Source organism: Chryseobacterium barbadense (assembly GCF_042849955.1).
Taxonomy (GTDB): domain Bacteria; phylum Bacteroidota; class Bacteroidia; order Flavobacteriales; family Weeksellaceae; genus Chryseobacterium.
Map to the genome: position 1 here is coordinate 115343 of NZ_BAAFHL010000001.1, position 56310 is coordinate 171652.

General features: G+C 37.2%; 64 protein-coding genes and 2 tRNA genes (2 of these 66 only partly in view). 35 read left to right on the top strand and 31 right to left on the bottom strand.

All coding sequences use genetic code 11. The features are described from left to right. The 5 genes in view from ACGHIN_RS00590 to ACGHIN_RS00610 are tightly spaced (at most 46 nt apart) and all read left to right on the top strand, a layout consistent with a single transcriptional unit that may run on beyond the window. Nucleotides 1–152, top strand: partial view of a uroporphyrinogen decarboxylase gene (locus ACGHIN_RS00590; protein ID WP_390450074.1) — the 3' portion only. It extends 73 nt beyond the left edge of the window; the window shows 152 of its 225 coding nt (coding positions 74–225); the start codon falls outside the window, past its left edge; the stop codon is at nt 150–152. Then, on the top strand, nt 152–1249 hold the full coding sequence (locus ACGHIN_RS00595; RefSeq protein WP_390450075.1) for a glycosyltransferase family 4 protein: 1098 nt from the start codon (nt 152–154) through the stop codon (nt 1247–1249). Before ACGHIN_RS00590 ends, ACGHIN_RS00595 begins: the two co-directional genes overlap by 1 nt. Before the next feature lie 44 nt (nt 1250–1293). Continuing rightward, nucleotides 1294–1713, top strand: coding sequence for a SufE family protein (locus tag ACGHIN_RS00600; RefSeq protein WP_390450445.1), 420 nt, complete (start codon nt 1294–1296; stop codon nt 1711–1713). Continuing rightward, nucleotides 1710–2696: a glycosyltransferase family 9 protein gene (locus tag ACGHIN_RS00605; protein ID WP_390450076.1), complete on the top strand. Its 987-nt coding sequence runs from the start codon at nt 1710–1712 to the stop codon at nt 2694–2696. Before ACGHIN_RS00600 ends, ACGHIN_RS00605 begins: the two co-directional genes overlap by 4 nt. A gap of 46 nt (nt 2697–2742) precedes the next feature. Then, nucleotides 2743–2910, top strand: a complete 168-nt coding sequence (locus ACGHIN_RS00610; protein ID WP_390450077.1) for a hypothetical protein — start codon at nt 2743–2745, stop codon at nt 2908–2910. A 242-nt stretch (nt 2911–3152) separates the two neighbouring features. On the opposite strand, the gene ACGHIN_RS00615 is transcribed toward ACGHIN_RS00610, so the two are convergent. The 3 genes from ACGHIN_RS00615 to ACGHIN_RS00625 all read right to left on the bottom strand — a co-directional run bounded on the left by ACGHIN_RS00615 (nt 3153) and on the right by ACGHIN_RS00625 (nt 4622). Further along, a tRNA-Val gene (locus ACGHIN_RS00615) sits at nt 3153–3227 on the bottom strand. Between the two features lie 33 nt (nt 3228–3260). After that, a tRNA-Val gene (locus tag ACGHIN_RS00620) sits at nt 3261–3335 on the bottom strand. 42 nt (nt 3336–3377) lie between these two features. Next, the gene (locus ACGHIN_RS00625) at nt 3378–4622 is read right to left on the bottom strand and encodes a bifunctional folylpolyglutamate synthase/dihydrofolate synthase (protein ID WP_390450078.1); all 1245 of its coding nucleotides are present in this window, start codon (nt 4620–4622) and stop codon (nt 3378–3380) included. Between the two features lie 100 nt (nt 4623–4722). Here ACGHIN_RS00625 and ACGHIN_RS00630 point away from each other — a divergent pair, with 100 nt between their 5' ends. The 5 genes from ACGHIN_RS00630 to ACGHIN_RS00650 are packed head-to-tail and all read left to right on the top strand — an operon-like array spanning nt 4723 to nt 8945. Then, nucleotides 4723–6060: a TolC family protein gene (locus ACGHIN_RS00630; protein WP_390450079.1), complete on the top strand. Its 1338-nt coding sequence runs from the start codon at nt 4723–4725 to the stop codon at nt 6058–6060. 1 nt (nt 6061) lies between these two features. Next, entirely contained in the window at nt 6062–6652 is a 591-nt protein-coding gene (locus tag ACGHIN_RS00635; RefSeq protein WP_390450080.1) for a SprT-like domain-containing protein, read from the top strand. Nucleotides 6653–6654: 2 nt separating this feature from the next. After that, nucleotides 6655–7737: a mannose-1-phosphate guanylyltransferase gene (locus ACGHIN_RS00640; protein ID WP_390450081.1), complete on the top strand. Its 1083-nt coding sequence runs from the start codon at nt 6655–6657 to the stop codon at nt 7735–7737. A 34-nt stretch (nt 7738–7771) separates the two neighbouring features. Further along, nucleotides 7772–8443 carry a hypothetical protein gene (locus ACGHIN_RS00645; RefSeq protein ID WP_390450082.1) on the top strand — a complete coding sequence of 224 codons (672 nt, stop codon included), beginning with the start codon at nt 7772–7774 and terminating at the stop codon, nt 8441–8443. Next, on the top strand, nt 8403–8945 hold the full coding sequence (locus tag ACGHIN_RS00650) for a GNAT family N-acetyltransferase (protein ID WP_390450083.1): 543 nt from the start codon (nt 8403–8405) through the stop codon (nt 8943–8945). Before ACGHIN_RS00645 ends, ACGHIN_RS00650 begins: the two co-directional genes overlap by 41 nt. 153 nt (nt 8946–9098) lie before the next feature. Here the strand turns inward: ACGHIN_RS00650 and bcp are convergent, their stop codons facing one another. Then, on the bottom strand, nt 9099–9548 hold the full coding sequence (gene bcp / locus ACGHIN_RS00655; RefSeq protein WP_390450084.1) for a thioredoxin-dependent thiol peroxidase: 450 nt from the start codon (nt 9546–9548) through the stop codon (nt 9099–9101). Between the two features lie 32 nt (nt 9549–9580). On the opposite strand from bcp, the gene nth reads away from it, so the two are divergent. Then, nucleotides 9581–10207 carry an endonuclease III gene (nth, locus tag ACGHIN_RS00660; protein WP_390450085.1) on the top strand — a complete coding sequence of 209 codons (627 nt, stop codon included), beginning with the start codon at nt 9581–9583 and terminating at the stop codon, nt 10205–10207. 63 nt (nt 10208–10270) lie between these two features. Here the strand turns inward: nth and ACGHIN_RS00665 are convergent, their stop codons facing one another. The 3 genes from ACGHIN_RS00665 to ACGHIN_RS00675 are packed head-to-tail and all read right to left on the bottom strand — an operon-like array spanning nt 10271 to nt 13082. Further along, nucleotides 10271–10717, bottom strand: a complete 447-nt coding sequence (locus ACGHIN_RS00665; protein ID WP_390450086.1) for a DinB family protein — start codon at nt 10715–10717, stop codon at nt 10271–10273. A 9-nt stretch (nt 10718–10726) separates the two neighbouring features. After that, nucleotides 10727–11281, bottom strand: coding sequence for a hypothetical protein (locus tag ACGHIN_RS00670; protein ID WP_390450087.1), 555 nt, complete (start codon nt 11279–11281; stop codon nt 10727–10729). A gap of 4 nt (nt 11282–11285) precedes the next feature. Next, nucleotides 11286–13082: a DUF885 domain-containing protein gene (locus tag ACGHIN_RS00675; RefSeq protein WP_390450088.1), complete on the bottom strand. Its 1797-nt coding sequence runs from the start codon at nt 13080–13082 to the stop codon at nt 11286–11288. Nucleotides 13083–13253: 171 nt separating this feature from the next. Here ACGHIN_RS00675 and ACGHIN_RS00680 point away from each other — a divergent pair, with 171 nt between their 5' ends. From ACGHIN_RS00680 to ACGHIN_RS00695, 4 genes are all read left to right on the top strand, one after another. Continuing rightward, nucleotides 13254–13715 (top strand): hypothetical protein, encoded by a 462-nt coding sequence (locus tag ACGHIN_RS00680; RefSeq protein ID WP_390450089.1) that lies wholly within the window; start codon nt 13254–13256, stop codon nt 13713–13715. Between the two features lie 170 nt (nt 13716–13885). Then, the gene (locus ACGHIN_RS00685; protein WP_390450090.1) at nt 13886–14590 is read left to right on the top strand and encodes a MotA/TolQ/ExbB proton channel family protein; all 705 of its coding nucleotides are present in this window, start codon (nt 13886–13888) and stop codon (nt 14588–14590) included. 63 nt (nt 14591–14653) lie between these two features. Then, the gene (locus ACGHIN_RS00690) at nt 14654–15052 is read left to right on the top strand and encodes an ExbD/TolR family protein (protein ID WP_390450091.1); all 399 of its coding nucleotides are present in this window, start codon (nt 14654–14656) and stop codon (nt 15050–15052) included. A gap of 25 nt (nt 15053–15077) precedes the next feature. Further along, complete coding sequence (locus ACGHIN_RS00695) at nt 15078–15959, top strand: ferric siderophore ABC transporter substrate-binding protein (RefSeq protein ID WP_390450092.1); 882 nt, start codon at nt 15078–15080, stop codon at nt 15957–15959. Nucleotides 15960–15974: 15 nt separating this feature from the next. Here ACGHIN_RS00695 and ACGHIN_RS00700 read toward each other — a convergent pair whose 3' ends face one another. The 10 genes from ACGHIN_RS00700 to ACGHIN_RS00745 all read right to left on the bottom strand — a co-directional run bounded on the left by ACGHIN_RS00700 (nt 15975) and on the right by ACGHIN_RS00745 (nt 23635). Then, nucleotides 15975–16367, bottom strand: coding sequence for a hypothetical protein (locus ACGHIN_RS00700; RefSeq protein WP_390450093.1), 393 nt, complete (start codon nt 16365–16367; stop codon nt 15975–15977). Then, nucleotides 16354–16659 (bottom strand): hypothetical protein, encoded by a 306-nt coding sequence (locus ACGHIN_RS00705; RefSeq protein ID WP_390450094.1) that lies wholly within the window; start codon nt 16657–16659, stop codon nt 16354–16356. The genes ACGHIN_RS00700 and ACGHIN_RS00705 overlap by 14 nt, the downstream gene beginning before the upstream one ends. Before the next feature lies 1 nt (nt 16660). Beyond that, a complete protein-coding gene (locus ACGHIN_RS00710; RefSeq protein WP_390450095.1) occupies nt 16661–18064 on the bottom strand; it encodes a nucleoside recognition domain-containing protein in 1404 nt (467 codons plus the stop codon). A 53-nt stretch (nt 18065–18117) separates the two neighbouring features. After that, nucleotides 18118–18630, bottom strand: coding sequence for a DUF6973 domain-containing protein (locus ACGHIN_RS00715; protein ID WP_390450096.1), 513 nt, complete (start codon nt 18628–18630; stop codon nt 18118–18120). A 54-nt stretch (nt 18631–18684) separates the two neighbouring features. Next, nucleotides 18685–19539, bottom strand: a complete 855-nt coding sequence (gene accD, locus ACGHIN_RS00720; protein ID WP_390450097.1) for an acetyl-CoA carboxylase, carboxyltransferase subunit beta — start codon at nt 19537–19539, stop codon at nt 18685–18687. 90 nt (nt 19540–19629) lie between these two features. Further along, nucleotides 19630–20700 (bottom strand): class II fructose-bisphosphate aldolase, encoded by a 1071-nt coding sequence (gene fbaA, locus ACGHIN_RS00725; protein WP_390450098.1) that lies wholly within the window; start codon nt 20698–20700, stop codon nt 19630–19632. Between the two features lie 71 nt (nt 20701–20771). Beyond that, nucleotides 20772–21638 carry an NAD kinase gene (locus tag ACGHIN_RS00730; RefSeq protein ID WP_390450099.1) on the bottom strand — a complete coding sequence of 289 codons (867 nt, stop codon included), beginning with the start codon at nt 21636–21638 and terminating at the stop codon, nt 20772–20774. Nucleotides 21639–21640: 2 nt separating this feature from the next. Continuing rightward, entirely contained in the window at nt 21641–22291 is a 651-nt protein-coding gene (locus ACGHIN_RS00735) for a CBS domain-containing protein (protein ID WP_390450100.1), read from the bottom strand. Between the two features lie 188 nt (nt 22292–22479). After that, entirely contained in the window at nt 22480–23010 is a 531-nt protein-coding gene (locus ACGHIN_RS00740) for an RNA methyltransferase (protein WP_390450101.1), read from the bottom strand. A gap of 4 nt (nt 23011–23014) precedes the next feature. After that, the gene (locus ACGHIN_RS00745) at nt 23015–23635 is read right to left on the bottom strand and encodes a toxin-antitoxin system YwqK family antitoxin (protein WP_390450102.1); all 621 of its coding nucleotides are present in this window, start codon (nt 23633–23635) and stop codon (nt 23015–23017) included. Nucleotides 23636–23690: 55 nt separating this feature from the next. On the opposite strand from ACGHIN_RS00745, the gene ACGHIN_RS00750 reads away from it, so the two are divergent. Continuing rightward, nucleotides 23691–24290 (top strand): hypothetical protein, encoded by a 600-nt coding sequence (locus ACGHIN_RS00750; protein WP_390450103.1) that lies wholly within the window; start codon nt 23691–23693, stop codon nt 24288–24290. Here the strand turns inward: ACGHIN_RS00750 and ACGHIN_RS00755 are convergent. Further along, a complete protein-coding gene (locus ACGHIN_RS00755) occupies nt 24287–25177 on the bottom strand; it encodes a bestrophin family protein (protein WP_390450104.1) in 891 nt (296 codons plus the stop codon). The two genes, ACGHIN_RS00750 and ACGHIN_RS00755, sit on opposite strands and share 4 nt — an antisense overlap. An 83-nt stretch (nt 25178–25260) precedes the next feature. On the opposite strand from ACGHIN_RS00755, the gene ACGHIN_RS00760 reads away from it, so the two are divergent. After that, nucleotides 25261–26136 (top strand): cupin-like domain-containing protein, encoded by an 876-nt coding sequence (locus ACGHIN_RS00760; protein ID WP_390450105.1) that lies wholly within the window; start codon nt 25261–25263, stop codon nt 26134–26136. A 97-nt stretch (nt 26137–26233) separates the two neighbouring features. Then, complete coding sequence (gene mutS / locus ACGHIN_RS00765) at nt 26234–28825, top strand: DNA mismatch repair protein MutS (RefSeq protein ID WP_390450106.1); 2592 nt, start codon at nt 26234–26236, stop codon at nt 28823–28825. A gap of 34 nt (nt 28826–28859) precedes the next feature. Here mutS and ACGHIN_RS00770 read toward each other — a convergent pair whose 3' ends face one another. Both ACGHIN_RS00770 and ACGHIN_RS00775 read right to left on the bottom strand, forming a co-directional pair. Further along, nucleotides 28860–29015, bottom strand: a complete 156-nt coding sequence (locus ACGHIN_RS00770) for a bacteriocin (RefSeq protein WP_390450107.1) — start codon at nt 29013–29015, stop codon at nt 28860–28862. A gap of 26 nt (nt 29016–29041) precedes the next feature. After that, nucleotides 29042–29203: a hypothetical protein gene (locus ACGHIN_RS00775; RefSeq protein WP_390450108.1), complete on the bottom strand. Its 162-nt coding sequence runs from the start codon at nt 29201–29203 to the stop codon at nt 29042–29044. A gap of 380 nt (nt 29204–29583) precedes the next feature. On the opposite strand from ACGHIN_RS00775, the gene ACGHIN_RS00780 reads away from it, so the two are divergent. The 3 genes from ACGHIN_RS00780 to ACGHIN_RS00790 all read left to right on the top strand — a co-directional run bounded on the left by ACGHIN_RS00780 (nt 29584) and on the right by ACGHIN_RS00790 (nt 31202). After that, complete coding sequence (locus ACGHIN_RS00780) at nt 29584–30072, top strand: TlpA family protein disulfide reductase (RefSeq protein ID WP_390450109.1); 489 nt, start codon at nt 29584–29586, stop codon at nt 30070–30072. Between the two features lie 10 nt (nt 30073–30082). After that, nucleotides 30083–30739: a thioredoxin family protein gene (locus tag ACGHIN_RS00785; RefSeq protein WP_390450110.1), complete on the top strand. Its 657-nt coding sequence runs from the start codon at nt 30083–30085 to the stop codon at nt 30737–30739. A 64-nt stretch (nt 30740–30803) separates the two neighbouring features. Continuing rightward, complete coding sequence (locus ACGHIN_RS00790; RefSeq protein WP_390450111.1) at nt 30804–31202, top strand: ribosomal maturation YjgA family protein; 399 nt, start codon at nt 30804–30806, stop codon at nt 31200–31202. On the opposite strand, the gene ACGHIN_RS00795 is transcribed toward ACGHIN_RS00790, so the two are convergent. Genes ACGHIN_RS00795 through ACGHIN_RS00810 form a run of 4 tightly spaced genes read right to left on the bottom strand, consistent with a single transcriptional unit; the run spans nt 31203 to nt 34384 of the window. Then, entirely contained in the window at nt 31203–32120 is a 918-nt protein-coding gene (locus ACGHIN_RS00795; protein ID WP_390450112.1) for a YARHG domain-containing protein, read from the bottom strand. It lies immediately after the preceding gene. Further along, nucleotides 32117–32755 (bottom strand): DUF2306 domain-containing protein, encoded by a 639-nt coding sequence (locus ACGHIN_RS00800; protein ID WP_390450113.1) that lies wholly within the window; start codon nt 32753–32755, stop codon nt 32117–32119. The genes ACGHIN_RS00795 and ACGHIN_RS00800 overlap by 4 nt, the downstream gene beginning before the upstream one ends. A 10-nt stretch (nt 32756–32765) precedes the next feature. Continuing rightward, complete coding sequence (locus tag ACGHIN_RS00805) at nt 32766–33173, bottom strand: energy transducer TonB (protein ID WP_390450114.1); 408 nt, start codon at nt 33171–33173, stop codon at nt 32766–32768. A gap of 8 nt (nt 33174–33181) precedes the next feature. After that, nucleotides 33182–34384, bottom strand: coding sequence for a BaiN/RdsA family NAD(P)/FAD-dependent oxidoreductase (locus ACGHIN_RS00810; protein ID WP_390450115.1), 1203 nt, complete (start codon nt 34382–34384; stop codon nt 33182–33184). A 113-nt stretch (nt 34385–34497) separates the two neighbouring features. On the opposite strand from ACGHIN_RS00810, the gene ACGHIN_RS00815 reads away from it, so the two are divergent. Continuing rightward, complete coding sequence (locus tag ACGHIN_RS00815; protein ID WP_390450116.1) at nt 34498–34992, top strand: acyl-CoA thioesterase; 495 nt, start codon at nt 34498–34500, stop codon at nt 34990–34992. Nucleotides 34993–35039: 47 nt separating this feature from the next. After that, nucleotides 35040–36092, top strand: a complete 1053-nt coding sequence (gene thiL / locus ACGHIN_RS00820) for a thiamine-phosphate kinase (RefSeq protein ID WP_390450117.1) — start codon at nt 35040–35042, stop codon at nt 36090–36092. A 261-nt stretch (nt 36093–36353) separates the two neighbouring features. Here the strand turns inward: thiL and pepT are convergent, their stop codons facing one another. Continuing rightward, complete coding sequence (pepT, locus tag ACGHIN_RS00825; RefSeq protein WP_390450118.1) at nt 36354–37601, bottom strand: peptidase T; 1248 nt, start codon at nt 37599–37601, stop codon at nt 36354–36356. 189 nt (nt 37602–37790) lie between these two features. On the opposite strand from pepT, the gene ACGHIN_RS00830 reads away from it, so the two are divergent. After that, nucleotides 37791–38639 carry a hydroxymethylglutaryl-CoA lyase gene (locus ACGHIN_RS00830; protein ID WP_390450119.1) on the top strand — a complete coding sequence of 283 codons (849 nt, stop codon included), beginning with the start codon at nt 37791–37793 and terminating at the stop codon, nt 38637–38639. A 92-nt stretch (nt 38640–38731) separates the two neighbouring features. Next, nucleotides 38732–39568, top strand: a complete 837-nt coding sequence (locus ACGHIN_RS00835) for a sulfurtransferase (RefSeq protein ID WP_390450120.1) — start codon at nt 38732–38734, stop codon at nt 39566–39568. Between the two features lie 40 nt (nt 39569–39608). Here the strand turns inward: ACGHIN_RS00835 and ACGHIN_RS00840 are convergent, their stop codons facing one another. Together ACGHIN_RS00840 and ACGHIN_RS00845 are read right to left on the bottom strand one after the other, a co-directional pair. Next, nucleotides 39609–39935 carry an SUF system Fe-S cluster assembly protein gene (locus tag ACGHIN_RS00840; protein ID WP_121462490.1) on the bottom strand — a complete coding sequence of 109 codons (327 nt, stop codon included), beginning with the start codon at nt 39933–39935 and terminating at the stop codon, nt 39609–39611. A 2-nt stretch (nt 39936–39937) separates the two neighbouring features. Continuing rightward, nucleotides 39938–40642 carry a 3'-5' exonuclease gene (locus ACGHIN_RS00845; RefSeq protein WP_390450121.1) on the bottom strand — a complete coding sequence of 235 codons (705 nt, stop codon included), beginning with the start codon at nt 40640–40642 and terminating at the stop codon, nt 39938–39940. A gap of 79 nt (nt 40643–40721) precedes the next feature. Between ACGHIN_RS00845 and ACGHIN_RS00850 the strand changes: the two genes are divergently transcribed. Next, the gene (locus ACGHIN_RS00850; protein WP_390450122.1) at nt 40722–41495 is read left to right on the top strand and encodes a DUF4382 domain-containing protein; all 774 of its coding nucleotides are present in this window, start codon (nt 40722–40724) and stop codon (nt 41493–41495) included. A gap of 2 nt (nt 41496–41497) precedes the next feature. Here ACGHIN_RS00850 and ACGHIN_RS00855 read toward each other — a convergent pair whose 3' ends face one another. Together ACGHIN_RS00855 and ACGHIN_RS00860 are read right to left on the bottom strand one after the other, a co-directional pair. Further along, nucleotides 41498–41845, bottom strand: coding sequence for a tRNA-binding protein (locus ACGHIN_RS00855; RefSeq protein ID WP_390450447.1), 348 nt, complete (start codon nt 41843–41845; stop codon nt 41498–41500). Then, nucleotides 41839–42351, bottom strand: coding sequence for a hypothetical protein (locus ACGHIN_RS00860; protein WP_390450123.1), 513 nt, complete (start codon nt 42349–42351; stop codon nt 41839–41841). Before ACGHIN_RS00860 ends, ACGHIN_RS00855 begins: the two co-directional genes overlap by 7 nt. Nucleotides 42352–42543: 192 nt before the next feature. On the opposite strand from ACGHIN_RS00860, the gene ACGHIN_RS00865 reads away from it, so the two are divergent. The 9 genes from ACGHIN_RS00865 to ACGHIN_RS00905 all read left to right on the top strand — a co-directional run bounded on the left by ACGHIN_RS00865 (nt 42544) and on the right by ACGHIN_RS00905 (nt 55575). Then, the gene (locus ACGHIN_RS00865) at nt 42544–43110 is read left to right on the top strand and encodes a DUF4840 domain-containing protein (protein ID WP_390450124.1); all 567 of its coding nucleotides are present in this window, start codon (nt 42544–42546) and stop codon (nt 43108–43110) included. Between the two features lie 94 nt (nt 43111–43204). After that, entirely contained in the window at nt 43205–43771 is a 567-nt protein-coding gene (locus ACGHIN_RS00870; protein ID WP_390450125.1) for an RNA polymerase sigma factor, read from the top strand. After that, nucleotides 43764–45152: a porin family protein gene (locus ACGHIN_RS00875; RefSeq protein ID WP_390450126.1), complete on the top strand. Its 1389-nt coding sequence runs from the start codon at nt 43764–43766 to the stop codon at nt 45150–45152. The genes ACGHIN_RS00870 and ACGHIN_RS00875 overlap by 8 nt, the downstream gene beginning before the upstream one ends. Before the next feature lie 37 nt (nt 45153–45189). Next, nucleotides 45190–46158, top strand: coding sequence for a T9SS type A sorting domain-containing protein (locus ACGHIN_RS00880; protein ID WP_390450127.1), 969 nt, complete (start codon nt 45190–45192; stop codon nt 46156–46158). A 261-nt stretch (nt 46159–46419) separates the two neighbouring features. Beyond that, nucleotides 46420–47955, top strand: a complete 1536-nt coding sequence (locus ACGHIN_RS00885; RefSeq protein ID WP_390450128.1) for a YifB family Mg chelatase-like AAA ATPase — start codon at nt 46420–46422, stop codon at nt 47953–47955. Nucleotides 47956–48100: 145 nt separating this feature from the next. Next, nucleotides 48101–50164: a hypothetical protein gene (locus ACGHIN_RS00890; RefSeq protein WP_390450129.1), complete on the top strand. Its 2064-nt coding sequence runs from the start codon at nt 48101–48103 to the stop codon at nt 50162–50164. A 609-nt stretch (nt 50165–50773) separates the two neighbouring features. Continuing rightward, nucleotides 50774–53878 (top strand): non-ribosomal peptide synthetase family protein, encoded by a 3105-nt coding sequence (locus tag ACGHIN_RS00895; RefSeq protein WP_390450130.1) that lies wholly within the window; start codon nt 50774–50776, stop codon nt 53876–53878. Nucleotides 53879–54097: 219 nt separating this feature from the next. Then, on the top strand, nt 54098–54673 hold the full coding sequence (locus ACGHIN_RS00900; protein WP_390450131.1) for a Crp/Fnr family transcriptional regulator: 576 nt from the start codon (nt 54098–54100) through the stop codon (nt 54671–54673). A gap of 80 nt (nt 54674–54753) precedes the next feature. Beyond that, entirely contained in the window at nt 54754–55575 is an 822-nt protein-coding gene (locus ACGHIN_RS00905; protein ID WP_390450132.1) for a hypothetical protein, read from the top strand. Between the two features lie 128 nt (nt 55576–55703). Here ACGHIN_RS00905 and ACGHIN_RS00910 read toward each other — a convergent pair whose 3' ends face one another. Together ACGHIN_RS00910 and ACGHIN_RS00915 are read right to left on the bottom strand one after the other, a co-directional pair. Then, nucleotides 55704–56180, bottom strand: a complete 477-nt coding sequence (locus ACGHIN_RS00910; protein ID WP_390450133.1) for a YdeI/OmpD-associated family protein — start codon at nt 56178–56180, stop codon at nt 55704–55706. A gap of 76 nt (nt 56181–56256) precedes the next feature. Further along, nucleotides 56257–56310, bottom strand: partial view of a S46 family peptidase gene (locus ACGHIN_RS00915; protein ID WP_390450134.1) — the 3' portion only. 2154 nt of this gene lie beyond the right edge of the window; the window shows 54 of its 2208 coding nt (coding positions 2155–2208); its start codon lies beyond the right edge, outside the window; the stop codon is at nt 56257–56259.

The window sequence follows — 56310 nt, forward strand, 5'->3', positions numbered from 1 at the left end:
ATTTAAGAAAAATCCGGATCGTGAATATGATTGGCTGTATCTGTTTTGTTATTTATGGCATTTTCAGTGGAATGCTTTGGCCGGTGATCATTCCCAATGCTTTACTTTGCTTCGTACAGGTGTATCATTTGATGGCAGGAAAGAAAAAGTGATGAAACGGAAAAAAATCATTACCTCCGCTTTCAGCAACCTGTATACTGATCAGCGGATTGAGAAGGCCTGTAAGACATTGTATGAAAACGGGTATGAGATTGAATTGATAGGAAATAACTGGAGTGGAGCAGAAAAAATGGAACGTCCTTATCCTTTTTCCAGAATTACATTACTCTCCAAAAGTCTAAAAACTGCTTATTTTGAATTCAATTGGAAACTATATCATGAATTGAAAAGAAAAGCAGATCAGGATACAATTCTCCATGCCAATGATGTAGATGTATTGCTGCCCAACTATCTTATTTCCAAAAAGCTAAACATTCCGTTGGTTTTTGACAGTCATGAAATATTTTCCGAAATGCCTGCCATTCAGGGCAAAATGTCACAAAAAATATGGCGGTATCTTGAAAAAAAAGTAATTCCTAGGTTAAAATTCATGATAACGGCAAGCGGAAGCTACGCCCAATGGTTTCAAAAAAAATATGGAATACAACCTGTTGTTGTACAAAATGCACCTCGAAAAACAGATTTCCTTATAGAAATTCCGGAGAATATTCCCAAAGTAGTTTTATATCAGGGAGCAATCAATCCTTTTCGCGGAATTGATAAGGCTATTCTGGCTATGCATTATCTTAATAATGCTGTTTTAAAGATTGCAGGAGATGGTCCGAAGAAGAAAGAATATGAAAATTTGGTATTGGAGGAAGGCCTTCAAAACAAAGTACAATTCTTAGGAAAATTAAAGCCTGAAGATTTAAGAAAAATAACGATCATCGCAGATGTAGGATTAAGTCTTGAAGAAAATGGAGGTGAAAGTTATTTATATTCTCTACCTAATAAAGTTCTGGATTATATTCAGGCGAGAGTTCCGTTGGTTTTAGCCCCTCTTCCCGAAATGCAGAACATTAAGAATCAATTTGATATTGGGGAAGTGATAGAGGATCATCAGCCGGAAAATATTGCTGAAGCCATCCGTTTCGTATTATACAGAAGCAGAAAGAATTATCAAGACGAATTGGAGAAAGCAGCAGAAGTGTATTGTTGGGAAAATGAAGAGGCAAAACTATTGGATGTTTTTGAAAAAGCATCATCATAATATTCTTTACAAATTGGTTATCTTTGCATAAAGAAATTGTTAACATGACCATTAAGGAGAAACAGCAGGAAATTATCGACGAATTTGCCTTTCTTGAAGACTGGGAGCAGAAGTATGAATATATTATCGATCTTGGAAAAGAGTTGAAAGGGCTTCCTGAAGATAAAAAAACAGAAGAAAACCTGATCAAAGGCTGCCAAAGTAAAGTTTGGATCGACGCTGAGTTCAAAGATGGTAAATTGTTTTTCAATGCAGATTCTGACGGGATTCTGCCGAAAGGAATCGTTTCTTTACTGGTAAGTATTTACAGTGGACATACTACACAGGAAATTTTAGATTCGGATTTTGATTTTATTTCAGAGATCGGGTTACAGGAATTTCTTTCCCCATCCAGAGCCAATGGTTTAATGGCTATGACCAAACAGATCAAATTTTACGCAGTCGCCTATCAACTTAAGTCGTGACCAGGATATTAGCATATCGCTTTTCAGCTTTTGGTGATGTTGCGATGACAGCACCGGTTTTCCGGGAATTCCTGGAACAAAATCCGGAGGTGGAAATCGTCATGGTTTCAAGGAAAAATTTTGAAAGCCTATTCTCTGATATTCCGAACGTTATATTCAAAGGCGTAAACCTGGATGATTATAAAGGTTTCTTTGGATTGAACAGACTTGCCAATGAGCTTTTAAACGAATTCCACCCGGATATGATTGCCAATCTGCATGATGTAATCCGGACAAAGATTTTAGATAAAATTTGCAGAAGAAAGGGACTAAAGGTTTATAAAATAGATAAAGGCAAGGAGGAAAAAGAAAGATTAACGGATATCTGGAACTTGGATAAAGTACAGTTGAAGACAACAGTGGAACGTTATGCAGATGTTTTTCGTGAAATGGGGTTTGAAGTGAAACTTTCTCATCAGTTAAAACCAGGCTCAAAACAAAAATCAGGAATAGGTTTCGCACCCTTTGCCCAGCATAAGGGTAAAATGCTTCCTTTGGAAAAATCTTACGAATTAGCCCGTATTTTAGCACAAAAACAGACATTATACTTTTTCGGTGGCGGAAAAAAGGAAACCGAGACCTTAGAACAATGGGAAAAAGAAATTCCCAATACCAAGAGTCTGGCAGGTAAATTAAGCCTCACAGAAGAACTCGAGAAAATCTCAGAGCTGGAACTAATGATCTCTATGGATTCTGCGAATATGCATTTGGCGAGTCTTATGGGAACAAAATGTGTCTCTATCTGGGGATCCACTCATCCTTATGCGGGTTTTCTGGGGTTCGGACAAAGTGAGGATAATGTGGTACAGGTAAAAGATCTAAGTTGCAGGCCGTGTTCAGTATTTGGTGATAAAGAATGTTATAGAGGAGATTGGGCATGTCTTGAAGAGCTTAATATTCAGAAGGTTATAGATAAGGTTAACCTGCATGAAAAAGAGAGTTAAATTTAAATTGGCATAATATTTTAATAAGCATATTAAAAATACGATTATGAAATTAATGAAAAAAATAGGAGCAATAGCTCTGATTGGATTGTTTGTAGCCTCTTGTGCTCCTTTGAAACCTAACGGAAATCATGGGCTTCCTCCGGGACAGGTAAAAAAAGTAACGGGAGCCAAATCGGCAAAACATTATGCACCCGGACAATATAAGAAATAGCAATTCACGCTAATATATTAGAACCACGACAATTTGTTGTGGTTTTTCTTTTATGATCACAGTCATAATTTCAATAATGAAAAGTTTATTATTTTTAAAGTGAAATCAATCCATTCTATTTTCATCTTTAACAACGACGATCTTTCTAAACTTCTCTTTAAAAAAGGGAAGTTTTTTATTGAATATACATGTAGAAAATATATGAATAAAAAAAACCACAACAGAATGTTGCGGTTTTTCTGTGGGTCCTGAGGGATTCGAACCCCCGACCCTCTGGGTGTAAACCAGATGCTCTGAACCAACTGAGCTAAGAACCCGAATTTTTTTGAAAGGTTTCGTTTCCTTTTCTGTGGGTCCTGAGGGATTCGAACCCCCGACCCTCTGGGTGTAAACCAGATGCTCTGAACCAACTGAGCTAAGAACCCTCTATACTTGTTTTCTCGTTTAGAGTGGTGCAAATATACGACTTATCTGGAAATCTCCAAATTTTTTTCTAAAAATTCTCCGACAACAAAGTTGCTGCCGCCGATGAAAATCATTTCATCCGTTGTACATAGTTGTTTTGCAGAAAGATAAGCATCCTGTACGGAATCCGAAATTGTATAATTTATTTTTGCTTTTTGCAGGAGATCTTCATATTCTTTTGGGTCTCTTCCTCTGTTGATGGCTGGTTTGGCAAAATAAAAATCGGAATTTTCAGGCAATAAGCTCATGACTTCATCTATTTTTTTGTCATTCACAAACCCTAAGATGACATGTTTATGCTTGTTGATGGAATTCAGCTGGGCAAAAACCTGTTCCAGCCCCGCCTGATTGTGTGCGGTGTCACAAATCGTCAATGGATCATTTGAAAACTCAAACCACCGTCCGATGAAATGGGTGTTGTTGTGAACATGTAATAAGCCTTTTTCCAGATCATGATCTGAAATTGTGATGTCAAGCTTTCTTAATTCATCAACCAAAGCAACAGCTACGCGGATATTTTTTTCCTGGTAATTTCCTTTTAGATCTGATCGTAAGTCTGTTTTCAATAAACTTGCATCAATAAACGGGGCATTTTCCTGATCTGCTTTTTCTTTGATGATATTTTTAACAGCTTCACTCTCATCTCCGGAAATGATAGGAGTATTGTTTTTAATGATTCCTGCTTTTTCTCCCGCAATTTCTTCAATGGTATTTCCTAAAATGTTCTGATGATCCAGCTGAACATTCGTAATGGCGGAAACCAAAGGCTTAATGATATTGGTGGAATCAAGTCTTCCCCCTAAACCGACTTCAATAATGGCAAAATCAACCTGTTGCTGGTAAAAATATTCAAAAGCCATAATGGTGGTGAATTCAAAGAAGGAAGGACGGATGTCTGCCGGAAGATTTTTAAGTTTCTGGATAAAATTAAAAACGAATTCCTTATCGCAGTTGCTGCCGTTTACTTTGATACGTTCCGTAAAATCAATAAGATGAGGCGAGTTATATAAACCAACTTTATAACCCGATTCCTGGAGCACCGAAGCCAGCATATTGCTGGTAGATCCTTTTCCGTTGGTTCCTCCGATATGGATACATTGTATCTTTTCCTGCGGATTGCCAAAGAAATTACACAGCCTGGTGATATTATCCAACCCCGGCTTATATGCTTTTTGCCCATCGATCTGGTAATTGGGGGCCTGCACAAAAAGCCATTCTACGGCTTGTTGATATTGTTCATTAGTCATGCTGCAAAATTCTCAAAAGTTTTTTAAATAAAATATTAATTTTTTAGAACTGTAACTTTTTTATATTTGGTTCGTCTAATATCACTAAAGATTAATTAATATGAAAAAAGTTTGGATCATCGTTTTTGGATTAGCTTGTTTGGGTGTCAACGCCCAGAAAAAATGGTCCTTAAGAGAATGTGTGGATTATGCTGTAAAACATAATCTTCAGGTTATCCAAAATGAATATTCAAAACAGGTGCAGGATACGAATCTTAAAATGGCAAGAAAAGAATATCTGCCTTCCGTATCCGGAAACATGAGCAATAATGTGAGTTTCGGGCAAACATCCTTCGGAACGGGAAGTTTGAGGAACGACAGATTCAGCAATAGTGCTAATCTGGGAGCAGATATTTTACTGTATAATAATGGAAGATTAGAGAAAAACATCAGAAAAGTTCAGTATGATGTGGAAGCGAGCCAGTATGATGTGGAAACGATTAAAAACGACATTTCCCTACAGATTGCCCAACAATATTTAACGACACTTTTAAATAAAGAAATTGTAAAAATTTCTCAGAGTGCAGTAGAAAATGCACAAAAACAATATGACAGAGCCAAAATAACTACTAAAGTAGGAACTACCGCACAAACCGTTCTTGCAGAAGCAGAAGCAGGATTGGCAAGGGAAAAACAAAACCTTAAAACCGCTGAAATCAATGTAGGAAGGAGTTTGTTTGCTTTGGCTCAGCTTTTACAGTTGCAGGATTATAAAGGCTTTGATGTAGAAGACGTGAACGTTCCGGATCAGTTGGAAGCCCAATTAAAATCCGTTGATGAGGTTTTAAATACAGCTTACGAAACACAACCACAGGTTAAAGCGGCAGAAAGCAGAATCAGAGCGGCGGAAGCACAGACAGAAGTGTCAAAAACAGCATTTTGGCCTACCATAACGGCAAGTGCAGGAATTGGAAGCTTCTATAACAACTTATTAAATAAAAGTTACGATCAGTTCGGTAACCTGGTGAATGATCCGTCTTTCTTCCAGCAGTATAAAGATAATTTCGGACAGCAGGTAGGAGTATCCATCAATGTTCCTATTTTCAATAAAGGAATTACCAAATTGCAGGTAGAGCAATCAAAAATCAATGAAAATATTGCTAAAAACACGCTGGAACAGCAGAAGCAGACGGTAAGGCAAAATGTTCAGAAAGCCCAGTTTGATGTGGATGCGAATTATGAAACCTATTTGTCAGCAGTAGAAACAGCGAAGAGTACGAAATTAGCGCTGGACTTTGCTGATAAAAGCTATGCTGCGGGAAGATCTACGATCTATGACGTGAATGTGGCAAGAAACAATTATGCAAATGCACAAGGTTCTGTGGCACAGGCGAAATTTAATTATCTTTTCAGTCTTAAATTGTTGAATTTCTATGCAGGAATTCCATTAAGTTTGTAAAATGTCTATCCAAGCCTTAGAAAAATATTTACCCCTACATACGCTTCAATATTTAAAAATCTGGTTTTCAGATTACTATATTCATATAAAAATTACAAGGAACAGGGATTCCAAACTGGGAGATTACAGAAAACTTCCGGATAATTCCCATGAAATAACTATTAATTCCACACTGGCTCCACAGCTTTTCTTCTTTGTGCTGACTCATGAGCTGGCTCATCTTATTGCGTTCGAGAAGTACGGAAGAAAGATTTCTCCTCACGGGCAGGAATGGAAGGAAACTTTCAGGCAGATGCTTTTGCAGAGTATTGAAGTCTATGAAGACGATTTGAAGCCCATTATTGTGAAATTTTCAAAATCTCCAAAGGCCAATTTCATGTCGAGCCCGGAACTTGTGAAATATTTTCATATTGAGAAACAGGATGATAAGCTTCAGTTTATTCAGGAATTAGAAAAAGGAGAATATTTTATATACCGCAGAGAAAAGTATTTATTAGAAGGTCTGATTAAAAAGAACTATCTTTGTAAGAACCTGGCTACTGGAAGAAAATATTCTTTCAAACCTTTGGCAAGGGTAGAAAAATGCACTTAAGTATGTCAAAATCAGATAAATACTGTGTTATTATGGCAGGGGGAATCGGAAGCAGGTTCTGGCCGCTGAGTACACAGAAATTTCCAAAGCAATTTCAGGATATTTTAGGAGTTGGGCGTACCATGATTCAGCAGACTTACGACAGAATCAGCAAGATCATTCCTAACGAAAATATATTCGTTATTACCAATAAAGAATATGTAGGCCTTTCTCATCAGCAATTGCCGGAAATTCCGGAGCAGAATATTGTGGGAGAGCCCATGATCAAAAATACGGCTGCCTGTAATCTGTACATGGCGAATAAAATTGCAGAGATCAATCCTGATGCTACGATGATCGTTTTGCCGGCGGATCATCTGATCCTTAAAGAAGATGTTTTCCTGGAAAAAATGGAGCTGGCTTTTGATCTGGCTTCTAAGAACGAATATCTTGTGACTCTGGGAATCACTCCTACGAGGCCGGATACGGGATATGGATATATCCAGTTTGTAGAAAAGAAAGGATCAGAATATTTTAAAGTAAAGACCTTTACGGAAAAACCCATTTTAGAAATTGCCCAAAGCTTCCTGGAAAGTGGAGATTTCCTTTGGAATGCGGGAATATTTATATGGAACGTGAAAGCCATTCATCATGCTTTTGAAGCTTTCCTTCCTGAAATGACGCAGCATTTTATGGCCTGCGAATACAATTCTGAAAATGAAAACAGCTGCATTGAAACCATTTATCCGAAAGTACAGAAGATTTCCATTGATAACGGGATTCTGGAAAAAGCGAAGAATGTATATGTGATTCCTTCGGATCTGGGATGGAGCGACTTGGGAACATGGACGTCGGTGTATGAAAATACTGAAAAAGACGAGAATAGAAATGCCGTAAAACAAAAGCATATTTTAACGTATAATACGAAAGGCAACATCATTCATGTCAAAAACAACAATAAAGCAGTTGTTATAGACGGCCTGAAAGATTATATTGTTGTAGACACGGAAAAAGTATTGCTGATCTGTCCGAGAGATCATGATCAGCTGATCAAAGACTATGTTCTGGACCTGAAAAACTTCAAAAAAGGAGAAAAGTTCATGTAAAACGATTGGCATACTTTCTGCCGGGATTTGAGCTATGAAAAAGATAACATCCAAAATCATATTATTTGCCTTTTTGCTTTCAGGAATATGGATGTATTCTCAAAGCAAGAAAAAATTTACCAGCATTCCGGGGATTCTGCAAAGGATGATTCCTAATAACAGGGTAGATTTTTGGGTGTTGGTGCATAACAGCTATGGAAAAGACCAGGAAATCAAAATTTCAGGAACGAAGAAATCTTATACTCCGCAATTTTCCGGCTTTGATATTTTCCCTGAAGAAGACAGCTTCTATTATATTGCCTATTCATCGGCAGGAAAGATGGATTATGTAACCGATTTAACCACTCTTAAAAGCTTTATAGGAAGTATTGATAATGCGGAAGAAGCAGCCATTGCAGCAACGATAGAAGGCTATATGGTGGATGAAGAGTTTGAAGATGTAGCAGGAAATTATTATGAAGACCAATCCAATTATTACCTGGATCTGGGAAAGCTGACTTCAACAGAATGCCCCTATCAGAAAAACCATTATACTTTAACGGTAAGTAAAGCTACCGGAACAATTACCAATGTAAAAGATAATGGGACCTATATTGAGCTTTACAATAAAAAATGTAAAAATAACCCACGGCTTTTAAAGCTTGAAAAAAAAGAAGAACCTAAAGATGAGCCTAAAAAATCAACCGGATCAACCAAACGAAAATAGCTTTTACGAAACAGAAAGACTGCTTATCCGCCCCATGACTGTAGAGGATTCAGCTTTTATATTCGAGCTTTACAACAGCCCGAAGTTCATTAAATATATCGGGGATCGCAATATTAAAACCATTTTTGATGCTGAGAACTATATCAGAAACAAATTCCTTCCGCAGTTTGAAAAGCTGGGCTATGGAAATTATATCATGATCACCAAAGAAGGGAATGAAAAGATTGGCGGGGTAGGAATCTTCGAAAGAGAAGGTCTTGATGTGGTAGACATAGGCTTCTCCATGCTGGAAGGTTTTGAAGGGAAAGGATATGCGTACGAAGGGGCTGTAAAGGTCAAATCTATCGGAATGGATGATTATGGTTTGAAGAAAATTTCAGCGATCACCTCAAAAGACAACTTTTCTTCCCAAAAATTAATTGAAAGGTTAGGATTAAAATTTCAAAAATATGTCACACTTCCTGGTGAAACGGAAGAACTGTTGTACTACGAAACAGAATAAAGTATTTGTTGTCTGTCATTCTGAGCAAAGCGAAGAATCTCATTTTCAATCAATAAGGTTGATTTAGGAAGCGATCTCTTATTCGACAAATGTTTGCCTCCACTGCTAACTTAAAATAATACAACAGTTACATCAGAGCTTTGCGTTAAAAAGCTATCCTTCCAGAATCTGCTCAGCAGCAGTTTTAGACGTTACTTTCTCAATCACTCTCGTACAGATCCCGTTTTCATCAAAAATAAAAGTCGTTCTCACAATTCCCATATACGTTTTTCCGAAAGTGGTTTTCTGTTGCCAAACCCCGAATTTTTCTACCAAATCACGGTTTTCATCAGCAATCAGATCATAAGGGAACGCAAACTTATTGTGGAAGTTTTTCTGCTTCTTTACGGAATCGGCGCTTACGCCTAATAGTTGAAATCCCGCCTTTTTCAGCTTCGAATAATTGTCGCTGAGGTTACAGGCTTCCACCGTACAGGTCGGAGTATTTGCTTGAGGATAAAAGAATACAATCAGTTTCTTTCCGACTAGTTTAGATGATTTTATGACTTTTCCATCTTGATTGATTCCTTCAAATTCCGGTAATTGGTCTCCAACTTGTAGCATAATGTTTAAATTTGTTCAAATTTAAGGGTTACATGACAAAAAAGCAAAGAGCAGAGCTTATCCAAGCCGAATTAGAAAAACTATATCCCGAAGTTCCTATTCCTCTGGATCATGTGGATGCATATACGTTAATGGTTGCCGTAGCGCTTTCCGCACAAACGACCGATAAAAAAGTGAATCAGGTAACGCCGAAGCTTTTCGAAGTGGCCGGAACCCCTGAAAAAATGGCCCAATTGGAAGTAGAGGAGATCCGGGAACTGATCAAAGAGATCGGGCTTTCCAATACAAAGGCTAAAAACCTGAAAAGAATGGCTGAGCTCCTGCTGGAAAGACATAATGGAGTGGTTCCGCAAACCTATGAAGAATTAGAAGCTTTGCCGGGAGTGGGTCACAAGACCGCTTCTGTAGTGATGAGTCAGGGTTTTGGTTATCCCGCCTTTCCGGTGGATACCCATATTCATAGACTGATGACGCAATGGCAGCTTACTTCAGGAAAAAATGTAGTGGAAACAGAAAAAGACGCCAAAAAGATTTTCCCTGAAAGCGTATGGAACAAGCTTCACCTTCAAATCATTTTCTATGGAAGAGAATATTCTCCGGCACGAGGAAAAGGAGATAAGGATTTTATTACGAAAATGATGTTCGAGAAAAGTAAATAGCAAAAAATTCCCCTTCCTTGGAGGGGTGGCAAATCAAAGATTTGACGGGGTGGTTAAAAAATGTTAAACATCCAATAATCTTCTGTGGTAATTAATCTGTCCCAAATGATAATCCAGATGAGAAAGCAGGTGGATTAAGAAATATTCTGTGGTCATGGCATTTTCAAAGACAACAAGTGGATATTCTTTCTTCAGATCGTCTTCATGAAGCTGACCGAGCGTTTTAACCACGACGGCTAAAGTTCTTTCCACTTGGTCAATCAATTCTGCTCTTGGAACATTTTTTAAAGAGAATTCGAGATCCCTGTTTCTAATATATCCTGATTTCCCAAGTATGGCACCTATAAAATGGTTTAAGTTTCCCACCAGGTGAAGGCACAGGTTTCCGCCGGAATTGAAAATGTCTTTATCCACTTTCCATATAGTTCCTTCATTTTTATAAGATCCTATTTCTGTTTTTAATTTATTGAGATCTCTTGTATACAGAGACTTCAGGCTTTCTGTAATCATTGTTTAAATCTATTCAATTAAAGTTTTAAAATATCCTCTAAACCGCTTTGCCACACAAGTATCAATATTGGCACTGTAGTCTACAAAACCGTAAATACTGTCATTCTTTTTAAATATTCTTTTATTGAGAATGACTTGTTGGTAAAAAGGTTCTGATTCTATGAATTTCACTTTATTCCTTAATGTTTTCGGATCGATGTCTTTTATTAAAAACCGGTCATCAAAGACCTGGATCAAAATACCATTGCCGAAATACCCGTTATTGTTATTCAGCCAAATACTGATAGTGTCGTTCTTATAGACGGCTTTGCATTTATAATTATCAAATTCGACGGTTCTCACACGGATGCCGTCATGAAAACTTGCCGTTTGGATAATATAAGCGGTTCTGCTTTTGTGGCCTACTTTTTCACTATTAAACAAAACCAATTCCGGGTATTTTGAAAGAAGTTGGATCGTATCATTATCAACTATTTTTTCATCGACAATAACCTTTTCAAACTTCTTTTTTTCTGTTTCGCAGCATACAAACAATAAAAGAATAAGAAGGAGGCAGGATCTCATTATCCTACTTCTGTTTCTTCGCCCAAAGCTCCATCTTTCTATTCAGAACGTCCAAAGGAAGACAACCCTGGCTTAATACTTCATCATGGAAACTTGCCAAGTTGAATTTATTGCCTAATTGCTTCTGATACTGGTCTCTCAATTCACGAATTCTCAAGGAACCGATTTTATACCCTAGAGCCTGACCCGGCATGGCCATATATCTTTCCACTTCTGCGGTGGCACTCGCTTCATCATAAGAAATATTGCTTAGGAAATATTTGATCGCTTCCTCTCTGGTCATTTTTCCGGTATGTAATCCTGTATCAACAACCAGTCTTACCGCTCTTAACATTTGGTCGCTTAAATAGCCCATTTTCTGATAAGGATCTGTATATAAACCGAATTCCGGGCCTAATGTTTCACAATAATGTGCCCATCCTTCTCCATACGCCCCGAACCATCCGAATCTCATGAATTTAGGAAGCTTAGTATTTTCCTGTTGTAAAGAAACCTGATAATGGTGTCCCGGAATAGCTTCATGAAGGAAAAGAGACTCCATTCCTGAAGTGACATTAAATTTGGAAGGATCAGGAAGGGGAACATAGAAAATACCCGGTCTTTTTCCGTCCGGAGTCCCCTGGATATATTCTGCGCTCGCACTTGCTTCCCTGAATTTTTCCGTCTGTCTGATCTCAAACTTGGTTTTTGGGGTTACACTGAACATTGTTTTCAGCTTCGGAGTAATTTTAGCCAGAATTCCATTAAAGCTATCTAACACCTCTTTGGAAGTCTTGTATGGCATCGCCTTAGGATCTGTTTTCACAAAATTGATAAATTCTTCCAGTGTTCCTGTGAAACCAACCTGCTGTTTTACCTTTTCCATTTCGGAACGAAGCATGGCCACCTGCTGAAGCCCGATCTTGTTGATCTCTTCCGGGGATTTATCGGTGGTAGTCCAGCTTTTCACATAATATTTATAAATGTCGTTTCCTTTAGGCAAGCTGTTGTAACCATCTGTTTCTCTGGCCTTAGGCAGGTATTCTGTCTGAAGGAAATTCCCCATTTTCGTATACGCGGGAATGATCTTTTTAGATATAGCTTCCTTGTAAAGCGTGGTGTATTTATCTTTTTGGTCTGGGGTAAAATCTTTCGGAAAACTTTTAATAGGACCATAGAAAATATTCTTTTCAAAATCAGGCGTTGTGATCTCTTCCGATTTCATTTGAGGAATCATTTTAATTACCAGTTTTTTAGGAAGAACCACTTTATTGTTGATCCCTTCACGGAAATTTTCGATAGCGGCATCCATCCATTCCGGGAATTTTTCCATTCTTTTCAGCCAGTCATCATAATCTTTTGCTGTTTTGAATGGCTGACTTCCCTGTCCGCTTCCATATAAAGGAAATGTAAGCGGAAGTCCGCCAAATTGGGTGAAAGGAATATATTCCGGATGATATGCGTAAGCTTCAATTTTATCTTTCAACGTATAATCCAGAACATCATATACCACTTTGTCTTCATCCGATAAGCTTTTGTAATCCACCTGATCCAGTTGCTTCTGAACAGAATTATAAAAAGCGATTTCCCCTGAAATAAAATCCTTATCAATGTTGATCGGTAATTGGTCATTGTATCTTGTATCTCCCTGTGATGTAGCATCTAAAGGATATAATTTAAGATACTGCTCGTAGTAGTTGGACGCAATGGAATCCAGATTGGTCGGCGTCACCTTCGTTAAAGGTGAATCGGTTTTTTTACAAGAAACTAAACTTATGGCGAGACCAATGCCGAGGATACTTTTAGATAAAATATTTTTCATTTTTTCGGGATCTTTATGATAACAAAAGTAAGTAATATTCAAATACGGGAAGAGTTGTCATGCGGATTTTGAAAATTATTTTTTCAAAATATTTTTCACATTCGCTCATTTTTTTATCTTTGTCGAAAACGTTTAACACTCATACTATTACAGTTCTTTTTTTAAGACACAATGAAAGGGATTTTAAAGATTTACCATCCGGAAGAAACGCTAAAATACAATATCAGAAATACTTATTGTAAAGCGGTCTATAGCAATCAGCAACATTTTCTTGAGGTTGAAATTATCACGGATGACAGTTTGGATCATGTAGATGATGATTCTTTGCAGTACAATTTTCCACAGCTTTCGCTTGAAGTTTTTGATTTCCCCATAGATTCGGGAGAAATTGAAGGAAAAACAATCCAGATCACGGATTCCGACGATGAAACGTACACGGAAGTAGATCTTTTTGATGATGAAGATGCTTATATTTATGATAATGAGCTTGTATTTGAAAGAAATGAAGAAGGCGAGCTTCAGGTAATATGGAAAGGAACCATTGATGATTTCTATACGGGATCAGAAACCCCTATTCCTTTTAGGTTAAAATGTGAATTTAAACAAGATGATATTGAAGTAGACGAAGAATAAGTCTTTCATCAATATTTTTTTATATCGAATTTCTTTTCAAAGCTGTTTTGGAAAGAAATTTGCTTTTATGTTGATAACATAATTTTAAGTTGTTTTTAAGCAATTTTTAAGAGATCAATTAATAATATTCCTTTATTTTTGTCGTTTAAACCATAAAAAAATACACTTTAATGCTGTTAACGGAACTTACTCAGATTTTATTTGCACAAATTACTGCACCTGTAGCGGCTACAGACGATTTAGAATTCTCATTTTGGAAAATCATGTTTCATGGTGGCGCTTTCGCCAAAATAGTAATGGTAACAGTGTTACTGTTGGGTGTATTTTCTGTATATCTGTTCTTTGAAAGGTTCTTCTTTATCAAAAGGCTGACTTCCAAAACAGATTCCAATTTTATGGATAATATCGAAGACTTCATCAAAGAAGGGAGAATAGAGTCTGCAGCAGATTATTGCAAGAGACAAAACTCTCCTGAAGGAAGGATTTTGGAAAAAGGGATTTCCAGATTGGGAAGACCGGTTTCAGACATTGTAAGCGCAATGGAAGCTCAGGCGCAGGTAGAAGTGGCAAATATGGAGAAAAACCTTAACCTTTTGGCGGTGGTACCGAGTATTGCTCCAATGTTGGGACTTTTAGGAACGGTAATCGGGATGATTATTGCTTTCTTTAACTTATCTCATGCAACGGGATCATTCTCTCCTAAAACGCTTTCTGAAGGTATCTATACGGCATTAGGACAAACGGCAGTAGGTCTTGCAGTGGCTATTCCGGCGAACTTTTTCTATAACCTGCTTTTGACGAGGATAGATAAGTTTGTCCTGAGAACCCAGAATATGTCCGGCGAATTTTTAGATCTTATCAATAAACCGTTATAATTCTTGTTTTATGAAACCGAAAGGTTACATCTGACGAATTAAAAAACAACAGAAAGTAAACAGATGAAAATTCAAAGAAGAAATAAGGCAAACCCGGAATTCAGTTTAGCAGCGATGACAGACGTTATCTTGCTAATGCTGATCTTCTTTATGGTCACTTCATCAGCCGCCAATCAAAGTGCGATTGATGTTAAATTGCCAAAAACAGGAGCGGTTGATGATAATATTCCCAATCCACTGACTGTCACTATTAAACCTGATGGAACGTATTATGTGGATGATCAGCCGGTCCCAAGAGAACAGCTGGAACAAACAATTGCTAATAAGCTGACCAATCAGACCAATCAATCTTTTACGATTCGGGCAGATGAAAATACCATGCATAAAGATGTTGTTTTTGTCATGGAGATTGCTGAAAAGCATAAGTTTAATATTGCTATTGCGACTGTAAAAGATAAATAAACCTGTATCAACAGGTGCCAACAAAATGAAAAGTTATATCATAAGCAAAAACGAACAAAACAGAGACAGGATAAAAAGCGGTGTGCTTTCTATTCTGATCTGGTCTGCTATTTTGCTTTTTGTTTTTCTGTATAAATTAAAACCGGAACTGGAACAGGAACCTGAAATCGTGACGACTATGCTCGTTAATTTCGGGGACAACAGAAACGGGAATGGCGTGGAAGAACCTGCTGAACAGGAAGGAAGTCTTGCTGCAGCTGCAGAAGAAATTACTCCGGAGCCTGTGGAAGCGGCTGTTCCAGAAACAAAAACAGTTATAAAGCCGGATCCTCAACCTGAAACCAAGAAAACGGAAGCGAAGGAGAAAATCATTACGGGAAACAATTCAAAAGTTTCCGTTCCTAAAAAAGAGGAATCAAAATCAACAAAAAAAACAACATCCGGAAGTACGGCGTCCAAGAATACGAAGAAGGCTTCAGCCACAACAGCTAATTCCAAAACGGGAAGCGGAGACGGTAAAGGAACTGCTGCCATAGGGAATTTGATAAAAGGAAGAGGAACAAAAGCGGGAAGCCAGGGAACAGGTACAGGAATCGGAAACTCAGGAGATCCTTTAGGAGGTGACGGAAATGGAGACAGCAAAGTGGGCATAGACAGAAGGTTGGTTGGATATATTCCCGGAACCATGGGAAGAGGAGGAGCACAGCCGTCGCATAACTGTACAGCAAGCGGATCTATTACCATTTCTTATACAGTAGACAAAGCCGGAAATGTGGTGTCTGCAAGAAGATCAGGAGGTGTTTCAGATCCTTGTGTGGCTTCCACATCGGTAGCATGGGTTAAGAAATATGTGAAAGCTGAAAAAGCCAGTGTTTCCTCCACCGGAACGTATAAAATTACATTCTAAAAATATAAAAGCACTTTATTCAAGTGCTTTTTTTATTTCATTAATTCTGTTGATAACAGGAAGGGCAAAAATTCCGCTGGTCTGAAGATAATTTTCATAGTAGGTTTTTGCCTTATCCAGGAAATCGGTGTTTGCCGTTTCTTTTCCTTTAAAATAAAACAGGTTTCCAAGCATTTCATAATAATCTTTATAATCTCTTTCCTGTCTCTCATTGACCATTTCCATCAGCTCTTCTTTTGTTTTAGAAGAGACATCTGAGAAATTCATCTTGAAAATATCTTTCATTAAAGAATCAAAGTCTAATTCTTTCTGCATTAAGCTTTCTTCAGGTTTATCTAAGATCAGTTTTTCCAATGCTTGAGTCAACTGGCGGATGAGTCTTAAGGTGAAGTCTTTATCCTGGATCATTTCCTTTTTCTTTTTGGTTTAATAATTCATCAATGTCAGGGGTTGCATCTGTGCGAGACACAAAATGGATGGTTCCTTTCTTCGTTTTATAAATCTTTAATGCAAGCTTTACTCCCAGAATAATTCCTAACAAAATAATCGCAATGGCAATAATGAGTGTTATTGTATTGGGATTGGGAAAATATATGAAAGCCGCAATGATTACCGCAATCAAAAACGGGGACAAGAAAATTAGAAAGCCGCCAATAGCTTCAGTGAATTTTTCAAATATATTTTGATCTTCTTTTTTCATTTTATGCAAAAAACAAATAAGCAAGTGTAATGGATGTAATAATCCCAACTAAATCGGCCAGAAGCATGGCAATTACCGTGTATCTCGTATTTTTGACAGCTACGGCCCCAAAGTAAACCGCGATCACGTAAAAGGTCGTATCTGAGCTTCCCTGGAGTACTGCCGCCAGTTTTCCCTGGAAACTGTCTGCTCCAAAAGTCGACATCGTATCTACCATCATTCCTCTTGCTCCGGAACCGGATAAAGGTTTGATTAAGGCTGTTGGAAGTCCGTCCACAAATCGCGTATCTAAATTCGCAACATTGGCCACCCATTTCATTCCGTCAATGATCACATCAAAAACGCCTGATGTTCTTAAAAGCGAAATAGCGATCAACATCCCGACTAAATAGGGGATAATTTTAACGCAGGTAGTGAAGCCTTCTTTAGCACCATCAATAAAAGCATCAAAAACGTTAATCCTCTTATAAACAGCACCGAGAACTATAGCTAAGAAAATGAACAGAATAAGCCCGTTGCTTAAAATTTTACTGAAAGTATCCAACTCATCTTTGCTGAGCTGTACCAAATACCAGACAAGCAGCCCTATAATCATGGAAATTCCTCCTATATATCCAATAACAACCGGACGAAGCAAATTAATCTTCTGATACAGAGAAACAATAATCATTGCCGCTAAAGTAGCCGCAAATGTGGCGATCATACAGGGAAGGAAAATGTCTGTCGGGGTTTTGGAACCCATTGAGGCCCTTATGGCAATAATGGAAACCGGGATCAACGTCATTCCTCCCGCATGAAGACAAAGGAACATGATCTGTGAATTGCTTGCGGTATCTTTATTAGGATTCAAAGTCTGTAAGCTTTCCATCGCTTTCAGACCAAAAGGAGTTGCCGCGTTATCCAGTCCCAAAAGATTGGCGCTGAAATTCATCAGCATATGTCCGAAGGCAGGATGGTTTTTAGGAATTTCAGGGAAAAGCTTTGAAAAGAAAGGCTGAATAAAACGGCTCAGAAGATTAATTCCGCCGGCTTTTTCAGCAATACTCATAAAGCCCATAAATAAGGTCATAATTCCGATCAAACCAATACAGATCTTCACTGCGGTTTCAGAGGTACCAATCACTCCGTCTGCTTCCTGAACACGATACACTTTTACATCCTGCTGTAGAGAGTCTGTTTTATAATGAATTCTATTATCTGCAAAATCCGGGTTTTTCAGCAGGCTGTCTCTGATAACCGGAGAAAGCGTGTTCATTTTCTGGGTGGCAATCTGTACGGTGTCACCACCCTTTCCCACCACCATATCATTAAAAATGGTCCTGTAATTACCTGAAGAAATGTATTTTATACTTGCAATAGCAATGGCAATGATGATAAAAGCCGACCAAATTCTGCTGAGAACCATTTGTTTCAATTAAAAATTTGAGAAAAGATAATAAAAAATAATGTTATGAAAAACTACTTATCCTGAAGATACACCAGAAACCCGTCAAAATTATCATCCAGGCTTTTCAGGACTTTTGCATTTTCTGATTTTTTCATCAGCGCATCAATGAAAAACCCCTTTTCAAAAAACTGGCGGTGAATTCCCGGGAGTAGCTCCATAAAATAATCCATTCCTATTTTGTTGTTGTGAAGATCCATTTTGGTTTCCAGCGGTTCGTTGGGAAAGAGCTCTTCATGCATATCCGTTAATCTTTTACAGAAATCAAGCGCTTTTTGAGGGGAGGAAACCTTACAGCAATACATCATGATAAAACAGCTCCAAAGCGCATGTCTGAAAGCATTGCCAACTCCGTTGTTGGAAGCACTGTCAGGAAATTTTCTCTGTGCAATGGAAAAAGCTTTTACCGTAGCATGAAAACTAAGCAACGAAAAAAGAGGATGGGGGAGAACAAGAGATAGCAGCCGAATAATTTTCTTTAAACTCAGCGTACGAATGGTCCTGAAAAATACGTTGAAAGTCCTCATAAATAAAAATCTCTCCCTAATTAGAGAGAGATGATCTTGTTTTCGTTACAAAATTTATGCGTTTATCGCTAATAAATTGACTGTTTTTGATACGGTATCCTTGATTTCAGTTCTTTTTACAATAAAATCAACAAACCCTTTTTCCTGTAAGAATTCCGAAGTCTGGAATCCTTCCGGCAAGTCTCTACCGATCGTTTCACGGATAACTCTCGGTCCCGCAAAACCGATTAACGCTCCCGGTTCAGCCATAATAATATCTGCTGTCATGGCGAAAGAAGCAGTAATTCCTCCAAATGTAGGGTCACAAAGGTAAGCGATATATAAAAGCCCTGCTTCTGAAAGCTGAGCCAGTTTTGCCTGTACCTTGGCCAACTGCATCAAAGAATAAGTTGCTTCCTGCATTCTTGCTCCTCCGGACTGGCAGATGATCATATAAGGAAGTTTATTGGCAATACAATAGTCTACGGCTCTTCTTATCTTTTCTCCCATTACAGATCCTAAAGATCCTCCGATAAAAGCAAAATCCATGCATGAAACTACCATTTTGGTTCCGTTCACGGTTCCTACAGCATTTCTGATGGAGTCTGTAAGTTTAGTTTTGGCTTTTACTTCTTTCAGACGGTCAACATAAGGCTTCGTGTCTTTAAAGTTCAGGATATCAATACTTTCAACATTAGCATCCAGTTCAGTGAATTTACCTTCGTCAAAAAGGATGTCAAAAAATTCTGCACTTCCTATTCTTACATGAAATCCGTCTTCCGGAGAAACATAATTATTTCTCTTCAATTCTTCATGTTCCACGATCTTTCCTGATGGTGTCTGATGCCAAAGTCCTTTGGGAACATCCTTTTTTTCATCAGTAGAGGTGGTAATGTTTTTTGCTTTTCTTTTAAACCAGTCGAATGCCATTTTTTGCTTGTATTAATGTATAAACGTAAAATGTACTCATGTAAAAGCATTTATCATAAATACTTTTTACATGAATACACTGTACAATTTTTATTTTAAAGTGTTTACGTTATTTAAGTCTTCAAACGCTTTAACCAATCTTGCAGAGAATGTTTCTTCTCCTTTTCTGATCCAGACTCTTGGGTCATAGAATTTCTTGTTTGGTTTCTCTTCTCCTTCAGGGTTTCCGATCTGAGATTTCAGGTATTCGATATTGTTTACCATATAATCTCTGATCCCTTCTGTATAAGCGAATTGAAGGTCTGTATCAATATTCATTTTGATTACTCCGTAATCGATTGCTTCTCTGATTTCTTCCAAAGTAGATCCTGAACCTCCGTGGAATACAAAATTGATCGGTTTTGCAGCAGTTCCGAATTTCTCTTGAACATATTTCTGAGAATTATCCAGGATTTTTGGAGTAAGAACTACATTTCCTGGCTTATACACTCCGTGAACGTTACCGAAAGCAGCAGCAATCGTAAAGTTGTCAGAAATAGCTTTTAATTTTTCATACGTATAAGCTACATCCTCAGGCTGAGTATATAGTTTAGAATTATCTACATCAGAATTATCAACCCCATCTTCTTCACCTCCTGTAACTCCGATCTCTACTTCTAAAGTCATCTGCATTTTTGCCATTCTTTCGAAATACTGAGCAGAAATCTCAAGGTTTTCTTCTAAAGATTCCTCAGAAAGATCCAACATGTGAGAAGAGTAAAGCGATTTTCCTGTCTGCTTGAAGAAATCTTCGTTAGCATCCATTAATCCGTCGATCCAAGGCAATAATTTTTTTGCACAGTGGTCTGTATGTAAAATAACAGTAGCTCCGTAAGCTTCCGCAAGGGTATGAATATGTTTTGCTCCGGCAATAGCTCCTAAAATAGCAGCTTTTTGTCCGTCATTGCTTAATCCTTTTCCTGCGTTGAAAGCGGCACCACCATTCGAAAACTGGATGATAACAGGAGAATTTAATTTTGCGGCAGTTTCCATCGTCGCATTTACGTTACTGGAACCTACAACGTTTACTGCAGGTAAAGCAAATTTGTTTTCTTTAGCGTACTGGAAAATATCTGTAACTAACTGACCTGTGGCAACTCCTGCCGGGAAAATTCTGCTCATGTTTTACTTTTTATATGAAATTATTAGATAATTTAAAAATTCGTGTAAAGGTAAGAAATTTTGTGTAATTCCTAATTTCTTTTATCCCGTCCCCAAAGTAGCTTCTGGCGAATCGTTTCGTAAAAACTTAAACTGTTCGGCTGAACCAGAAGAATCTGAAAATCTGCCTTTTTAATGATGATTTCTTTATCGGTTTCGATATGGATAAGTCTTGAGTCCAGAGATAAAGAATATTGAGGGACCCTGCTTTCCACTCTGAATTTTATTTCTACCGTATCGTTCACAATTAAAGGCCTTACATTTAAATTGTGAGGAGCAATAGGTGTAATAACGAAGTTCTCATTGTTTGGAGAAATGATGGGCCCACCGCAGCTTAAAGAATAAGCGGTTGAGCCTGTAGGTGTTGAAATAATCACCCCGTCACCCCAAAATACGTTAAGGAATTCGTCATTAATATAAGAATCCACAGTGATCATAGAGGTTGTTTCTTTTCTGGAAACCGTAACATCGTTCAAGGCATATGGGAAGAAATCATCCGATCTTGGCGAAACCACTTCGATTACAGATCGGCGGCTGGTTTTCACATCTCCTTTCAAAATAGCATCCAACTCCTTGAATACTTCTTCTTTGGTAAAGCTTGCTAAAAACCCTAATCTTCCGGTGTTTACCCCCACGATAGGAATTTCAAGATCTTCGATGAATGTAATGGAATTCACAATCGTTCCATCTCCCCCGAACGTAAAAAAAAGGTCTACTTCCTTATCGATCAGGTCCTGCTTATTATTAAATGTTTCGAAAATTTTAGAAAACTGAAGCGCTTCAGCCATTTCGTCATATAAAACAGATTTTACGCCTCTGCTTTCAAGCTCTGAGACAAACTTACTTAGATACAGAAACGTATCAAGATCTTTCTTCTGAGAATATATGGCTGCCTTCATTGTTATATTTCTATAAATTTTTGGAGAAATCCGTACCGGTCTTTGAACAGATCCGTTTTCTCATCAGAATAGTATTTTTCAACAATTCTATAATCATATCGATCAAAAGTTGCATCAATAGAACCCAGATTTTCATTGCTGATTTTGATGGTCACCTGAATAACCTCCTCAGTCATAAAGCTGATGAAGCCTCCATAAAACTTGGAATTATTGCTTTCCACAATATTAGCGATCTCAGTCATGGAATATTTTCTTGCAGGCGTTTCCACGGTAAGAATAGCGCCTGATTCTGAAAACAGCGGGTAACGGGAAAAATCCTGGAAAATATCATCACAGCTGATGTATCCCAAATATTTTTCGTTCTTATTGATCACCGGGATCACATTGGAATTGAACGTATGAAACAAACGGATACTGTCCATGATATTATTATCTTCAAGAATGGCAAATCGTTCGATCTGGTGTTCAAGATCCTTCAACGTTCCTTCCTCTTCGTATAAAAAGTCTTTGGCAATAGCTCCGTAAAAATGATGGGATTTCTTAATGAAAATATGAGTATATCCAAAATCTTCTAAAGTATTTCTTGCTGATTCTATCGAATCAGTCAGGCTGAAACACGGGAAATCTTTTGAGATATAATCCTTGATAAACATTGTGCTAATTTATAAAAAATTAAACGAAACTTTTTCTGAAAATGAAACTTTTTTAAAGGGGATGCAAAAAAAATAAATGGAAAATTTGTTTGTAATAAAAAAAAAGTTACCTTTGTAGCCTTTCATTTTTACTTTTTATTAGATTTATTTCAAACTGCACTGTCTGTTAAACGACACATGCAGTTTTTTTATTTTAATGCCTTAGCAAATTCCCACATTACGATGCCGCCGCAAACACTTACGTTTAAGGAATGCTTGGTGCCCAATTGAGGAATTTCAAGGAAGGTATCAATGTCAGGCAATGCCTCATCACTGATTCCGTCTACTTCATTTCCCAATATAATAGCATATTTCTTTGATTTGTCGATGGTAAAATCGGTAATCATTTGACTGCTTGAAGTCTGCTCAATACCGATGATCTCAAAACCCTGGCTTTTAAGATCGTTAATTGTTGTATTGATTTCTTTTTCGTGAGACCAGTCTACACTTTCCGTAGCACCGAGTGCCGCTTTATGGATTTCACGGTGGGGAGGTTGGGGAGTGATTCCGCAGAGAATGATCTTTTCAATTAAAAAAGCATCTGCAGTTCTGAAGGCCGCACCTACATTGTGCATGCTTCTGATATTATCTAAAACAACAATTAATGGGATTTTTTCCGTCTTCTTAAATGTTTCTACATCTATCCTGTTGAGTTCCTCCAGTTTTAATTTATGTACCAATGTATTATTTTGTTGAGATTAATTTTCCGTCCTTATAAACTTCCGTTTTTTCTATGCTTCCGTCTTCGCGATAATGAATCCGGTTTCCGTTCCATTTATCGTTGACGAATTCTGTTTCACGCTGGATTTTTCCTGATGCATACAGTGTTTTCCACTTTCCGACAGCAATACCGTTATCGTAATGGCCGATCTGCTTCACAGACTTTCCGTCATCATGAAACAGTTTGCTTTCTCCATGCAATTTCCCGAGTTTATAGTTGGAAACTTCAGTGACTTTGCCGGAAGAAGAGAAAAAAGTGGCAGTGGAACTATTGTCATAAATATTTTTTTCACCATTCCTGAAAATCTCCTTAGCGGTTAACTTCCCGTCCTTGTCATAATAAGACCATTCTTTTACTTTATAACCTTTCTTATATTCTCCTTTCGCCTGCACCTTTCCGTTTTCATAATAAAAAACAGCATCTCCTTCCAGCTTCCCTTTCTTCCAGTCAGCAATTTCTTTTACCTGGCCGTTTTCATAGAACTGTTTGCAGTTTCCCTCCTGAAGCCCGTCTTTAAATCCACAAGGTTTCTGAGCCGAAATAAATACAGAAACAAAAAAAAGTAACAAAAAAGAGTATTTCATAGATATTTTTATTTCAAAAATAACAAAATAGTTATATTTGGATAAAATATATGCTATGAAAAATGTACTCATTTTAATGACGTTGGTATCAGCTTTTATATTTTCAAAAGCACAAAATACGTATTATCCACAGACTTTTTTTGATAAGAAACTGGCTCAGAGTATGATTGGTTTTGGAAATTCTACGATTGAGGGGGTTGCTTCCACCAAACAAAAAAATAACTGGGGAATAAAACCTTTGTTAGGTCAGAAACATTATGCCCCGCAAGGAACCGTGGTAATGCTTTTTCCGGTAACTCCCTATTTTGAAGAGTTTTATAAGATGAGAAAAAAGTATGAAAACAAGAAAACTACGGTATATATGTCTGATGAAGCATTTAAATACCGAATAGAAGCTTTAACGGATAGCCATGGGCGATTTAAGTTTGAAAAACTAAAACCCGGAAAATATTACCTTGAAACGATTGTGAATTTTACCGCAACAGCAAGCTATCAGCAACAAACCGGAAGAACTGATTCATACAATGCATACGGAGGATATCTGTATTCTACCCCGATTTATGATACATTCTTTTATAACTATGCTTCCGCCAACAGGGAGAGCAAATTTGTGGAAATAAAGAACGATGGAGAACTTGTAGAAGTCAACCTTTAAGAGGTTGATTTTTTTATTCCCATGATCTGATGGACATTTTTTTCAATATTCTGGGCTATTGTTTCCATAGGAATATCATTTTCATCATTGTTGAAAGGGTCTTCAATTTCTTCGGCAATAAGTTCCAGGCTCATCAAAACATAGTAAACAAAAACCGTCAGCGGAATCATAAAAAAACCAATATTAATTACATAAGCTACTGGTAAGGCCAAAACATAAATGACGATGAACTTTTTCACAAAAGATGAGTAAGAATAGGGAATAGGAGTATTTTTTATTCTCTCACATCCGCCGCAAACATCTAAAAACCCGGAAAGCTGGGTGTCCAGATAGACCATTTCCATATCGGAAATTTTCCCCTGCTTTTTTAACTGATTCAGCTTGTGAGTCAGAAGAATGATAATTTCACTTGGGCCATGATTTTTCAGAGCCATTTCTATTTCTGAATAATCTTCATCTAAAGCTAATCGTGTTGAATCCTTTGAAAGATGCTTGGCAAGAAAATGGGGAAAGAATTTTAAATATCTTGCAATTTGTTCTGCGTTTTGCCTGTCGTCTTCCAGAATAGTATTAATTTTAATAGCAAAATTCCGCGTGTCATTCACCAGTTTTCCCCAAAGTTTTCTCCCTTCCCACCATCTTTCGTAGGCCGTATTGGTTCTGAAAACTAGTAATAAAGAAAGCACAAACCCGAGCAGGGAATGAATAAGCCCTACATTGCTTACCTTTGATTTTGTAGTGAGGTGAAGATACTCAAGCTCCAGATAAGCAATACCGTATGAATAGGCTCCCACCAAAAGCATTGTGGGAAAAAGTATTTTTAATGTATCGCTTTTGTGTAAGCTGAAGAGGATTTTCAGGAAGTGTTTGGTATTATAAGCTCTCATAAATTGCGTTGAGGATACAAAGATAATTTTTTTAAAAATTTCAAAAAAAACAGTATTTTTATTCATCATAAATTGGAAAACAGATGATCCTCGAGAACGTAGATGCTGTACATGATATCAGTAAAGAAGACTTTCAGAAGAATTATTTCAAAAAGCATAAGCCTCTTTTGATAAAAAATTTCGCAAGCCGCTGGGATGCTTTCGACAAATGGAATCTTGCCTACATCCGGGAAAAAGCAGGAGAGCAGGAAGTCCCTTTATATGATAATAAGCCGGCAGATGCTGCCAAAAGCTCAGATGCACCGGTAACCCATATGAAAATGAAGGATTATATAGATACGATCAAAAGTCAACCTTCAGATTTAAGGATCTTCTTTTATATCATTACAGACAGACTGCCTGAATTACTGAAAAACTTCACCTATCCGGATCTCGGAATGAAATTCTTTAAAAGATTGCCGACGTTATTCTTCGGGGGAAGTGAAGCTCATGTTCTAATGCACTACGATGTAGACCTCGGAGATTTTCTGCATATTCATTTTGAAGGAAAAAAAAGAATTTTATTATTCGATCAGAAGCAATCTGCATTTCTCTATAAAGTTCCGCTTTCGGTGCATACCATCTATGACGTAGACTATGAAAAGCCCGATTACGAAAAGTTTCCGGCACTGCAATATGCGAAAGGCTATGAAATATTTATGGAACACGGTGACGCCCTTTTTATTCCCGGAGGTTTCTGGCATTTCAACAGATACCTGGAGCCGGGCTTCTCATTGTCGCTTCGGGCACTGCCAAATAAACCTAACGTTTTTGCCAGCATGCTGTATCATGTATTCGTTATGCGGTATACAGATAAGCTTTTGAGAAAACTGTTCAAAGCAAAATGGGTGGATTATAAACAGAAATTGGCTTACAAAAGAAGTTCAGAAGCATTGGAAAAGCATCTCAAAGATCAGTGATTTTTTCTGATTATAATAATGAATTCACCGTAAAGGTTTTTAATCGTTTTATTTTATTTCTTACTTTTACCATCCTAAAATTTCAAGAGACATTTACATGGCAAAGGTGAAGAAAGAAACCCCGTTAATGACACAGTATAATACCATCAAGGCAAAATATCCTGATGCGCTGTTACTATTCCGGGTAGGGGATTTTTATGAAACTTTCGGGCAGGATGCCATTAAAACCTCCCAGATCCTTGGAATTGTCCTTACCAAAAGAGCCAATGGAGACAGCCATACTGAACTGGCCGGATTCCCGCACCATTCCATAGATTCTTACTTACCGAAACTGGTAAGAGCAGGAATGAGGGTGGCCATCTGTGATCAGCTGGAAGATCCGAAAATGGTGAAGGGAATTGTAAAAAGAGGAGTTACCGAATTGGTTACACCAGGTGTTACTTTCAATGACCAGGTGCTGAATTCCAAAAAGAATAATTTCCTGCTTTCTATTCATAAAGAAAAAGAGAAGTTCGGGATTGCTTTGGTGGATATTTCTACCGGAGAATTTCTGGTAAGTGAAGGAAATCTGGATAAATTGCTCCATATTGTCAATACTTTTGATCCCAGTGAAATTATTTACCAGAGAAGCGTACAGATTCCGGAGCAGCTTAAAAATAAAAATGCTTTCAAATTAGAAGACTGGGCTTTTCAATATAACTTTGCTTACGAAAAGCTTACCGGTCAGTTTAAAACCAATTCTTTAAAAGGATTCGGTGTCGAGAACTTACCATTGGCAATTACCGCAGCAGGAGCTATTTTTGCTTATCTGGTGGAAGACACCCACCATAACCTTCTTTCTCATATTACTAAGATACAGGTTATTCCGCAGGAAGATTTCCTGGTGATGGATCATTTCACCCTGAGAAACCTTGAAATCGTTTATCCGAGTAATCCACAGGGGAAATCACTGTTGGATATCATTGATAAAACATCTACTCCGATGGGAGGAAGATTGCTGAGAAGAAGAATTATTCTGCCTTTAAAATCTGTGAATGAGATCAATAGAAGATTATCTTTGATTGATTTTTTCAACGAAAACGATAATCTGAAATACGAAATTTGCCAGCTGCTAAAATCGATTTCCGATCTTGACCGTCTGATGGGAAAACTGGCTGCTGAAAAAATATCCCCGAAAGAACTCGGATATCTTCGTCAGAGCCTCATTAATATTCATCAGATTAAAGCATTGCTTCATCCACATGCGGATGTTCTTGCATGGCTGGAACCATTGTACGATCAGGAGGAATTGATAAAGTTTCTGCAAAATAACCTTAATGAAGAACTTCCGGTCAATCTTTCCAAAGGAAATATTATTAAAGAAGGAATTTCTGAAGAGTTGGACAGATTGAGGAATCTTCAGAGCAAAGGAAGAGGCTTCCTTGACGAAATGTGTCAGAGAGAAGTGGAAAGAACCGGAATTACAAGTTTAAAAATTGATTTTAATAACGTTTTCGGATATTTTATTGAGGTTCGAAACACCCATAAAGATAAAGTCCCAGGCGACTGGGTGAGAAAACAAACGCTTGTAAATGCAGAACGTTACATCACAGAAGAATTAAAGGAATATGAAAACCAGATCCTTGGCGCCGAAGAAAAAATAGGCGTGCTGGAAAATGAACTGTACAGGAATGTATGTTCGGAAACCATGGTGTATATAGATCAGATCCAGGAGAACTCCAATATCATTGCGCAACTTGATGTAGCTGTCGGATTATCTGAACTGGCTGTTTCTGAAAGCTATACAAAACCTGTTTTAAATGACGGGTATGCTATTGATCTGAAAGAAGCAAGGCACCCGATTATTGAAAATGCCCTTCCTCTGGGAGAAAAATACATCCCGAATGATATCTTTTTAGATAAAGATACCCAGCAGATCATTATGGTTACGGGACCCAACATGGCCGGTAAATCAGCAATCCTTCGTCAGACAGCCATTGTATGTCTTTTGGCGCAGATCGGAAGTTTTGTTCCTGCTAAACATGCAGAAATAGGAACTTTAGATAAAATCTTTACAAGAGTAGGGGCTACAGATAATATTTCTGCGGGAGAATCTACCTTCATGGTGGAAATGAATGAAGCCGCCAATATTTTGAACAATATTTCAGAACGAAGCCTTATTCTGTTAGATGAAATCGGACGCGGAACTTCCACTTATGATGGTGTTTCCATCGCGTGGGCGATTGCAGAATATCTTCATCAGCATCCGACGCAGGCCAAAACGTTATTTGCCACCCATTATCATGAGCTGAACGAAATGACGGTGAATTTTGAAAGGGTTAAAAATTTCCATGTTTCCATCCAGGAGAATAAAGGGAATATCATTTTCTTAAGAAAGCTTATTCCGGGAGGAAGTGAACACAGTTTTGGTATTCATGTGGCGAAACTGGCAGGAATGCCTGCGAAAGTAGTGAACAGGGCAAATGAAATCCTGAAAACACTTGAAGCAAGCCGTTCACAGGGAGGAAGCTCGTCTTCAGACACTATAAAAAGGATAACGGAGGAAAATATGCAGCTTTCGTTCTTCCAGCTGGATGATCCTGTACTGGAAAACATCAGGGAAGAGCTGACGAAAATAGACGTCAATACGCTAACCCCTATTGAAGCTTTAATGAAGCTTAATTCGATAAAAAAAATGATTGGAGGATAAATAAGTCCTCCAATCACCTTTTTAAACAGCTATATTAACAGCAATAACCGTCTCTGCCTACTCCGCCGATTCTCGGTTCGTCAGATCCGGGAACAAAGCAGAAGCCTTCCGGACAAATGATAGCTCCGCCGTTAATTTCTTTTAACTCTTTTTTAGTCAGTTTTTTGTGTTGGATTTTTGATTTTTTCATAGTAATAATTGTTTAGAGAATTTTAATTAGCAGCAGTATTCCCCCTGAACTCCGGGAACTCCGAATAATTCTTCACCTGTTGATCGGTCAAAACAGCTAAAAATGATCGGACACACAGGTCCGGCTCCTGTAATCTCTTTCAATTCTCTTTTTGTGAGTTTTCTTTTCTGAATTTTTAGATTTTTCATAATAATTTCAATTTGGTTAGTCTAAAGTACAAAAAAATAATTCAAAAAATAGTGAATAAATTTATTTTTTCAAGAAAGCTCCAATTCATGAAAATTTTTCTACCATTTTTTGCTATTTCTTTCGGGAATTCTGCCTCTTTATCTACATACCCCAACTCCCATTTTCTCAACAATTTCACTTGGCGGATTGGGTCCTTTTTCATACGAAATCGGATTGTCTTGCTATATGAAAGAGCAGGAGGGAGAAGTTTCCCGATTATCTGCATTTTGGACGTTCATAAAAGCTACAAAACAAAGGAAGAAAAAAGAATGACTTTATGCATTTCAAAATTTCACAAACATATAATAATGCAGAGAAAAATATTTTACTAATTTTGAGTATGAAGAATCTGATTTACATTCTATTACTATTCTTGAGCTTCACAGGATTGAAAGCCCAACAGTCTACTGTGCCTTCCATAAAATATGAAGAATTGGAGAAACGAATTCAACAGGAAGGGGATAAGTTTCTTGTGGTTAACTTTTGGTCTACCACATGTGCTCCTTGTGTGAAAGAGCTTCCTCACTTTATGGAAGTGAATAACCAATATAAGGATAACCCAAAATTTAAAATGCTTTTGATTTCCCTGGACAGACTGGTAGACAAAGAAAGAGTAATCAAATTCATTAAAAATAAAAACCTTACCGCAGAAGTAATTTTGTTGGACGATATTAAAAGGATGAATACCTGGATTCCGAGATTTGAAAAAGACTGGGACGGGAATATTCCGGTGACATTATTTTATAAAAACGGTGAAAAAGTACATTTCAACGATGGGGAAATGAGCAAAGAAGAACTTCAAAATACAATTACTAAATATATACCTTAAACAAGATATTATGAAAAATCTGAAAATTGGAATAACAGCTTTTATCGTGGTGCTCGGATTACTGAGTTTTACCACGATCAATCAGGATAAAAAAGAAACTCAAAAGCAGACCACATCACTGGTAAAAGGGTATGAAATAGGAGATGCGGCAACAGACTTTAAACTGAAAAATGTAGACGGGAAAATGGTTTCACTGAGTGATTTCAAAAGTGCAAAAGGCTTTATCGTTATTTTCACCTGTAACCATTGTCCTTATGCGAAAAAATATGAGGACAGGATTATTGAGCTGGATAAAAAATATAAAAACCAGGGATATCCGGTAATTGCGATCAATCCGAACGACCCGGGAGTTCAGCCGGAGGACAGCTACGATAAAATGATTGAAAGAGCCAAACAAAAAGGATTTACTTTTCCTTACCTGATGGATGAAGGACAAAAAATTTATCCTCAGTATGGAGCAACTAAAACTCCGCATGTATTTTTACTGCAGAAAGAGAATGGTAAAAATATTGTGAAATATATCGGTGCGATCGATAACAATTATGAAAATCCGAATGATGTTTCTGAATATTATGTTCAGGACGCGGTGAATGCTTTAATTAAAGGAGAACCCATAAAAACAACAAAAACCGTTGCTATCGGATGTACGGTGAAAGTAAAGAAATAGTATATGGATAAAATAAAATCGGTGTTCTTTCGGATACCGATTTTTTATGCCTTATTTTTAGCGGATGAAATTGAAATTTAATATCAGATATTTCCTTTTAACCCTATTTCTCTTCCTTACAGAGGTTTTTATCGCTGTCAGACTTGAAGATATTTTCTTTGTGAGAGCTTATCTGGGAGACGTAATTGTGGTTATTTTACTGTTTACTTTGGTGAGAAGCTTCATAAAAATAAATAGTCAGAAGCTTATTATGGGAATTTTTGTTTTTTCCTGCCTCATCGAATTTGCTCAATATTTCAAGATCGCAGAAAAATTAGGCTTCCCGGAGGGAAGCCTAATGTACATTGTCATTGGAAATTCTTTTTCGTGGGTTGATATTTTGTGTTATGCTGCAGGATGCGCGTTGCTTTATCTTTTTGTAAGGATTAAAAATAAAAGACAAGAGAAAGTAAGCCTGGACTAATTACCTTCCGAAGCTGTCATATTTATCTTCAGCATATTTTATAAAACGGTTCAGCAAAGCAACATTCTCCTTTTCCATAGAAGAAAGCTCATGATCTACATTGCTGGACACCGGAATATACCAATCCGTTTGCTCAAAGAAATATCTGTAGGTATCCTTTTTAAAAGAATATCCGTGTCTTGCAAAAACAGAATTCTTAATAATTTCAAGATCCAGTTTTCTCAGGTTTTTGAGATCTTTTTCTGTCAGTTGCTGCTTGGAAGCATTTAATTTGAAAATAGCATCCGAAGCCACTCTGTTTTTAGAAGTGGTAAAACTTTCCGTTTTGCCGGTCTCTTCATCAGTATATTTTTCAACAACCTCTTTCGGGTTGGACCAGTCTACCAGATCTGAATTGTCATCCAACATGAAGTTTGGATTATAGACGAAATCTTTTTTAATCAGTTTTAACGTTTTTACAGGAGCTTTCACGGCCGTTTTATTGAATGCTGCCCATTTTCCGGTTAAGCTGTCACCATTCAGTTTAACTTCAAACCTGCCGTCTGTTTTATCATTTCCGGGTTCATCAAGGATAAAAGACTTCGAAGTTTCATTAAAAATTCCCTGAAAAGGGCGCTGATTTCCATTGACAATACTCTGCCCGTAAACACTGTCCTTCGTAATTCTGTTGATTTTTAAAGTGATCTTTTTATAAACATCCCCTTCATATTCTTCTCCTATTTCAGGAGTGATCATTTCTTTTCCGGCAAAATCACCGGAGTAAATGCCATAATATTCTTTATAAATTTCAGGAATGACAACGGAATCTTTTTTTGCAGTAAGAGAATCCTTTGATCCCTCATTTGTTTTTGCCTCTTTTTTACAGCTCGTCAAAGCAATAGCCAATAATGGGAGCCAGATGAATTGCATTGTTTTCATAATAGTTTTTTTGTGATTAGATATTCAATTAAAAGGATATTGGGAATCCAGCCCATCCATGCAATGATCTGGTAAACATCCATTGGATTGGGATGGAATAAATATACGATAATAACCTTCCACATTCTTAAAGTGACCGCAGATAACGTCAGTGCAAAACTACGCCACATCCATTGCTTATGGAGCGTAAATTTTTTCTGTCGGGCATACTGATATGCTTTAAAAGTAGAAAACCACCACAAACAGCCCAGAATAATGAAAGAAATTTTGGAAAGCAATCCTCCGTTGGCGAAAACACCCATATAAATCCCGGAAGGAGCCGAAAAAATAAGCAGCAGTACAATATACACCTTGCCTAAATTTCTGTGGAAATTTTTGATTCCGAAATCCTTTCTTATGATCGCCAGAAACCCGGAAAGAAGAACAAAAATACTGGTATAAACATGCGTATAAAAAAATGAAAGATATTCAGGTCTTTGTATAACCTCCGTCTGTTTGATCATCAGAAAACTTACATCCGTCTGTAAAGGGATATATTCTAAGGTGATTTTTAACATGAGCCCAAAAAAATATCCAAACCCTAGAATTAATAGGATTTTGAATATAAATAGAGGATAATTTTTACTGGCAGACATGGGCTGTGTTTTAGGGCATCTGCATGATCATCGGAAACGAAACCCATTGACTAACGGGTTGCCCATTGGATATAGCAGGTTTCCATTTTGTTTTTATTGATTTTATTGCCTTTATCATTTCATTGTTGAAAGCAACATTGCTTCCTGTGGCAGTAATGTCCTGAATTTTTCCATCAGTATTAATTTTAAATTTTATATCTGATTTTATTGTTCCACTCACACTATCAAATGAAGAACTGTTTAGATTTTTGGAAATATTCATCCTAAATGCATTCAATCCACCCGGAAATTCAGCAGGTGATTCTGACTCACTTAATGGTCGTTTGATATTTGATTCATCGGGTTTTACATGGCCATTTTCTTGAGAAAAAGCCAGCGCAGAGATTATAAAAAAAGCAAATAAAAATATTTTTTTCATAGTCTAAATTATAAATTATTCAAATCCTGTGCAATCAGCCATGCCTCGCTCCAACATGCCTGAAAATTAAATCCGCCGGTAACCGCATCAATATTCAGCACTTCTCCGGCAATATAAAAGTTAGGCAATATTTTTGAAGACATATTTTTGAAATTAATCTCTTTCAAATCTACGCCTCCTGCCGTTACAAATTCGTCCTTAAAAGTAGATTTTCCGGAAACCTGAAGTTTCTTTTTGCATATATTTTCCAGAATTGTCTGTATTTCCTTTCCTGAAATATTCGCAATCTGTTTATTGATGTCTACTTTTGAAACGTGCAGTATTTTTTGCCAGAATCGGTTGGTTACCTCAAATATTTTAGACTGTCCGATGGTTTTCTTCGGATTATTCTGCTTGAAATGGTGAAAAACCTCTTCTGCATCCTGAATCGGTATTGAAATAAAATTCACCTCAATCTCAAAATGGTATTTGAGTTGGGCAAGGCTTATCGCTTCCCAGGCGGAAATTTTCAGAACGGCAGGCCCGGAAAGCCCCCAATGTGTAATCAATAAAGGGCCGCTTTCTTCAGTTTTTAATTTCGGAATTGAAATTTCTGCCATTTCAAAGCTTGTTCCGGCAAGATCATTCAACAATTCATCTTTAATGTTGAATGTAAAAAGGGAAGGTACAAGATTAATGATCTTATGTCCCAGGTTTTCAACAATTTTAAGAGATTTAGGAGAACTTCCGGTGGTATAAATGATGTAATCTGCCCAAAAATCTCCAGAATTGGTTTTCACCAGGTATTTTTCTTCCTGTTTTTCAATTTCCTTTACTGCACATTTGGTTTTTACTTCAATATTTTTTTGCTGAACTTCATTCAGAAAAGTATGGATAATGGTCTGTGAGGAATTGCTTTCCGGGAATATCCTGTTGTCATTTTCTATCTTCAACGAAACTTTTCGTTGATCAAACCAATCCATGGTGTCACCCGGCTGAAATTTAGTAAAAACACTGAGTAATTCCTTATTTCCACGAGGATAAAACCGGGTCAGTTCTCTTGGATCAAAGCAGGCGTGGGTCACATTGCATCGTCCCCCTCCTGAAACTTTCACTTTCTGCAATACATCCGAATTTTGTTCAAGAATGGTTATTTTATATTGGGTCTCGTCAAGGTTGGATGCGCAGAAAAATCCTGCCGCACCGCCTCCGATTATAATTATTTGTTTCATGTATGAGTAATCCTATGCTGAAGATTATTTTTCCAAAAGTACAATTTTTATAAACCATCTTATTTGAGTATTTTTGAAGAATATAATTTAAATATTCCAAAAACGATTTTTAAATGATTTTCTACCATACATTCGAAGTTCGTTGGAGTGATCTTGACGCCAACAAACACTTAGCCAACTCAACATATGTTCAATACTGCGCTCAGGCGAGAATGGCTTTTATGACCAAGGAAAAAATGGGGGTTACCCAACTAAGCAGATGGGGAATAGGCCCTGTGATTTTGCATGAAAGATATTCCTTTTTTAAAGAAATCTATGCAGATCAGACAGTAATTGTAAGCGTTGAAATAGACGGATGTTCAGACGATTCATCTATTTACCGTTTCCTGCACAAGTTTTACCTTCCGGATGGAACCCATTGTGCGACGGCAGAAGCTACCGGAGTGTGGATCGATATGATGATCAGGAAAATGACGACACCTCCGGATGATGTGGTGGAGGCGATGAATAAATATAAGAGCCCGGAAACGGTAGTTTTGAGCAAAGAGGATTTCAAAAAATTCCCTTTCCATCCCCATAATATTGACCCGGCAGAATTTAATAAATAAATGGTTAATGATAAATAATCATCTCTTATCAATTATAAACAAAACGTATGTTTGAAGATAAATCTCAGGAATTAACACCGATCTCTAAACTTGGAGAATTTGGGTTAATTAAACATTTAACAGAGCATTTTCCACTTTCCAATGAATCTTCGGAGCTTGGGGTAGGCGATGATGCTGCCATTATCAATCCCGATCAAAAAAAAGTAATCCTTACAACAGATGTTTTGGCAGAAGGAGTGCATTTCAACTTAGGGTATGTTCCTTTGAAGCATTTAGGATACAAAGCGGTTGTGGTGAACCTGAGTGATATTGCTGCTATGAATGCAACACCCACACAGATTTTGGTTTCTCTGGCGGTATCCAACCGTTTTCCGGTGGAAGCTTTGGAAGAAATCTATTCCGGAATTCAAACGGCCTGCAACAGGTATAAAGTGGATTTAATTGGAGGAGATACTACAAGTTCCAACTCCGGATTAGTAATGAGCATAACGGCTGTAGGAATTGAAAATGAAGAAAATATTGTGAAGAGGAGCGGGGCAAAACCCAATGACCTTCTTGTGGTAACCGGTGATTTAGGAGGAGCTTATATGGGATTGCAGATTCTGGAGAGAGAGCATGCCGTATTCCTTGCCAATCCGGATATGCAGCCTGAAATGGAAGGGTATGATTATATTTTGGAAAGGCAATTGAAGCCTGAAGCGAGAACAGATGTTAAAAAGATTCTGGAAGAGCTGGAGATTAAGCCTACTTCTATGATCGATATTTCTGATGGACTGGCTTCCGAAATTCTACACCTTTCTGATCAATCCCATGTAGGATTCAGGTTATATGAAGAGAAAATTCCATTGGACAATCTTACGATTTCTACTGCGGATGAGATGAATTTAAATCCTGTGATGACTGCTTTGAGCGGAGGGGAAGATTATGAACTATTATTTACGATTTCGCCGAATGATTTTGATAAAATTAAAAACCATCCGGACTTTACCATTATTGGTCATGCTGTAGAAAAAGAAGATGGGAACTTTATGGTGGCAAGAGGGTCCAATCAGTTAGTTGCTCTGACAGCTCAGGGTTGGGATGCTTTTTTGAATCAATAAGCAGATGTACACTTTTACCTTACTGCCAACTTTAATTATTGTTACATTCATAATTGTAACGCTTTATAAGCACTACATAAAGAAAAAAAATCAAAATCTTAAAGAATCATTTGGTTTTGTTTTATTTTTCGTAATGATTTGGAGTGTACTATATTATTTGGTTTTTAGCTAAATAGTTTCTCTTTATTTGAGATGAAAAAATAAATAAAAAAGCTGTATCACTACGATACAGCTTTTTTAAATATATAACTTATTCTAATTCTAAGCCTTCACAATATTCACAATCACTTCAACCGCCTTCTCCATACTTTCCAGTGCCACATATTCATAAGGTCCGTGGAAGTTGATTCCACCTGCAAAAATATTCGGACAAGGTAATCCCATATAAGACAATTGAGCACCGTCTGTCCCGCCTCTGATTGCTTTTATTTTAGGTTCAATACCCGCTTCTTTCATCGCTTTTGAAGCAAGGTCAATAATGTGCATTTTACCTTCAAACTGCTGCTTCATGTTACGGTATTGTTCTTTAATTTCAACTTCAGCCGTTCCTTCACCATGCTTTTGATTGAATTCAGCAATTTTTTCTTCCATGAATTTCTTTCTAGCCTCAAACTTCACTTCATCATGGTCACGGATGATATATTGAAGTTTTGCCTCAGAAATATCAGCAGTAATATCCATCAAATGATAAAAACCATCAAATCCTTTTGTGGTGGCTGGAGTTTCATTAGCAGGAAGCATTTGGGCGAACTCTGCCGCTAATAAAGCAGCGTTAACCATTTTTCCGTAAGCATAACCCGGGTGCACGCTCAATCCGTGGATTTTTACAACCGCTCCTGCAGCATTGAAGTTTTCGTATTCTAACTCTCCAACTTCACCACCATCCATTGTATAAGCAAACTCAGCTCCGAATTTAGCAACATCAAACTTATGCGCTCCTCTTCCGATTTCCTCATCTGGTGTAAATCCTACGGCAATTCTTCCGTGCTTAATTTCCGGATGAGCAATAAGATATTCAGCAGCTGTTACAATTTCAGCACAACCTGCTTTATCATCAGCACCAAGAAGCGTATTCCCGTCTGTTGTAATCAAAGTCTGACCGATATATTTCTTTAAACTTTCAAATTTGGAAGGAGATAAAGTGAATCCCGTTGCCTGGTTTAAAACCAGATCACTTCCGTCATAATTTTTCCAAACCTGAGGGTTTACGTTTTCTCCACTGAAATCAGGAGACGTGTCATAATGAGAAATGAATCCGATAGTGGGTTGGTCATCATTTTCCAAATTAGAAGGAACGTACCCCATAATATAACCGTTATCATCAATAGAAACATTTTCTAAACCGATCGTCTTTAATTCTTCGGTAATATATTTGGCGATATCCCACTGTCGAGGTGTTGAAGGCGTTGTTTCACTTTCCGCATCACTCGTTGAATAGATTTTCACATAACTAAGAAAACGGTTCAATAACTTTTCTTTCCACAATTCGTTGAATTCTATAGTACTCATTAGATCGTATTAAATTTTAACAAAGGTAACGATTTTGATGCTCAGTCTCTATTATCGGCTTTTGGATATTTAATCATTGATACTATGAATCGTTGATAAATATTTGAAAATCAAAATAATATTATCTTCGTATAAGCCTTATATGGTATGGTTTAGTTTTATTATATTTGAGAAAATCAAAAAGTAGAAATGTTTCTTACAGAATGTCCTCGAGACGCAATGCAAGGTTGGGGAGAATTTATCCCGACCGATAAAAAAATAGATTACATCAACTCTTTAATGGAAGTTGGATTTGATGTTTTGGATTGTCTGAGTTTTGTTTCGCCTAAAGCAATCCCGCAAATGGCTGATTCAGCCGAAGTTGCCGAAAATATTGACAAATCCTTATCCAATACCAAAGTCTCTGCGATTATTGGAAATTACAGAGGGGCGGAAAAAGCATTAGCACATCAGTCTGTGGATATTTTAGGGTTTCCTTTTTCTATTTCGGAAACATTTCAACACAGAAATACGAATAAAAGCCAGGAAGAGGCATTCGCGGAAATTATAAAAATGTTGGAACTGACGAAAAAAGAGAATAGAGAACTGAACATCTACTTTTCCATGGCATTTGGAAATCCTTATGGAGAAATGTGGAAATGGGAAGATGTGGATTTCTGGGCGCAAAGATTTTCGGAAATAGGCATTAAAAACATCTTACTTTCTGACACCACGGGTGTTGCAACGCCGGAAACCATCGCTCTTCTTTTTGAAAAAATACCATCAAAATATCCGGAAATCAATTTCGGAGGACATTTCCATAACCGCTATGAAGATTCTTATTCAAAATTAAAAGCGGCTTATGATAAAGGCTGCAGAAGATTCGACAGTGCAATCAAAGGAATTGGAGGATGTCCGATGGCGAAAGATGATCTGGTCGGAAATATGCCTACAGAACAAGTGATTAATTTCATGAGTGTTGAGAAAATTGATCATACGTTGAATCTCCTGAACTTTGAGAGTTCTTATAACAAAGCGAAAGATATTTTTCATTTTTAAAATCAATAGAGACGGACTTTGGTCGTCTTATATATTGGCAAGACACATTGCTTTAGCCGGAACTTATTTTTAATTAAACCAAAATCAGTACAATGTCCCCAATTATTTCTCCCTCCGAATTAAAGGAAATATTCCCCAATAATAATCTTATCATTCTCGATGCAAGAACGGAAAAAGACATTCGTCAAACCTATCTTGACAGGCATATCAAAGGAGCCAGATTTATAGATTTAGATAAAGATTTGGCAGAAATTGGTGAAGATGCTGCTTTTGGGGGAAGACATCCACTTCCGGATATTCAAAAGTTCGGAGAAACGCTTTCGAAGCTTGGTATTTCAGAAAACTCTCATATTGCGGTTTATGATGATAAAAACGGATCGAATGCCGCTGCGAGGGCCTGGTGGATGTTAAAAGCTTTTGGTTTTGAAAATGTTCAGGTTTTGGATGGAGGCATGCAAGCTGCAGAGAAAGAAGGTGTGGAATTTTCGTCCGGCGAGGAGGTTTTTGAAATTACCCCCTTAATTAATAAAGACCATTGGCTTCTCCCTGTTTCAAGTCTGGAAGATGTTGAAAATGAATTAATAAACCATTCTTCTGTAGTGATTGATGTTAGAGATGCCTATCGCTATAAAGGAGAATCAGAACCCATTGACTTGGTAGCGGGACATATCCCGGGAGCCATTAATATTCCTTTTTCGGAAAATCTTGATGAAAACGGAAATTTCCTGTCTCCTGAAATTTTAAAAGAAAAATATCAAAAACTCTTGGAGAGTAAACCTGGAAAACTGATCATCCATTGCGGCTCGGGGGTGACGGCGTGTCATACCATTCTGGCTTTGGATTATGCTGGTTTTCAAATTCCTAGCTTATATGTAGGTTCATGGAGTGAGTGGAGCAGAAGAGACAAGGAAATAGCAAAAGATATCTAAAACAAAACCGCAGAAACTTTCTGCGGTTTTATATTTTTTATTAAAGCATTCCGAGTTCAAACTTAGCCTCTTCACTCATCATGTCTTTATTCCAGCTGGGCTCGAATGTCAGCTCTAAATCAACACTTTTCACATGTTCCACCTCCGAAACCTTATCTTTAACCTCTTGAGGAAGAGTTTCCGCAACAGGGCAGTTCGGGGTAGTAAGTGTCATGATAATTTTTACATCACCTTCATCGGAGATTTGTACATCATAAACCAATCCTAACTCATAGATATCCACCGGAATCTCAGGGTCATACACAGATTTAAGTACCTTTATGATATCTTCTCCAATATCAGCAATCTGATCGTCTGTAAATTTCATTTTTAATCTAAATTGATATACCTTTTCAATAAATCTTCCTGACGCAGGCGCCGGAAAATATTTGCCAAAGTTAAGACATCTTTTTCACAATAGTCAACAATTCTTTGCAAGTCTTTCTCTATGTAGTAAATTGATGAAACCATTGAGCCGTCTATATCATCTTTAGGAGTGGGAATTCCGAATACGTGAGCCAGTAATTCCAGAGAAACAAAGCTTTTATAATCCCCGAATTTCCAAAGTTCCATCGTATCAATATGTGGGATTTCCCAAGGTTTTTTCCCAAACATCTGAAAAGGAACCGGCGGCTGCATACCGTTGATTAGAAATCTCCTTGCAATCCAGGGAAAGTCAAATTCCTTCCCGTTATGAGCACAAAGAATCACATCCCGAAGTCTCGGGCTGTTAAAAAGCTCACCAAACTCCTGAAGCATTTTCTTTTCATCGTGGCCGGCAAAACTTTTGATTTTCAACGTTTCATTTTTCTCGAGCATTCCAACCGTAATACAAATGATTTTTCCGAATTCTGCCATAATTCCGGCTCTTTCCGAATAAAATTCTTCTGCGGTAACCTCCTCTTTTCGCTGAAATCGGGTCTTCTTATCCCAAAGTTTTTGATCGGTTTCCGTGAGATCCTCCCACAAGGCTGCGCCCGGAACAGTTTCAATATCAAGAAATAAAATTTTTTCCAAAGGAATGTGCTGTATCATTTTTTTGTTTTTTAGATTTGAAAAGATATGGCATAATATATGAACTATCAAAGCGTTTAATATATACAAAATATATTTTATGAAGAAGCTATTAATTTTAGGAAGCAGTATGGGCTTGCTTTTCATGGGATCATGTAACGATGATTCGGATGGAAATGATACTGCTACAGTCAATGTGAGGCTTACGGATGGCCCCGCAGCGTATGATGCTGTTAATATCGATATCCAGAGAATCGAAATCAACAGTAACGGGCAATGGGTTCCATTGAATTTCCCAAGTCCCGGAGTGTACAATCTGCTTGATTTTAAAAACGGAGCTGATGTAGTCTTAGGGCAGGCAGTACTTCCTGCCGGAGATGTCTCTCAGATGAGAATGGTTCTGGGGCCTAATAACACTTTGGTTATGAATGGGGCAACCTATCCGTTACAAACGCCTTCAGCAGAACAAAGCGGCCTTAAATTTAACTGGCATCAGACTCTAGCGGCCAATGGAGCGTATACGGTGTGGATTGATTTCGACGCAGGAAGATCTATTGTGACCACAGGAAACGGTTCTTATATTCTGAAACCTGTGATCAGAACCTTTTCTGAGCTAACCAACGGGCAGATTAAAGGATATGTACAGCCTGCAGCCGCTGATGCGGTAGTTCATGCTATTGTGGCAACAGACACTATTGCTACGGCAATACCAAATCCGGATGGGTTCTTTATGTTCTCAGGGTTACAGCAGGGAGTCTATACTGTTTCTTATGATGCAGATGACAGTACCGGTTATAATGATGAAAATACCGGTAACGTTTCAGTAACTTTCGGACAGATTACGAATTTAGGAACTAAAACATTACAGCAGTAGGCTCAGCCTACCTGAAAACCATTTTTAGTGGGAAGTGATGTGGTCAGCAATGTCACTTCCTGCTTGTTATCCCCATAAACGCCCAATACCAGGCATTCGCTGAAGAAATTGGCAATCTGCTTTTTAGGAAAATTGACAACGGCTAAAATCTGCTTGCCGATCAGGTCTTCTTTATTGTAAAATGTAGTGATCTGTGCGGAAGATTTTTTGATGCCCAAATCTCCGAAATCAATTTCCAATTGATAGGAAGGGTTTCTTGCCTTTTCAAAATCAACCACTGAAATGATCGTGCCTGTTCTTATATCTATTTTTTCAAAATCTTCCCAGCTTATTTCCGGCTTTATCATGATGGTAGTGAATTAATGAGTTGTTCTACTTCTGTTCTCTGTTCTGCATATTTTTGCTGCAATTCCGAACCTTCACCCATTCTTCTGTAATATTCCAGCGCCTTGTTTCCGAAAAACTTTTTGTGAAAATCCGCAACTTCAGGAATTTGAGGGAAAACCTTATGGAAAAGCATTTCGTAATATGCCTGGAATTCACGTTCGTTCTTATCTTCAACCACATTTCCCGGAGCTTTTTGTCTTACATGAAGCATTTCGTGAGCCACCATATTCAGAACAAGGCTCAGATCAAAATCAAAGATATTTTTGGGAATCATCACTTTCTGTGGCTGACCCAATTCCCCTTCAGCCGTTAAAAGCATGGAGTTGGGAGAAAGTTCTTCCCGGAAACCGAAACCAGCAAAATTATCATGCTCCAGTCCGAAAGAATGAATCAGGTATTCTGCGGCATCTATGATCTGATCATGCTCTTTATAAGCATTGAGATGTAAATTGATTTGTTCGAAATTCATTCAAATATTGTTTTAACAAATGTATTAAAAGAGATAGAAATCCCAGACTAAAAAACCAAGATTATTCAGGACATGAAATAAAAGAATGAGAAAATCATGTTTTTTTTCAAAACCCATGCAAGATTTTCCAAAACCCGGATTTATATCAATGAGTACTCACAACAATAATGTATAATGTAAAGAATTAAACGTATGAAAAAATTGATAGTGCTTAAAGCTTTTATGGCTGTTGTATTCCTGAGCCTTTTTTTAGTATCCTGTGGTGATGATTATGAGCCGATCCCGGTAAAGCTGGAAGACGTGAACGGAAATTATAAAGGCAAACTTATAACATCACAAGGAAGTATTCAGACAGAGAAAATAATACTTTTTACGGCTAAAAAAGATACCCTTAAATTTGCAGAGTTTCCCATCCGGGAAATTGTAAAAGCAGTAGTGAATGATCCTGCGAAAGTGGAAGCGGCGATGACGGCAATTGGAAAAGTGAAATATAATCTTGACTATACTTCCAAGATCAACACAGCGAATAATGTAGTAGAATTAAGTTTTGCCCCTAAGGTCCTTCAGTTCATGATTCCGGTAGACGGGGTGAACAAAAATACGGTAGTTACCATAGCGGCCAAGCAAAAAGGATTTTATGTAGGACAGGATTTTTCATTGAGATTTGGTTTGGTGGCTGAGAAAATAACAGTGGATGGGTTAACGTTAGACCCCTTTACAACAATTAAATACGACTTCCCCTATTGTATAAAAAATTAAAATAATTAATTGATGATGCTTATAGATTGCGTCTTAAACAACGCAATCTATTTTTCATTGATAGATGGGTACATAATTAAGGAGCATACAGTAAATGGAAAAAAACAAGGAGCAGATTTTGATAGACCGACTTCTGGAAAAAGAAGAAGCAGCTTGGAAAGAACTTTTCAGGGCTTATTCCGGTCATCTGTCCTATGTGTGCTCACGATATATTATCGGCAGGGAAGATGTGCACGATGTTTTACAGAACAGTTTTATCAAGATGTTCCGTTCTGTTGAATCTTTTGAATATAGAGGAAATGGTTCTCTGAAAGCCTGGATTACCCGTATTGTAGTAAATGAATCCTTGAAGTATATCAAGCAGAGTGCTGATTTTAAAATGGTTGATAAGGAATTTGATTTTCCCGATCTCCCGAATGAAGAAGAACCTAATCTGGAAGAAATTCCACAAAATGCGATCATGAAAATGATCCGGTCTCTTCCTGAAGGGTATAGAACGGTTTTTAACCTGTATGTATTTGAGATGAAAAGCCATAAAGAAATTGCCGGGCTATTGGGAATTGCAGAAAATTCCTCAGCATCCCAGTTTCACAGAGCTAAAGCGATGCTGGTTCAGAAAGTTAAAGAATATAAAATGTCCAAAAAAGCACAATATGAGTAATCAATGGTTACATAACCTGCGCAGGAAGATGGAAGATCACACTGAGGATGTTCCGGATGAATGGTGGGACGACATCAGAGATGAATTATTCCGTGAAGAGGATAAAAATAAATCGGTTGTTTTTACACCCGGCAATAATGAGCCGGAGAAAAAAACAGAAAAGCCCTTAAGAAGCAACGTCAAGCATTTACTATACCGTATAGTTGGAGCTGCTGCGGCTATTGCCTTCCTTTTGATGATTGGAAAAAGATTATTTGATATGGTCAATGAAAATCATTCGCCAAAAACGACATATTCAAAGAATGATCCGGAAAGGAATGGTTCTTCAGGTCATCAGCCTGTTTCAGAGGACAACATAAAAGCGGATGCAAATGGCTTGGGAAAACAAACTGACAATTATTCTACAGCAGATCATGTTCAGTCTCAAAATATTTTTACTGAGATGTTGGAAAAAGTAATGGGAAGTCGTGGAGAAAAAAAGAATTCAGACTTAGCAAGACAAATCAACGAGGAAACCATTGAAAGGTTAAAGCAAAGTATAGCATCAGTACAGGAACAAAATGTTGTTACTGTAGAAAGTCCAACCGATATTGATAAGACAGAAAATTTATCAAAGGATGATGAGGAAAAAGAAATTCAGCAGATCAATGATAAACCTAAAATAACAAAGCGCCAGTCTAAAAAATTGTGGATGCTGAATGTCCTTACCGGAAGCACATCTACCAGCTCAGCTCAGCAGTTTCCGGGATATGCCACAATGGACGGAAGCCCGATGAGTATTGATGAAGTATTTACCATTTCTGATTACCATGAAAACCCTTTGACGCAGGTTTTACTGGCTAATCAGGATGAAGAAGTAAAGGCGAAGGTGAGGCACAAAGTACCTGTAACGCTAGGAGTTTCGCTATATTATAATCTGGGTAAAAAATGGGGAATAGGAACCGGAGTCAACTATACAAAATTATCATCAGAGCTTCGTTCAGGAAGTGACTCCAATCTGATCAAAAGCGATCAATCGGTTCATTATGTAGGAATTCCGGTGCAGGTTAATTACAATGCGGTACAGAAAGGCAGATTCACGGGATATATTACCGGTGGAGCTCTTGTCGAAAAAGCAGTGGCAGGAAATGTCAAAACAAAATATATCGTCAATGATGAGGTAAAAGAGGAGAAAACCGAAAAACTTGAGACTAAGTCTACGCAGTTTTCTGTTAGCGGAGGACTCGGATTTCAATATAAGATCATCAATAATATAGGAATTTATGCCGAGCCGGGAGTGAGCTATCATTTTAAGGATAACAGTTCTCTGAATACCATCTATAAAGAAAAACCATTGAATTTTAATATGAAATTCGGGATAAGGGTCTTAATTGATAATTAATGACTGTATTATAAGAAAATCACCAACAAAATTAACTATGAAAACAAAACTAATTTTTTTAGCTTTTTATGCATTCCTCGGAATGTTGAATTTAAAAGCACAATGCTCACTCACCCCTACTATTACAAGTCCGAGACTGGGAGTAATGTTTCCGGACAAAGTTGTTTTTTGTAATACGGAAACAGAGGTACTCTCTACACAAACTTATGGAACTTATCAATGGTATAAGCAAGAGTGGACCTGGCAAACACCTAATCCCAACCCGTGGGTGGCCATACCCGGAGCAACATCACAAACGCTAACTATTGATGGAGTAAATGATATGCTTTATTACTTTAAAGTTGCTGTTACTTTGAATGACTGCACTGCAGAAAGCCCTGCTATTATGGCTGATGGGTATGCGTATGCTCTTCCTTCCATGTTAACTACCCTGACTCCGGGAACTTATCAGCAGATTGATGCGGGAGAGTATAATGTTTGTGATGGAGCATCAGTAACCTTTGAAAATACATTTCCCGCTTTATATGGAGTTCACACATGGTATAAATGTACACCAGGCAATATTCCACCGGTACCCGGAGATCCGTGTATCATCAACGGCGTTGTGGGAGATTCGTATGTGGCAACCACATCCGGGGAATATGGCTTTTATGCCTGTACGGAATACTGCCCGGATCAATGTGAGTTCCTGGGGTTAGGAGGATTTGTCAAGCTCAACTTTGGAAGCTGGAGCTTTTGTGGTCTGGGAACGGGAGAAGCAGGGCCCAAAGAAAGTGATTTAAGTCTGTATCCCAATCCGACTACCCAACTTCTTTATATAGGAAAAAAATCGGATAAAGCTTATGATATTTCAATTGTAGATATGTCCGGAAGAATGGTTTTACAGAAAACCAACCATCAGTACAAGGATGCTATAGATGTCAGCAAACTTACGGCAGGGAGCTACTTTATAATTTCTAAAACTTCCGATGGGAAAATATATAAGAATAAGTTTATCAAAAAGTGATAAATCAAGATATAATAAATCCGAGAGGATTTGTTTAGTTTTTCAATAATGGTTTGATCGGCGCAAATTTATTTGCGCCGATTTTTTTGCTGTAAGTATTCTTAAAGTTTACTCTTTAACGTAAATTTTGCAAAAATAGGGGAAGGGTGATTTATAATTTTCGTTGATAGCTCTTTGATGAAACTGATTTTTAATCATTGCCTAATTGGATTGGCATCCAGGTTTTTATAAAAAATATTACATTTACATAAAACACAAAATATGCTGGTAAAAATTTATGGAAGTGCAATTCACGGAGTTGCTGCTCAGACGATTATTATTGAGGTTAATGTAGATACAGGAGGAGTAGGCTATCATTTGGTGGGACTTCCTGATAACGCCATTAAAGAAAGCAGTTACAGAATCTCGGCAGCACTAAAAAATGTCGGTTACAAAATTCCCGGAAAGAAAATTACTATTAATATGGCTCCCGCAGATCTCAGAAAAGAAGGGTCTGCTTATGACCTCAGTATTGCTATTGGTATTTTGGCTGCTTCAGATCAGATCATTGCCGAAAATATTCGTCATTACATCATCATGGGCGAATTGTCTCTGGATGGAAGTCTTCAACCTATAAAAGGGGCACTTCCTATTGCCATCCAAGCTCGCGAAGAAGGATTTAAAGGAATTATCCTTCCCAGGCAAAATACTCGTGAAGCTGCTGTTGTAAGCGATCTTGAAGTATATGGCGTGGAAAATATCAGAGAAGTAATTGAGTTTTTTAATGATGGAAAGCCTATTTCAAGAGAAACTATAGATGTTGCCAAAGAATTTCAGGAAAAGATTAATCAGTTTCCCTTTGACTTTTCTGACGTGAAAGGGCAGGAAACAGCCAAAAGAGCCATGGAGGTTGCAGCAGCAGGAGGGCATAACATTATTCTGATAGGACCTCCGGGAAGCGGAAAAACAATGCTGGCTAAAAGGATTCCTGGTATCTTGCCGCCTCTTACCCTAAAGGAAGCTTTGGAAACTACAAAAATACACTCCGTAGCCGGAAAAATAGGAGCTGAAACTTCTCTGATGACTGTAAGGCCTTTCAGATCGCCACATCATACGATTTCTGATGTAGCACTCGTCGGAGGTGGAAGTTACCCTCAGCCGGGAGAAATTTCTCTGGCCCATAACGGTGTTTTGTTCCTTGATGAAATGCCGGAATTTAAAAGAGCGGTATTGGAAGTGATGCGGCAACCCTTGGAAGATCGGGAAGTTACCATTTCAAGAGCAAGGTTTACGGTGAATTATCCCGCAAGCTTTATGCTGGTTGCCTCTATGAATCCCAGTCCGAGCGGATTCTTTCCTGATGACCCGAACAATACCTCTTCTGCCTTTGAAATGCAGAAATATATGAACAAACTTTCAGGACCTCTTTTAGATCGTATTGACATCCATATTGAGGTGCAAAAAGTAGAATTCGAGCAGCTGGCCGAAAAAAGAAAAGGGGAAAAAAGTGAAAATATCAGACAAAGAGTTTTGATTGCACGCGAGATTCAGCATGAACGGTATAAAGATTTAAGAATCAGCTATAACGCACAAATAGGTCCTAAAGAAATTGAAAAATTTTGTCAGTTAGATGAGGTATCTTTCAGCTTAATAAAGTTAGCGATGGAAAGACTAAACCTTTCCGCAAGGGCCTATGACAGAATCTTAAAAGTAGCAAGAACAATTGCCGATCTGGAAGAATCCGAAAATATTTTATCACATCACATTTCTGAAGCCATACAGTATAGAAGTCTGGACAGAGGGTTCTGGAATATTTAAAATTGATTAATAACCGGGCATTCTCATTCTTTATAAAATGTAAAATATTACGTCAAGTTTTGTCGTATCAGAGAATTATTTTTACAAAAAAAAGACAACAAGCTGTTAGCTTAGTCTTGATTATTAACCAAATAAAAAAATAAAGATGACTTTTACAAATGATTTTTTCGCACCCAATTCAGACCCGAATGATGATTTGGTGCAGTTAGTAGACAATGATACTTTAGAAAATGTAAACTATGCTAAAGTTACAAAATGGTATCATGAAGTTAATGACCCTGATACCCTTAATGATATATATAGTGGTATTACTAATAATGGGGCCAATATTGATGATAGTATTATTTATAGGAAAAGAGGAAATGATTTTTATGCACTTACAAGTTTTTTAGCAGGAAAGCCAATTAATATTGAACTTTTCGGGGCAAAAGGGGATTCAAGAACAGATGATACGGAAGCATTTTTAAAAGCCGCAAAATTTGTTAACAATCTTCCGGAATTTGTATCAGTTAACCCTCTTGACGGACAAGAAACGGCTTCACAAGAAAGACAGTCGGTAACTATTGTTGGAAACAGCCCTGTCGGATATAAAATATCAGAAAAAATTTTATTTGAAAAACCGGTAAACTTTTTAGTAAATAAGATCTTTTACAGGGGTACTGCAGATAAAGCCGTTTTAGTTTTTCAAAACAGTTACAAAAATATTATATCGACAAATGTAGCCGCTTATCCATATGCAGATTTTACTTCAGATGAATTTATAGGAATTTTACTTCAAGGGGCAATAAGGTCAAAATTTATTATAGGGGCTTCCTTTTTTACCAAAGGTATTGTCTGTGAAGCTAACATATCTGGTAATTTATACCCTGGCTTTGCATGGAATGAAATTAAGTTAAACACTCTTTTGGCCAATCTCGATTCTTTTGTAATCAGAAATAAAAATGATGGTTGGGCTAATTCAAACCGGGTTATAGGGGGTGATTTTAGTACGTCCAGCAATGCGATAAATATGAGTACATTCGCAGCAGGAAGGAAAAGAACATTTATAAAATTTGAAAAAGACGGAATTTCAAAAGGGTGTAATTCCTGGCTGTTTTTGAATCAGGCGTTTGAAGGGAAAATTGAAGATCAAAGCAATCTGGAATTGAGAGAAACACTTTGCTTCGACTTTTCATCGGCTGATTGTAGAGGAATCTCAATTGTTGAACCACGAATAGAGAGGGTAAATGATAAAAGAATAGGCGTTTTTCATAGAGGGTCAGAATTCAGCTATGAATCGGGACAGTACAATTCAGTAAAAGATTTTACAGATGAAAATGGAATAAGATACGTAGACAAAAGAGATATTGTATTATTAAATGTAGACCTGAGCAGAGACTTTAAGAAAAATAACAACGATTTTACTTATGTGAAAAATTTAGAACCTTTTAATGAAAGAACAGGTCTGTTTCCGGATGCCTATTACCCGAATGATTTTTGCCAGGTTTTTAAAATAAATGATCCCAATGTAAGATTATGGGTGAGATGGCATAGATATTCCGAATTTGTATTGTTTGATGAAAACAGAAATATAATCAATGATATTACTCTGTTGAATGCACAGATAGCACTTATTGATTATAGACCACAAGACTATAGCATATATACATCATCACCAACACCCGCAATAAAAAAAATAAGGATAGGGGCTGAAGCCAATAATGATTTTACAAATAGCATGACTTTTATTCCGGAAGCAAAATATGTAGGGATCATTCAGAGAACATATCCTTCAGCAAGACTCAAGGTAATGTTAAATACTTCAGATATCGGAAAAGTAGAAAAAGTTAAGTTTCTTGAAACCCCTTCTGAAACTTATGCAACAACAAATGAGCCGATTAATATGACCGGGTTTAATTTTAATACGGGTGAAACATTTTATAATTTCTCAACATTTCAGACTTCTGTCATTAAAAAGTCGGGAATTTATAATACGCTGTCAGGATTTACAGTTAATACAACGGCGGGATCAAAACAATTTATAATTACAAGTGGAGCAAAAGAAAATTTATCCATAGGACATTTATTTTATATTACTTCTACTTCTGGTACTATTTTCTTTAAAATAACAGAAATTAATGGAAATATTATTACCACCAATTTTAATTCTGATACTACCGCAAATAATACAGGCATTACATTTATTACCTGTACATATGACACTTACTAAATAACGGAATTTTATAAGGAGCTTAATATCTAAGCTCCTTTTTTTATTTAAAAAATCACTTGAATTGTTTTCCCTTTCATTTTTACAATATAGAAGCCTGGACCGGGACTTTTGGAGTATTTGATATTACAATTTTAGCGGAAATAAATGTATTCTTACTATAACGGGTTTGAACGAAATCACATAGGCTTTAGAAAAATTAATTCTCTTGTTGGAGATAAATTAACAAAATTTTAATTGCTAATTAAAATTATTATATTAAATTTGGATATCAAATATTTAAACATATATAATTACGATAATAAATATTTGAAAAATAATTGAAATTTATTATTCATGATTGAAAATAAAATGTATGCCTTTTGCTAATAAAAATGGGATGCTTTTTATAATTGTAATTTATATATAGTTTCATTTTTACTTACCCAACAATTACAAAATCGAATTTAAAATATGCCAATAATTAAACAGGGCGGATCTTCTATGCCCATGATCTCTCCGTGGAGAATTTTTTTATCATATAAAAGGATTTCTTAAAATCCTTATATCAAAATATTATACTAATCAAAGACTAATCAAAATATCTTTTAACCAAAACACTCTATTAACATGTCAAACACATTAACAACACAGGTACTTTTAAGTGACACCATTGTCCCTTTATCTTATGAAGACAGAGAGAAACTTTTAAACAACTTCAACCAGACAAATTGGGATTATCCGGAAGAAGAGACCCTGGTTTCTCTTTTCAAAAAGCAAGTAAGCCTATTCCCTGAAAATATAGCGGCGGTTTTTCAGGATCAGCAGATCAGTTATCGGGAGCTGGACGAAAGGAGTAATCAAATTGCAAACGCCCTTTTAACTAAAGGGGTAAAAGAAGGAATGTATGTAACTGTATGGCTTGATCGTTCATTGGAATGGGTAATAGCAATACTTGGTATTATTAAAACGGGAGCGGCTTATGTTCCGGTAGATCCTGCTTACCCCGCCAAAAGAGTAGAATTCATCCTTTCGGATACTTCTGCGAAGGTTCTGATTACCAATAGCTTATTGGCTGCACTCTTACCTGAAAATGAAAATACAGAAGTTTTTATTTTCGATGAAATTAAAGATATTTCAGGTCAGTCATCAAGTCCTATACATATCACGATTCATCAGGAAGCATTAGCTTATACCATTTATACCTCTGGCTCTACAGGAAATCCTAAAGGAGTGATGGTCTCACATCACAGCATCCAGCATTTGACCACCTGGCATAACCATTATTTCCATGTTGATCATACTTCGAAACTAAGCCTTGTTGCAGGCTTGGCTTTTGACATTTCTGTTTGGGAAACTTGGGCGGCGCTTACCTCCGGAGCAAGCATTTTTATTGCAGATAATGAAGAACGAACGGAAGCTTCGGCATTAGTAAACTATTATCGGAAAAATAAGATTACACACGGTTTTGTGCCTACTGTTCTTGCTCCTGCGGTGGTTGAGAAAACAAAGAGTTATCAGGATTTAGATTTAAAATATCTGTTTACGGGAGGAGAAAAGCTTAAACCGGTACTCACTTCAGAGTTAAGTTACGAGCTTATTGATTATTATGGTCCTACCGAATGTACGGTGTATGCTACATTCAAAAAAGTCAAAGATATGAATGGACAATATGTATCTTCCATTGGAAAACCTATAGCAAATGCACAGGCTTATATTTTAGGAGAGCAATTGGAGCTTTTACCTGTAGGAGCAACCGGAGAATTGTATATTGGGGGAAATTTATTGGCCAAAGGATACCTTAATAATGAGGAATTAACGAATACTAAATTCGTTTCCAATCCATTTAAAGAGAAAGAAAAAATATATCGTACAGGAGATTTGGCAAGATGGTCTTCGGATGGAGATATTGAATTTTTAGGAAGAATAGATAATCAGGTGAAAATTCGTGGATTCCGCATTGAACTGAACGAAATTGAGCGGACCCTTACACAATTGGATAATGTAAAGGAAGCGTCTGTTATTACAAAAGATAATCATGGCGGGAATAAATACCTTGTTGCTTTTATGGTGTTGCGGGATGGCGCTCAGAAAGACATTTCATTCATCAGGAATCAATTAAAAGAAGAATTACCAGGTTACATGATCCCTGCCCAAATTATTTTCCTGGATAAAATTCCATTGACGGCAAATGGCAAGACAGATACCAGCTTCTTGAAGGAAATTGCTGATAAAGAAGCGAAGGATCTTGTTTCTCATGAGCCTCCAACGAATGAAACGGAAAGGATTATCGCAGATATTTGGGCTGAAGAATTGGAACGTCCTGTAATCAATATCACGGATAATTTTTTTGATATCGGTGGAAACTCACTTCTGGTTGCGATTGCTGCAGTAGCATTGGAGGAAAAGCTCGGAATAAAAGTTTATATCCGGGATGTTTATCAGTATCCGGTATTGAGGGATTTTGCTAATGTTCTTATTGCAAGGGCTAATGAAGAAAGAGAAATGATCCCGGTAGAAGATGTGGAACCCTATGTTGAACTTCAAAATGATGTTTATCTCAACCCGGGAACTGTCTTTGAGGGGACTTTTGATCCTCGACAATTAGAAAATCCGGAGTCCATATTTTTGACAGGCGTTACCGGATTTGTCGGAATTCATTTGTTACAGGAGCTTTTGGATACAACTAACGCTGATATCTATTGCCTGGTAAGAGCGCAGGATGAATTTCACGCCTTAGGAAAAATTGACAAATGTTTTCAACAGTTTCATATTCCCAGAAAGGCTGAACAAGTATCGAGAATTATCCCTGTAATAGGCGATCTGTCAGTTCCATCATTAGGCTTTTCTGAGGATACATTTAATTTACTAGCGGAAAAAATTGATCTTATTTATCATTCGGGAAGCTCTGTAAATTTTATTGAACCCTATTCTTATATGAAAGCACCCAATGTAGAGGGGTTAAGGGAAATCATCCGTCTTGCCGGAACAAAAAAAATAAAATGCCTGGCTTTATTATCAACAATCTCTGTGTACAGTTGGGGGCACATTTTTACAGGTAAAACCGTAATGCTGGAAAGTGATGATATTGAGCAAAATATTATTTCAGTAAGTAAAGATATCGGATATGTAAGAAGCAAATATGTGATGGAGGCCATCGCAGATCTTGCAACGAAAGAAGGATTGCCGCTGATTACTTATCGTCTTGGCTATGCCATGTGTCACAGTAAAACAGGAGCTAGTGCACCGTATCAATGGTGGTCAGGGTTGGTTAAGAATTGTATTGAATTTAAATCCTACCCTGTGTTGACGGAACTCAGAGAAGGATTAATTACAGTTGACTATATGACCAAATCAATGGCTTATATCACAAAAAATAAAGATGCAATTGGAAAAAAATTCAATCTGATTGCAAAACCTGAGACCAATCTCACTTTAGAAGATTTCTTTGGTTTAATTAAAAAATATTATCCGTTTACTTTGAAAGGTCTTACCTATAAAGATTGGAGAGGGCAGTGGGAAAATGACAGCAAAAATCGGTTATATCCATTAACAAGTTTGTTTAAAGATAATATGCATGAAGGGTTATCTACCGTAGAGCTTTACCAGAATACTTACATCTGGGACTGTTCAAACGTGATTAAATTCCTTGAAGGATCAGGAATTGAGGAGCCGGTGTTTGATAAAAATTTGCTGGATTCTTATCTTAGATACTTAGGAATTCCTATTTCTTAATATTTATCTTTTTGAAAACGATTCAGGGCAACGAAGTTGCCCTGAATCGTTATTTAATAATATGACATCAAACGAAATTCTGATATCTACCCTATTTACAAAACTATGCAGTACAGAAGTCTGGAAGAGATTTTTGGAATGTATAATATAGAATATAATTAATATTCCTCCATGGAAGAATATTTTTAATTTTAAGGCAACCATTTTCACGATAACAGCATGGAAGAAGTGTATGCATATTTACAAGCTAATTTTGATATTACGTACAGCGATTGGGAGATAATCGCTTCTAAAATGTATGAAGAGAGGTTCAGGAAGAAAGAAATCATCCTTGAAGCAGGAGGTCAGGAAAATATGCTTTCTTTTTTGTCTAAAGGAGTGCTTCGGTTTTTTATACCCACCGATTATGAAAAGGAAAATGATATCACCTATGATTTTATGTTTGAGAAAAAGTTTGCCTGTGCAGATGAATCCTTTATAACCAGAACACCTTCTGTCTATGGCGTAGAAGCATTGTCTGATGTGGTACTTTACAGGTTTACGTATGATGATCTGCAGGATATTTATAAAAGAACAGAATCCGCTGAGCGCATTGGAAGAATTGCGCATCAGGCTCTATTTCTTGAAAGATCCCAACGACTGTATTCATTTCTAAAATACTCCGCAAAAGAAAGATATGAGAATCTCTTTAAGGAAAATCCCATTCTGATCAAAGAGATTCCGCAGAAATATATAGCATCTTATTTGGGGATTACTCCACAGGCTCTTAGCAGAATAAAGAGGCAAATTTATTAACATTTGTTCATTGTGAGGAGATCAGGGACGTTTTATTTTTGTCCGGTTTAAAAATCGAATTAATAATAAAAATAAAACACATGATATTCTTAAAACACTTTGGTGCTTCTTTTATTTTGATCAGCGCATCTGCCCTTTCCCAAGTAGGAATTAATACTCCCAACCCCCAAAATACCTTTCATGTAGATGGAGGTAAAAACAATTCTCTGTCCGGAATTCCTTCTGTAGCTCAGGCAAAAGATGATTTTATTGTGACCAATATAGGCAATGTAGGAATCGGAACAATTTCTCCGTCAGTAAGACTGGATATATCAACCGATGGAACAGTGAGTACGCCTGTTGCAGGGATTAAGATCCTTGATGGTCTGCAAGGAAAAAATAAGGTGCTTACTTCGGATGATAATGGTATTGGCTTATGGAAAAGACAGAGCCTGGAACTGGTAGTAGGAACAATGGGTAACGGGTATAATTTACCTTTTATATTTGATCTTAATTATTACCAGACAGGATCAAAAATAGTGCTTCCTCCGGGAAAATGGCTTGTAACGGTAAATATATTATCCGTCAATAATCAGGGGGCAGTTTTGGATGGTGATGACTATATCTGGTTCAGATCAACTTTTTCAGACTCACAATTTATGGCTAATAAAAGCCAGGATATAGTAGGGACGGCTGATAAAATCAGTGGAATGCTACAAGGGTCTGTTATCGCCGGTGCTTTAAAATATAATATTGCAAATGGACAGCTTATCATCAATAATCAATCATTGACAGATAAAACATACTGGCTGATCGTCGGAAATTCAGAAGTGATAGGTAACCCCGGTTCTTCAGTCTATTTAGATCGTTTGGGAGGTTCAAACTGGGGAGAAAACATCATTTCGGCGGTCCCGATACAATAAAAACACAGACTCTATAAAAGTATTTAATAAGTAAGTCGTATTAATTTGCCGATTGAAAAATTAAAGCTCATAAATGACACAAATATGATTATTTGTGTCATTTAACATTATAATAGTCTTTATATCCCTTATATCCCTTTCTTTCCACCCAGAATCATCTGGATCATTTTCACTTTTCTGTTTTCCCTGGTTTCCGATTTTTTAGCCTCCTCAATCCAGCGGATATATTCTTTCCTATGGGTATAGCTCATTGCATCAAACAATTCTTTTGCCTTCGGGTTTTCTTTTAAAACCACAGCAATATCATCTGCAATGTCTACAGTTCTTTCTTCTTTATCTTCAATAATACTTACTGAAATCTCATCTCCAAAAGTTTTTCCGAGCTGTTTCCTGATTTCCTGGGTTAAGCCTAGAATATGACAATCCGATTTCATTTTGGCCAGACTGCCGCGATATTCAACCCTATCATCAAATATAGCTTTGATTTTTACCTGTCCTTTTTTACCAAATAACTGTTCTGTAGAAAATGGAAATTCTACAAACGCAGCATTCATATTGCCGTTTTGCATGATAATTCCTGAAAATTGTATTGCTTCAGATTTCATGGTATTAAATTATTTTTTTTCAAAAATAAAAAAACCGTGAAGTTATTTCACGGTTTTCAAAATAATATAAGGAGGATTATTTTTTCTTTTTAGTTTTCTTAGGCTCTGCTGTAGTCCCTGAATTTTTAGT

Coding starts and splice junctions, on each gene's coding strand:
- ACGHIN_RS00795 (WP_390450112.1), bottom strand. CDS start 32,120: ATGAAAACAATGCAATTCATCTGGCTCCCATTATTGGCTATTGCTTTG.
- ACGHIN_RS00735 (WP_390450100.1), bottom strand. CDS start 22,291: ATGTTTATCAAGGATTATATCTCAAAAGATTTCCCGTGTTTCAGCCTG.
- ACGHIN_RS00685 (WP_390450090.1), top strand. CDS start 13,886: ATGCTGTTAACGGAACTTACTCAGATTTTATTTGCACAAATTACTGCA.
- ACGHIN_RS00675 (WP_390450088.1), bottom strand. CDS start 13,082: ATGAAAAATATTTTATCTAAAAGTATCCTCGGCATTGGTCTCGCCATA.
- ACGHIN_RS00880 (WP_390450127.1), top strand. CDS start 45,190: ATGAAAACAAAACTAATTTTTTTAGCTTTTTATGCATTCCTCGGAATG.
- ACGHIN_RS00875 (WP_390450126.1), top strand. CDS start 43,764: ATGAGTAATCAATGGTTACATAACCTGCGCAGGAAGATGGAAGATCAC.
- nth (WP_390450085.1), top strand. CDS start 9,581: ATGACAAAAAAGCAAAGAGCAGAGCTTATCCAAGCCGAATTAGAAAAA.
- ACGHIN_RS00610 (WP_390450077.1), top strand. CDS start 2,743: ATGAAATTAATGAAAAAAATAGGAGCAATAGCTCTGATTGGATTGTTT.
- ACGHIN_RS00705 (WP_390450094.1), bottom strand. CDS start 16,659: ATGAAAAAAGAAGATCAAAATATATTTGAAAAATTCACTGAAGCTATT.
- bcp (WP_390450084.1), bottom strand. CDS start 9,548: ATGCTACAAGTTGGAGACCAATTACCGGAATTTGAAGGAATCAATCAA.
- ACGHIN_RS00905 (WP_390450132.1), top strand. CDS start 54,754: ATGATATTCTTAAAACACTTTGGTGCTTCTTTTATTTTGATCAGCGCA.
- ACGHIN_RS00885 (WP_390450128.1), top strand. CDS start 46,420: ATGCTGGTAAAAATTTATGGAAGTGCAATTCACGGAGTTGCTGCTCAG.
- ACGHIN_RS00745 (WP_390450102.1), bottom strand. CDS start 23,635: ATGAAATACTCTTTTTTGTTACTTTTTTTTGTTTCTGTATTTATTTCG.
- ACGHIN_RS00895 (WP_390450130.1), top strand. CDS start 50,774: ATGTCAAACACATTAACAACACAGGTACTTTTAAGTGACACCATTGTC.
- ACGHIN_RS00695 (WP_390450092.1), top strand. CDS start 15,078: ATGAAAAGTTATATCATAAGCAAAAACGAACAAAACAGAGACAGGATA.
- ACGHIN_RS00665 (WP_390450086.1), bottom strand. CDS start 10,717: ATGATTACAGAAAGCCTGAAGTCTCTGTATACAAGAGATCTCAATAAA.
- ACGHIN_RS00785 (WP_390450110.1), top strand. CDS start 30,083: ATGAAAAATCTGAAAATTGGAATAACAGCTTTTATCGTGGTGCTCGGA.
- ACGHIN_RS00890 (WP_390450129.1), top strand. CDS start 48,101: ATGACTTTTACAAATGATTTTTTCGCACCCAATTCAGACCCGAATGAT.
- ACGHIN_RS00755 (WP_390450104.1), bottom strand. CDS start 25,177: ATGAGAGCTTATAATACCAAACACTTCCTGAAAATCCTCTTCAGCTTA.
- ACGHIN_RS00625 (WP_390450078.1), bottom strand. CDS start 4,622: ATGACTAATGAACAATATCAACAAGCCGTAGAATGGCTTTTTGTGCAG.
- ACGHIN_RS00870 (WP_390450125.1), top strand. CDS start 43,205: ATGGAAAAAAACAAGGAGCAGATTTTGATAGACCGACTTCTGGAAAAA.
- ACGHIN_RS00650 (WP_390450083.1), top strand. CDS start 8,403: ATGAGCCTAAAAAATCAACCGGATCAACCAAACGAAAATAGCTTTTAC.
- ACGHIN_RS00910 (WP_390450133.1), bottom strand. CDS start 56,180: ATGAAATCTGAAGCAATACAATTTTCAGGAATTATCATGCAAAACGGC.
- mutS (WP_390450106.1), top strand. CDS start 26,234: ATGGCAAAGGTGAAGAAAGAAACCCCGTTAATGACACAGTATAATACC.
- ACGHIN_RS00900 (WP_390450131.1), top strand. CDS start 54,098: ATGGAAGAAGTGTATGCATATTTACAAGCTAATTTTGATATTACGTAC.
- ACGHIN_RS00690 (WP_390450091.1), top strand. CDS start 14,654: ATGAAAATTCAAAGAAGAAATAAGGCAAACCCGGAATTCAGTTTAGCA.
- ACGHIN_RS00595 (WP_390450075.1), top strand. CDS start 152: ATGAAACGGAAAAAAATCATTACCTCCGCTTTCAGCAACCTGTATACT.
- ACGHIN_RS00830 (WP_390450119.1), top strand. CDS start 37,791: ATGTTTCTTACAGAATGTCCTCGAGACGCAATGCAAGGTTGGGGAGAA.
- ACGHIN_RS00750 (WP_390450103.1), top strand. CDS start 23,691: ATGAAAAATGTACTCATTTTAATGACGTTGGTATCAGCTTTTATATTT.
- ACGHIN_RS00730 (WP_390450099.1), bottom strand. CDS start 21,638: ATGAAGGCAGCCATATATTCTCAGAAGAAAGATCTTGATACGTTTCTG.
- ACGHIN_RS00800 (WP_390450113.1), bottom strand. CDS start 32,755: ATGTCTGCCAGTAAAAATTATCCTCTATTTATATTCAAAATCCTATTA.
- ACGHIN_RS00630 (WP_390450079.1), top strand. CDS start 4,723: ATGAAAAAAGTTTGGATCATCGTTTTTGGATTAGCTTGTTTGGGTGTC.
- ACGHIN_RS00640 (WP_390450081.1), top strand. CDS start 6,655: ATGTCAAAATCAGATAAATACTGTGTTATTATGGCAGGGGGAATCGGA.
- ACGHIN_RS00815 (WP_390450116.1), top strand. CDS start 34,498: ATGATTTTCTACCATACATTCGAAGTTCGTTGGAGTGATCTTGACGCC.
- ACGHIN_RS00810 (WP_390450115.1), bottom strand. CDS start 34,384: ATGAAACAAATAATTATAATCGGAGGCGGTGCGGCAGGATTTTTCTGC.
- ACGHIN_RS00760 (WP_390450105.1), top strand. CDS start 25,261: ATGATCCTCGAGAACGTAGATGCTGTACATGATATCAGTAAAGAAGAC.
- ACGHIN_RS00865 (WP_390450124.1), top strand. CDS start 42,544: ATGAAAAAATTGATAGTGCTTAAAGCTTTTATGGCTGTTGTATTCCTG.
- ACGHIN_RS00850 (WP_390450122.1), top strand. CDS start 40,722: ATGAAGAAGCTATTAATTTTAGGAAGCAGTATGGGCTTGCTTTTCATG.
- ACGHIN_RS00715 (WP_390450096.1), bottom strand. CDS start 18,630: ATGAGGACTTTCAACGTATTTTTCAGGACCATTCGTACGCTGAGTTTA.
- ACGHIN_RS00775 (WP_390450108.1), bottom strand. CDS start 29,203: ATGAAAAATCTAAAAATTCAGAAAAGAAAACTCACAAAAAGAGAATTG.
- ACGHIN_RS00840 (WP_121462490.1), bottom strand. CDS start 39,935: ATGAAATTTACAGACGATCAGATTGCTGATATTGGAGAAGATATCATA.
- ACGHIN_RS00645 (WP_390450082.1), top strand. CDS start 7,772: ATGAAAAAGATAACATCCAAAATCATATTATTTGCCTTTTTGCTTTCA.
- ACGHIN_RS00635 (WP_390450080.1), top strand. CDS start 6,062: ATGTCTATCCAAGCCTTAGAAAAATATTTACCCCTACATACGCTTCAA.
- ACGHIN_RS00670 (WP_390450087.1), bottom strand. CDS start 11,281: ATGAGATCCTGCCTCCTTCTTATTCTTTTATTGTTTGTATGCTGCGAA.
- ACGHIN_RS00835 (WP_390450120.1), top strand. CDS start 38,732: ATGTCCCCAATTATTTCTCCCTCCGAATTAAAGGAAATATTCCCCAAT.
- pepT (WP_390450118.1), bottom strand. CDS start 37,601: ATGAGTACTATAGAATTCAACGAATTGTGGAAAGAAAAGTTATTGAAC.
- ACGHIN_RS00600 (WP_390450445.1), top strand. CDS start 1,294: ATGACCATTAAGGAGAAACAGCAGGAAATTATCGACGAATTTGCCTTT.
- ACGHIN_RS00700 (WP_390450093.1), bottom strand. CDS start 16,367: ATGATCCAGGATAAAGACTTCACCTTAAGACTCATCCGCCAGTTGACT.
- ACGHIN_RS00680 (WP_390450089.1), top strand. CDS start 13,254: ATGAAAGGGATTTTAAAGATTTACCATCCGGAAGAAACGCTAAAATAC.
- ACGHIN_RS00860 (WP_390450123.1), bottom strand. CDS start 42,351: ATGAATTTCGAACAAATCAATTTACATCTCAATGCTTATAAAGAGCAT.
- accD (WP_390450097.1), bottom strand. CDS start 19,539: ATGGCATTCGACTGGTTTAAAAGAAAAGCAAAAAACATTACCACCTCT.
- fbaA (WP_390450098.1), bottom strand. CDS start 20,700: ATGAGCAGAATTTTCCCGGCAGGAGTTGCCACAGGTCAGTTAGTTACA.
- ACGHIN_RS00805 (WP_390450114.1), bottom strand. CDS start 33,173: ATGAAAAAAATATTTTTATTTGCTTTTTTTATAATCTCTGCGCTGGCT.
- ACGHIN_RS00780 (WP_390450109.1), top strand. CDS start 29,584: ATGAAGAATCTGATTTACATTCTATTACTATTCTTGAGCTTCACAGGA.
- ACGHIN_RS00710 (WP_390450095.1), bottom strand. CDS start 18,064: ATGGTTCTCAGCAGAATTTGGTCGGCTTTTATCATCATTGCCATTGCT.
- thiL (WP_390450117.1), top strand. CDS start 35,040: ATGTTTGAAGATAAATCTCAGGAATTAACACCGATCTCTAAACTTGGA.
- ACGHIN_RS00770 (WP_390450107.1), bottom strand. CDS start 29,015: ATGAAAAAATCAAAAATCCAACACAAAAAACTGACTAAAAAAGAGTTA.
- ACGHIN_RS00845 (WP_390450121.1), bottom strand. CDS start 40,642: ATGATACAGCACATTCCTTTGGAAAAAATTTTATTTCTTGATATTGAA.
- ACGHIN_RS00790 (WP_390450111.1), top strand. CDS start 30,804: ATGAAATTGAAATTTAATATCAGATATTTCCTTTTAACCCTATTTCTC.